This window comes from Allobosea sp. 10L422 (assembly GCF_056395345.1).
Window position 1 is genome coordinate 224,150 of the sequence record NZ_JBFTJI010000001.1, and the last position, 55,252, is coordinate 279,401.

The window sequence follows — 55,252 nt, forward strand, 5'->3', positions numbered from 1 at the left end:
CCTTCGAGCGGCTCTACCCGACCCAGACGGACTATGAGGAGACGGGCGCCCGAGTCGGCGAGCGTTTGGCCAGCGAACGCAGCTACACGGATGACCGTGTCATGCGCCGGCTCGACGGCGATCTGTTCTGGGTTCGGGTCAGCGGCTTCACCTACACTCCGGAACATGCGCACGCGCATACCCTCTGGGTCTTCTCGGAACTCGACCGCGCTCAGCCGTCAGGTCAATCGTTGAGGACGACCCTGACGCCCCGGGAGCGCGATATCGCCACCCTTCTGATCGATGGGAAGACCGGAAAAGAGGTAGCGAAGGCGCTGGAAATCAGTCCGCGCACGGTGGACATCTACCGAGCCCGCTTGCTCAGAAAATATAACGCCAAGAACACCCAGGCTCTCGTCGAATTACTTCTGCGCGGGTGAAAGAGGACACTAGCAGATCGGCTGCCGTGACGGCATAGCGTCCAAGCGCCCAGCGTCGTTGCCCTGCAGCATAGGCCTGCTATGGGTCGTGGCATGATCGCGCTCATCAGGTTCTTCCGCACGCGCCTGAGCCCGCCCTAGCGCCGGCTTCCCTCATCCGTCGCCGCTTGCACGCGGCCGTTCTTGATTGCCCGGAGGCTGCGACCGTCCGGAGCGGGAAGCTTTGTCATGACCATTTCTCATCTGCGGAGCGAATGGGCTCCGAACATCACGCGCGAGCTCCTTGCCGGCACCGTCGTCGCGCTTGCTCTGATCCCGGAAGCGATCGCCTTCTCGATCATCGCCGGCGTCGATCCGAAGGTCGGGCTCTACGCCTCTTTCTGCATCGCCGTCATCACCGCCATCGCCGGCGGGCGCCCGGCCATGATCTCGGCCGCGACCGGCGCGATGGCCCTGGTGATGACCACGCTGGTGAAGGAGCACGGCCTCAACTACTTGCTGGCGGCGACGCTGCTGACCGGTGTCTTCCAGATCATCGCCGGCAGCCTGAAGCTCGGCAACCTGATGCGCTTCGTCTCGCGTTCGGTCGTGACCGGTTTCGTCAACGCCCTCGCCATCCTGATCTTCCTGGCACAGATGCCCGAACTGCTCGGGCGCGGCCCCGTCGTCTATGCCATGACCGCCGCCGGCCTCGCGATCATCTACCTGCTGCCGCGCTTGACCCGAGCGGTGCCGTCGCCGCTGGTCACCATCGTGCTGATGACCGCGATATCGATGTATTTCGGGTTGGGCATCCGCACCGTCGGCGACATGGGCGCATTGCCCAGCGAATTGCCGTTCTTCGCACTGCCGCAGGTCCCACTCACCTTCGAGACGCTGAAGATCATCACGCCCTATGCGCTGACGCTCGCCATGGTCGGCCTGCTCGAAAGCCTGATGACGGCGGCGATCGTCGACGAGATGACCGACACGACCTCCGATAAGAACCGCGAATGCGCCGGCCAGGGCCTCGCCAACATCGTGGCCGGCTGCTTCGGCGGCATGGCCGGCTGCGCGATGATCGGGCAGTCGGTCATCAACGTCTCGTCGGGCGGCCGCGGGCGCCTCTCGACCTTCTGGGCCGGCGGCTTCCTGCTGTTCCTGATCGTCGTGCTCGGGCCCTATGTCGCGCAGATCCCGATGGCAGCACTCGTCGCGGTGATGATCATGGTCTCGATCAACACATTCCAGTGGCGCTCGCTGAAGACGCTGCTGATCCATCCGAAAAGCTCCAGCTTCGTCATGCTGGGCACGGTCGCGGTCGTCGTCGCCACGCATGATCTCGCCAAGGGCGTGCTCTTCGGCGTCGTGCTGAGCGGGCTGTTCTTCGCGCACAAGGTCACGCGCTTCTTCGCAGTGGCCTCGGAGCGCGCGGGTGAGAAGCGGATCTATCGCGTCAGCGGTCAGATCTTCTTCGCCACCGCCGAGGCCTTCCATGCCGCCTTCGACTTCCGCGAGGAGGAGGTCAGACACGTCGTCATCGACCTCGGCGCCGCGCATTTCTGGGACATCACGGCCATCAACGCGCTCGACCGCGTCGTGCTCAAGTTCCGGCACAACGATATCGCCGTCGAGGTCGTCGGCATGAACCAGGCGACAGCAACCATGGTCGAGCGCCTGGCGGTCCATGACAAGGGGGAAGGGCAGGTCGTGGCCGGCCATTAGCGGCGGCCTTACGGCTGGCACGAGATGCCGGCTCTTGAGGCTCCGATTCTAGCGGAGTTTGGCGATACCGATGCCGTCGCGTTTTGCGCGGTCCTTGATGGATTCCTCGCTACGAGTCATCGCTTTCGCAATCGCCTTCAAGGCCATGCCCTTTCCAGCCAGCAATTTCAGCTTCTGGAGCTCCTCGGAGGTCCAGGGTTGGCGGTGCCGTTCAAATCGCTCGGTCATAATCCGCTCCTGCGTTGCGCTCACATTTGAGGAGCCGACCTATAGCAACAATAGCGATGAAATTGACCGATATCTGCCGAGACCAACCACCAGGTCGCGCCAGCTGCGGACGTTGAGCATCTGCCAGAGAGCGGAGCTGACGTTTCGCGACGCTGGTCCGGCGCCATGTTGACCTAGCGAGCCGCCAAGCCGCACAGCCACACCGAATGCACGTCGTCGGCGTCGAGGACGCCAACGCGTCGCCGGCGACAGCGTCGATGGGAGCCCGGTTCGCCCCTTTGAGATGCTCGACGATCGGCGTGAATGCCCCCTCTGATCATTTGGCGACGCTCGGCATATGTGCCAGCCTCGTTCTGAATGAAGAGCCGGAAAAGCGCTCAGCTTGCGGCAGGTGCGAACAAATGACGGAAGCAAGGGCTTCCCGACTGACAGAGCGATCCGTCAACTGTCCAAGCTCTGACCGGCACGAGCATCGCCTGTTGCGCTGCCGATCGCTCCAGGACCGAACGTCATCTCTTCTGGTAAGGATGGAAAATGTAGTCCTTGGCCTTCACCTTCACATGACAAACGTGGCCGCAGTCTGAGGGGCTGGAATCGGCCGTGAAAGTGTCCGATGCGGCCTCGTAGTTGAACAAGGCGTACCCCCAGCCGCCGCTGTCCGGAAAGCGCTTGCTATCCTTCTCGATGACGAAAGCCTGAGAAAAGGTATCGGGCACATCGACGATGAACGGCGCCTCTGTGCTCCTCTTCGGCTTCCATTGGAGTTTCACGATCTTGGAGCCATCAGGGAACGGCTGTCCATTGCCTGGAATCCCTGCCTTGTAGGCGTCGATCATGATCGGGTTGGCGACGATGACCTTCAGCACCTCGTCGGTGCGAGCCGAGGAAACGACCGACCAATCCTCGTAACCCCTGAAGTCGGAGAAGGCGATTCCGCTCGGCGACTGCAACGAATACTTATCCTGTGCGGATAGGGCGACGCCTCCGAGAATGATCATCGCGGCCGAGCCCGCGGCAAGCGTCAGCTGACTCTGGAGCTTCATGATTGATCCTCCCTGATGTCGATGACCTGCGTGAGGATTTAGGGTGCGCGCGGCGGCCCTGCTTGTCGACAGAAGACGCGCGGCGGAGCAAGGAACAGTCTCCGCCGGCCTTGTTGTTCGGTCGCCTAGCCCGGCTCCTTCAGCAACTGGCTATCTGCCGGCATCTTGCGGAGCCGCTTGCCCGTGGCGGCAAATATAGCGTTGGCGATGGCGGGAACGATTGCGGACGTGCCATTTTCGCCGATGCCGCCCGGCAGTTCGGCGTTCTTGACGATATGGACTTCGACGACCGGCGCTTCGTTGATCCGCATGATCTGATAGGTGTCGAAGTTGGCTTGTTCGACGCGGCCCTGCTTCAGCGTGATTTCTCCGTAGAGCGCCGCCGTCGCGCCGAAAATCGCTCCGCCCTGGAGCTGTGCCTCGACCGTGTCCGGGTTGACGACGATTCCGCAGTCGATCGCGCAGACGACCCGGCGAACGCGCACAGCACCATCCGAAGCGACCTGAACCTCAGCTATGGTCGCCAGGTAGCTGCCGAAGGCGTGCTGCAACGCGATGCCTCGACCAGTGCGCTCGGGCAGGGCTTGGCCCCAGCCTGCCTTCTCCGCGGCTAGGTCAAGGACAGCCATTGCCCGCGGCGACTTGCCGAGGAGCGAGCGACGGAACGCGACTGCGTCCTGTTTGGCTGCCACGGCCATCTCGTCGACAAAGCTCTCGGTGACGAAGACATTGTGCGAAGGGCCGACGCTGCGCCAGAAGGCGGTTGGAATGCCCGGCGGTTCCCGCCGGACGAACTCGACATGGAAATTCGGCAGGTCGTAAGGCAGGTCGATTGCGGCCTCCGTCGAATCGGGATCGAGCCCGTTCTGGAAAGCCGGCGGCAGCCAGCGGGCGATGACGGAGGGGCCCGCGAACCGGTTGATCCAGGCGACCGGCCGACCTTTGTCATCAAGGCCAGCGGAAATCCTGTCGAGCCAGTACGGTCGATACATGTCGTGCTGGATGTCTTCCTCGCGCGTCCACACGACCTTGACCGGGCCGTTGACCTGTTTGGCGATCTCGACGGCGCGAACCGCTCCATCGGCCTCCAGCCGTCGTCCGAAGCCGCCGCCGATCAGGTGATTATGGACAATCACCCGATCCAAAGGCAGACCCGCAGCCTTCGCAGCCATCGCCTGAACCCGCGCCACTGCCTGGGTGCCGAGCCAGATCTCGCATGTATCCTTGCGCAGATAGACCGTGCAGTTCATCGGCTCCATCGTGGCGTGAGCCAGGAACGGAAGTTGATAGATCGCGTCGATCCTCGTGGCGGCCTGCGCCATGGCGCTATCGGCATCGCCGATGTTTTGCGCCACCGTGCCGGGGGCGCGGACCGCCTCTTCGAGGTCCTTCGCGATCGCTTCCGTGGTGAGCGACGCGTTCGGACCGTCGTCCCATTCGATCTTGAGGGCGGCCAAGCCCTTTTTCGCGGCGCCCATATGGTCTGCGACAACCGCCACCGCGTCGTCGAGCCGGACCATCTGACGGACGCCCTTGACGGCCTTGGCTGCGGTATCATCGACACGCTTCAGGCGACCTCCGAACACCGGCGATTGTGCGAGGGTCGCGAACTTGACCCCCGACGGGCGCGCATCGATGCCGTAGAGGGCCGTGCCATTGACCTTCGCCGGCGTATCAAGCCGATTGGCGCGCGAGCCGATCAGCTTGAACGCATCCGGTGATTTGAGAGCGACGCTGGTGGGAATTGGGAGTTTCGCGGCTTCCGCGGCCAATTCGCCGTATTTGAGGCGGCGCTGGCTGGGCTGATGGATCACTTCGCCATTCTCGGCTCGGCATGACGTCGCCTCGACGCCCCAACGCTTTGCCGCCGCTGCGACCAGCATCAGCCGGGCTGCGGCTCCCGCCTCGCGTAACGGCTTCCATGCACCTCGCACAGCGTTGGAATTACCAGTCGCCTGCACGCCGAGCAGAGGGTTGGCGTAGAGCTTTTCATTCGGGGGCGCGTGCTCGAGGCTGACGTCCTTGAGGCTCACCTCAAGTTCTTCGGCAATCAGCATCGGGATCGCGGTGTAGGTACCCTGGCCCATCTCGACATAGGGCATGGTCAGGACAACGCGCCCGTCATTGCCGATCCGCACGAAGGCGTTGGGTGTGAACGAAGCGGGGCCGGCGGCCTCGCTGCGGCCAGTTGGGAGGTTGAGACCCAAGATCAAGCCGCCTCCAACCGCGGCACTTGCCGCGAGGAAGCTTCGCCGCGACGGGGCGCGGTCACATGTGGTGGTTGGGTTGCGATCCCGGATCATCATCGCCTCCCTAGCCGCCAGTGCCGGCGGCGAGCTTGATCGCCTCGCGGATGCGCGGGTAAGTGCCGCAACGGCAGATATTGCCGCTCATGGCGTCATCGATGTCGGCATCGCTCGGGTGCGGGTTCTGCGTCAGCAACGCTGTGGCCGACATGATCTGTCCGGATTGGCAGTAGCCACATTGCACGACTTCTCGGTCGAGCCAGGCCTTCTGGATCTTCGCCCCGACCGGTGTCATGCCGATGGCCTCGATCGTCGTCACCTGCGACTGACCGATGCTGTCGATCGGGGTGATGCATGAGCGTGTGGCGACGCCGTCAATATGAACGGTGCAGGCGCCGCATAATGCGGCTCCGCAACCGAACTTCGTTCCAGTCATGCCGAGAACGTCCCGCAAGACCCATAGGAGCGGCGTGTCGTCATCAACATCGACGCGATGAGTCTTGCCGTTGATCTTGAGCGTGAAGGGCATGGACTTCTCCCTGTCAATCGGCTCGTCCTGGAACAGTGAACCGGAGAGCGCGCCGCATCAAACGCATTTGGCGGCTTCGACGGACGGCGTCCGCGAAGGCCTGTGGCGCCGCTTGAGGGAAGTTGTGACCGATACCGCCAGGGATGTCCCGATGCGAATACTTACCCGGGAACATCTAGGCGTAGGCGCAAAAATCCGGGTGGAGAGCGCCATTGAGCTCTCTTCTCAAGCTGCGAGCGCAAGGCGGCCCGCATCACAGCCGCCATCGTCGTGGCGAAGGACCTCTCGCCGCCGATCGCCGGCCCCGGCACGGCGAGCTTGCCGCTGGCCCGCTCCAGCTGCTTGAGATTGGCGGTCAGTCGCCCTGTCCATCGCGCGCCAGCATCTGGTGACTGCGGATACTTCTTGATATCGTCCCGATCGCGAGCGCGGTGCCGGACGGATTCAAGCGGCTGACCGCCGCAAGACCGCGTGGCCGGCGCAAACGGCCACTCTCCTCGGCTCTTCTCATCAAGAGTTGGCCGGCCGCCAGCTAGGTGGCCAAGCGACCGCTGCAATTTGGGTGGCTTTCGCAACTCCCAAGCTTGATGCCTTACTTAGGGTCCGTTACCGATGGATGTCTGAGAATCGTTGCAACGTGCTGCGGCGAAGTCATTTCTTTTTGCTTGCGATTTGCCGTCGACCTTTCGACGGACCCGAGCACATTCCGTTCGAGGCTGCCAGATGTTGGCCGCCACACCGGTAAGCACGGGGAACTGAGGATACGCCGATGCCTACGCCTGCGCTGCATTTTTGCCTGACTGGCAAGAGGAATGAAATTGTCGTTCGAACTTGGCCTGTGCGGGCCACGGCCCTTCTCTCAGGAGTCGCACTGCTAACCTTGGTCGCCGCCAGTCCAACTTTGGCAGGCGGCGGTGCTGGCGGCACAGGGGGGGCCGGAACAGGTGGCACTGGTGGCGTCAACAGTGCGATCGGAAACGGAACCGCGGGCAGTGGCAGCAATGTCGCGGGAACGGGCACAGTTAACGGCGGTGGCGGCGCCGGCGGTGGCGCAGGTATTACCGGTGGCGCTGGCGGTCGTGGTGCCGCAAGCGCGCTTGGCACTGGCGGTGTGGGAGGCGCAAGCCCCGGAGCAGACGGTACAAACGGCTCCAACGGCTCAACGCAGGGCGCAGGCGGCGGCGGTGGTGGTGCCCATGGAGCGGTCGGGGCGGCCCTTCCTGTCATTGATGCGAAGGGCGGCAACGGCGGAAACGGGGGAGCTTCGACCGGCGGCGGCGGAGGAGGCGGCGCCGGCGGTTACGGCGCGGTTGTTACCGGAGCTGGCGTAACTGGCACCTACAGCGTCAATATCACCGGCGGCAATGGCGGCGCCGGAGGCAACGGCGGTGGCGTGTCCCAGAAGGGTAGTGGAGGCAGCGGCGGAATCGGGCTGCTGTTCACCAGCGGTGTTGGTGATCTCACCTTCAACGGGGATGTCAAAGGCGGTAACGGCGGCGGCATGGGCAATGGACCCGGCGGCGCGGCGGGCGAGGGGGGAGCGGGCATCGCCCTGGGTACGGCGGGGGTCGTCACGATCAATGGATTGGTTGCCGGCGGAACCGGCGGCGGAGCCGGGACCGGAGCGGGCGGAGTTGCCGGGGCCGGCGGTGTCGGCATCACCGCGACCAGCGCGCAACTGGTCGTTTCGTCTTCCGGGTCTGTTGCTGGGGGAGTTGGTGGCGATGGGACCCAGGCGAATGCGATCACCTTTACCAGCGGCGCAAACAGCCTCGAACTCCACGGCGGAGCGACGATCGGTGGTGTTGTGCAGGGCGGTAGCGGCACCGACACGCTGATCCTTGGCGGCTCGACCAATGCGACATTCGACGCTTCCCAGATCGGGGGAAGTGGTCAGTTCCGAAGCTTTGAGGCCTTCTCTAAAGCCGGGACGAGCACCTGGACGTTGACGAATAGCACGACCGGCACGACGCCGTGGGTTGTGACTGGCGGCGCGCTCGCTATCAGCACCGACGGTGCGTTAGGCGCAGTGGCTGGCGGGCTGACGCTGTCGGGCGGGGCGCTGGCGACGACTGCCGATATTACAACGGCTCGTGGCATCACGCTGGGCGTGGGAGGGGGCACCTTCTCGCCAGATGCCGGTACAACACTCACCTTGAATGGAAACATTTCCGGCAGTGGCAGCCTCACCGCAAACGGGGCGGGAAAAGTCACGTTGACCGGGATGAATAGCTATACCGGCGCCACCACCATCACTCCCGGCACCACGCTCGCGCTGTCAGGACAAGGGCGCGTCAACGCCTCTAGCGGCGTCGAGGTGAACGGCACATTCGATGTTACCGCTGCGGCCTCCGCTCAGATAAAGGCGCTGACCGGCGCGGCGACGGGCACGGTGCAGCTTGGCGCGGCCGGGTTGATCGTGAACAACGCTTCCGGAACCTTCGCTGGCGCGCTGCACGGATCCGGCGGCCTGCAAATTACGGGCGGCACACAGGTTCTCTCTGGCGCCAGTGACTTCACGGGAGGGGCGGGCATCTCCGCCGGGGCAACACTGCGCATCGGCAATGGCGGCACCACGGGCTCGATTACCAGCGACGTCACCAACTATGGAACGCTCGTATTCGATCGCTCGAACGAGATGACTTACGCCGGAGTTGTGACGGGACCGAATACGGGAGCGATCTCGATTACCGGTGGCGGCAAGATCATCCTGACCGGCACGAGCAGTTCGCGGGCTCCCGTGACCATCGATGCAGGTAGCACGCTTCAGCTCGGAAGTGGCGGCACTTCTGGCTGGCTTGGCGGCACCGGAGCCTATGTCGGCTCGATCAACAATAATGGTTCGCTGGTCTACAATCGATCGAACAACGTCTCCTATGCCGGTGTCATTTCAGGAGGCGGCAGCGTCGAGCAGGCTGGGCCGGGCACGCTGACCTTGAGCGGAACGCATACCTATACGGGCGCGACGTCCATCACTGGCGGCACGCTCGTCGTTAACGGCTCAATCGCTTCCTCCTCGGGGCTTACGATTGGGGCGGCCGGGCGCTTGAGCGGCTCGGGCCAGGTTCCAGGCGTCGTCATCACCGGAACCCTCGCTCCGGGCAATTCACCGGGTACGATGACGGTCAACGGCAATCTGACCCTGACCGCCGGCTCGGTATACGAGGCCGAGATCCAGGGCGCGGTATCGGACCGCGTCAACGTCACTGGCACGGCGGCGCTTGCTGGCACGCTGAAGATCATTCCGCTCGGTGGCGCCTATTCCTTCAACAGCCCCTACACGCTGCTGTCGGCGGCAGCGGGACGCACCGGCACCTTCAGTCCCGTCAACACGACGGGAAGCTTCGGCGATGGCGTCACCACGACAGTGAACTACACCGCCACCGACGTCCAACTGACGCTCGCTCCGAAGCCGCTGGTGCCGATCGTCGAGAATCCGACGGCACCGGCGCCCACCTCGCCCCGTCTCGGCGTCGTCGCCCCGGCCAACGCCTTTGCGATCGCGTCGGTGATCGATTGGGCGGTTGCAGCCGGGGGCGACCCATCCTCGCTGTTCGGGATCTACAACCTGCCGGCGGCGGCGATCCCGGCCGCGGTCAACCAACTCTCTGGCGAAATCCACACCGCGGCGCCGGCGCTGGCAAACGGCGCGGCCGATCAGTTCCTGCGCGCCATGCTCGATCCGATGGCGGCGGGCAGGCTTGGTCTCGCTGCGCCCGGTCCAGGAGCGGCGGCCTTCTCGGGGCTGGTGCGTAAGGGTGCTGATGAGCCCGCGGCGCCGGCGAGGCTCGATGCACCGGTCTATTCGGTTTGGGGCTCGGCTTTCGGCTCATACGGTCGCACCGACGGGGATGCGGCGATTGGCTCGGCCCGACGCACGATCGACGACGCCCATATCGCGACCGGTATCGACGTTCGGCTGATGCCCGGCACTGTCGCCGGCCTTGCGATCGCCGGCGGCAAGGCCCGGGCTTCACTGCCCGGACTGGTCGGCAAGATCGACGCGGATGTCTTCCAGGCCGGCCTCTACGGCGTCACGCAACTCGGTCCGGTCAAGCTTGGTGCCGCAGCGAGCTATGCCCGGCTCGACAACGACGTCAGCCGCGGCATCCCGGCACTCGGTAGCAGCCTGTCGTCATCCTACGAGACCACAGCCTGGAGCGGACGCCTGCAGGCAAGCGTAGCGGCCTTCAGCTGGAGCGGGTTCAGCCTCTCGCCGCTCGCCGCCATCCAGGCCACGCAGGCGCGTAATCCGGCGGTATTGGAGGCAAACTGGAGCGGCGCCAGCGCCAGCGCCGGCGCACTCGCCATCGGCAAACGCAATGAGGTGACGTCGCGCAGCGAACTCGGCCTGCAGCTCGATGCGGACAGCGTCTTCGGCGGCATGCCGGTCACGGGATATGTTCGTGCTGCTTGGGCGCATTATCTCCAGCGCGATGCCGACCTGACTGCGGGCTTCGTGGGCCTCCCTGGCTTGGCGTTCGCCGCGACCGGAGCCAAAGTCGACCGCAACAGCGCGCTGGTCGCCGCCGGCATCAGCGCCAAACTCAGCGAGCGCGTCTCGCTTGGCCTCAACCTCGACGGCGAACTTGCCTCGAGCGGCAGCCGCCTCGGCGGATCGGCCCAGATCAGGGTCAGCTTCTGAGGCTCGTCGATGGTTTAGCCGGTCCAACCGGCTCAGCTCTCATCTGGCCCGGTCTCCGAAAGGGGGCCGGGCCATTTTGTGTTCATGCGCTGCGGCCCAGCAGTCCGCCCGTCACTCTTCCCCCAAACGGGTTCGTCAGCAATGGACCCATGCGATATTACGGCCGAAAACCGTTTTTTTTAAATTTGCCCTGATAGCCTGAGTTTACGCAGCGTTTCGATCGTGATCTATGTATTATTTGCGGTGTCCCTAGCCCTTTATGCTTGGCGAACCAGAGATCTGCTCCCCGGATTCATTGCAGCAGGATTGGTTTGGGCGCATCTGACCAGGAGGGAAGACCGAATTCTATGGCCGCGTCAGCTCCGGCTGGCCGGGCCATTTTCGTTGGCGCCAAGCGCCCTGAGCCAGGACAGCATCTGCAGTCCGATCGCGAGCGTGGCAACGGCCAGTGGCGCGTCACGATGCTGCCCGTTTCCGAGGCGACATCATCTTTGATCGAATTGGCAGCGAGGAGGGCGGTCTCACCACGCCCAAGGCCTGAGCGGAGCATCAGCAAGCGCTGCTTCGTTTCAGAGACGGAAAAAAAGGCCTGCCAAGACATCCTCGATCGCGTCTCAATCGGCGTCGGCGAGGAATCGGTCGAGGCAATCCGTTCCATGACGACGATGCGCAGCTTCGTACAGTCGGTCGATTGCTGACAAATGGGAGCTTCGCGTCGAACGGCGAGCGATCCCTTGAGGATATCAAGCCGAATCAACGCCCGGAATCTCGGGACGCTGGAGCGTCGCACACCGACGGCGCCTCTAAGGCTTGGTGGAATGATCGCCGATCTCAGGGTCGCAGCCGGCGTATCGGCAATCCCAATGCCTTCGCCATTGCTGCTGAGACTGTCAGGCCGATTGACCCCGGGATGCCACACGATCCAAACCGCATGTCTGTTCCATAATATGTCTTATGCGAATCACTCTTGCTGCCGGGGGCGATGCCCCCTGTCGTCGTCGCGTGCCGTGCCGGACGATCAAACGTCGTCCACGCCACAGAGCTCTGTCTGCCCGCGCGAGGCCTGTCGCCGACCTTCACTAGGACTTCGGGAGCGCGCGGGTTCTGGCTGTCGCGGAGAAGCGATGAGGACGTCCTCCGGGTAACCTCACAGAACCCGCAATGGCACGATACGGACCGGGATGACCCGTTTCGCGGCAGGCCGCGGCGACCAGCGCCGCCGCCCTCGGCAAGGCGATGTCACACGAGCGTGATGGCATCGTATCCCAGCGCGTTGTTGATGTCGTCGATCGACGTGAACGTGCCGCCACCCGAAACACCGTCGATCTGGATGGTGCCGAAGCCGAAATCCAACACGACGCTGGGGCCGGAATCGTCCACCGTCACCTCGACAGTCGTCGGATCGGCAACATCGACCTCGATGACGTCCTCGTCCCCCGCATTGAGGTCGGTGACTTCGTCATCGCCAAACGGAGTGTCGGCACCGTCACCGAAATGGAAGGTGTCGGTGCCTGCGCCGCCCGTCAGCAGATCATCGCCAGCGTCGCCGTATAGGTTATCGGCGCCGTTTCCGCCGTCGAGCTCGTCGTTACCCTCGCCGCCATGGAGCTCGTCGCTGCCGGCGTCACCCTTGATCTCGTCGTCTCCGGCGTCGCCCCAGAGGGTGTCGTTTCCGGCCCCGCCAGTCAGGGCGTCGTTGCCGTCACCGCCGTGGCCCGTGTCGTTGCCGTCCCCGCCACTCAGCTCATCGTCGCCGGCGTCGCCATTCAGCGTATCCGCATCCGCTCCGCCGCTCAGCGTATCATCGCCGTCGCCGCCATTGAGCGTATCCAGACCGGCTCCGCCCTCCAGTGTGTCGTCGCCATCGCCACCGCCCATGGTGTCGTCGCCGTCACCGCCATCCATGACGTCGTCGCCGGCGTTGCCCTCCATGATATCGTTGCCGGCATCGCCGCTCATCGTATCGTTGCCGGCATTGCCGTTCATGGTGTCGTTGCCGTCGCCGCCGTTCAGCGTATCGTTCCCGATACCGCCGTTCATGACGTCGTCACCGGCATCGCCGTTCAAGGTGTCGTTGCCGGCGCCGCCGTCCATCGTGTCGACCCCGGCCCCGCCGTTCAGCGTATCGGCACCTGCGGCCCCGTTGAGGATATCGTCGCCATCGCCGCCATCGACGGTATCGTTGCCGGCGCCGCCATTGAGGGTATCGTTCCCGGCATCCCCGGACAGGGTATCGTCCCCGGCGTTGCCGTTGATGACGTCGTCGCCATCGCCGCCGCCGATCGTGTCGTTTCCGGCATCGCCGGACAGGGTGTCGTTGCCGTCACCGCCGAGAATATTGTCGGCGCCGGCGCCGCCGCTGACGGTATCGTCCCCGGCATCGCCGGCCAGGATGTCGTTGCCGGCATTGCCGTTGACGACGTCGTCACCGTCCCCACCGCTGATCGTGTCGTTGCCGGCATCGCCATCGAGCGTATCGGTGCCGACGCCGCCGAGAATATCGTCGTCGCCAGCTCCACCGCTGACGAAATCGTTGCCGCCGTCCGCGTCGATCGAGTCATTGCCGGCGAAGCCGTGGATAATGTCGTCACCGCTCGTATCCGGAGGGGGGATGATGTCGTCGCCGGGTGTACCATTGATAATCGCCATGGCAGTTCTCCCTGCTGCAGAGCCCCTCGCATAGGCACGCGCCCGCCCATGCGCGGTCTTGCGCAGGGTATCGATCGTCGCGGATCGAGAAATTTCGTCGCGGATCGAGAAATTTGCGAAGGTGGCGAAAGCTAGGAAGATGCAGGGGGCCGGCGCAATCCCCATTTGGAGACAAAAGCCGTCGAGGCCGACGCTATTTCAGGCTCACTTCCCAAGTCGAACTGGCTTAATCTATAGGAATTCGAGCGCTCAACGCTGCTATTTACGCTGCAATCAATGCAAATATTCGCCGAATGGATTCCGCCCAGCTATCGAGGCAAGCGCACCGACGCCGCCGGTAAGTCCGGCATTCCCGGATCGCTGACACTTGCAGGTGGTCATCGCCTCAAACCGTTTCTGTCACCAAATGGGGATTATGCCGGAGGATAAGCTTCCCTAGCGTCGCCTCTCCGCTTTCGGGCCGCCCTTCCATGGCTGCAAAGCGGCACCGGCCAAGTCCGGTGGTTGCGCAAATCCACGAAGGGGCGTGCTGGATCAAGGGAGGCGAGATCATGGCTGCGGTGGCGTGGGCGCTAGAGAATTTCCCGATAGCAACATGGCTGGGCAATAGGGGCTCCCCTCCCCGGATCGGAATTTCGCAGCTTCGGATGCGTCCGCCAAACGGCGCGATCTGAAGCCAGCCTCCCGTCACGCTCCAATGCGCCGGAGCATGAGCTCGTCCCATCGGCTTTTCGGGTCGGCTTCATCCTCCCGCAACATCGCGCAAGCGCTTCTTTCAGTCCGAGGACACATGTCCGACGCGTCTGCAAGCCGCAGGAACCCTGGGTTCCGCACCAGGGTCACCGCCGACGCCGCCCTATTGAGGGGCAGCAGGCTTCTCATGGCGATCCCGGGATGGCGGGCGTTGCTCTGGGTCGTCGTCTTCAGCGTCGCGATCAATCTGCTCCTGCTGATCCTGCCCTTCTATTCGATCCAGGTCTTCGACCGGGTGATCACGAGCGGCAATATCGACACGCTCGTCGGGCTGACTGGTCTCGCCGTGGTGGCGCTCGGCTTCAGCGCCTGCTTCGACATCCTGCGCAATCGCCTGCTCGGTCGCTTCGCCGTCAGCTTCGAGCGATTGCTCGCGCCGCTCGTGCTCAAGGCGGCGATCACGGACTCGACGAAGCGGAACGAGGCCGGCACTCACGACATGGTCAGGGTGCGCGAACTCCGGAACATCCTGTCGAGCGGGACCGCCTCGACCTTGATCGACGCGCCTTTCCTGCCGGCCTTCGTTGTCGTGCTTTACCTGATCCACCCGTGGTACGGCACGATTGCGTTGATGGGCTCCCTGCTCCTGCTCCTGCTGGCGTTCGTGAGCGGGCGCGTGGCGCGTGCCGAGCTGGCGGAGGCGTCCGGGACGGCCCTGCGCGCGCAACGCGCCCTGGACGGCATCGTCGGCCATGCCAGCCTCGTCCGGGCGATGGGGTGGACGCATGGAGCGATCCGCGAATTCCTCCGGCTCAACGACGCGGCGCTGGCGCCCGTGGTCAAGGCGAATGAGCGGGTGGCCCTGATCGCCTCGCTCGCGCGCGCGGTCCGGATCATGCTCCAGGTCGCGGCGATCGGGACCGGCGCCTGGCTGGTGCTGCAGAACGAAGTGCTCAGCGGCAGCATGATGGCCAGCTCGATCCTCATCAGCCGCACGTTGGCGCCGATGGAGCAACTCGTCGCCGGGTTGCGCACGCTGACCTCGGCGCGCGATGCCTGGGTTCACGTGCGCGGCGCCGTCGCCTCCGCCCTGATCTGCCAGGGCCGGACGCTCCTCCCGCCTCCCCTCGGCGCGCTCGACATCAGCGCCGTCGCGTTTCGCAATCCGAATGCGAGGCGGTCGGCCCTGGCGGGCATCAGCTTCCGTTGTCCACCGGCCAGCGTCATCGTCGTCATCGGCCCGACAGGTGCGGGCAAATCGACATTGCTGCGAATGATCGCGGCGCTCGAAAAGCCGACGACGGGCACGATTCGGCTGGACGGCGCCTCGCTGGAGCACTGGGACCCGGATCAACTCGGGCGCTATGTCGGCTACCTGCCCCAGGATGTCGAATTATTGGGTGGCACCGTCGCCGAGGCGATCGCCGGCTTCGATGAAACGGCGACCGATGCCGACGTGATCGGGGCCGCCAGGCAAGCCAACGCGCATCAGATGATCCTGGCGCTACCGAACGGCTACGAGACCGATATCGGCCGGGATGGCAGCAAGCTCTCCGGCGGGCAGCGCCAGCGCATCGGGCTCGCCCGCGCGCTCTTCGGCAAGCGCAGGCTGATCCTGCTCGATGAGCCCAACTCCAATCTCGACCCGGAGGGCGAGGAGGCGCTGTGCGCAGCGATCCGGGAGGCGAAGGCGCGGGGAACCACGCTGGTCATCGTCACGCATCGCCCGCGCCTCTTCACTGTGGCGGACCTCATTCTCTTCCTGCGGGACGGCGTCCAGGTGGCGTTTGGTCCTCCCTGCGAAGTGCTCCCGCAGACCATGGCAGGCGCGACGCCGATGCGTCATTCACGCCCTGCCCCGAATGAGAAGGCCAGGTCCGACATCATCGACAGGAGGCGCTGATGCCTGCCGTCGCCACCCCCTCCCCGTCGCGCGGGCTCAGCGTCGTGCAGGATGGCCGGCCCGCCGGACTCATCCGGGCCGTCGGCCCCGACCTGGCCCAGCTAGCGGATCTTCCACGGTCGGAGACCACCTCCCTCGTGCGCTGGGGGGCCGTGCTCCTGATCCTTCTCTTCGGCATCTTCGGCACCTGGGCTGCAGCCGTGCCGCTCGCGAGCGCGGTCATCGCACCTGGCGTGGTAAAGGTGTTGTCGCAGCACCGCGCGGTGCAGCATCTCGAAGGCGGGATCGTCAAAGCCATTCTCGTCCGCGAAGGCGAGCAGGCCGAACGCGGCCAGCTCCTCGCTCGGCTCGACACGACGCAGATCGAGGCCAATATCGGGGTTCTCGAAACCAAGCTCTTCGCCGATCTTGCGATGGAGGCGCGTCTTGAGGCGGAACAGGCAGGCGCAGCCGAGGTTTCGTTCCCCGACGAACTGCAAACCAATACGACGAACAGGGAGGCGCGGTCGGCAATGGCGACGCAGCTTTCCGAATTCGCGGCAAGGGCCACCTCGCTCCAAGGGGAGCGCAAGCTCATCGATCAGCAGATATTGCAGCTGGAGGAAGCAATCCGAGGGCTTCAGAGCGGCTCGGGCGGCCTGGTGCGGCAGCTCTCCTACCTCCAGGAGGAAATCAAGGATACAGACTTTCTGCTGGCTAAGGGACTGGCCCGGCGGCCGAAGGTTCTTGCGCTCAAACGAGCCGAAGCCGATGTCGAAGCCCAGATTGCGACAAATGCATCGTCGGTAGCCCAATCGAGAGGCAAGATCGCCGAGCTGGAGGACAGGCGTCGACAAACCGTCTACGCTTGGCTCGAGGACATCGCCAAGCAGAGCCACGCCGCGCGCGAACGGATCGCCGATGCGCGGCACCGCATAGCGGCGGCACGCGACACGCTGGTTCGGAGCGAGATCCGCGCACCGGAAGCAGGTCTCGTCGTCGGCCTCAACACGCGGAGCCTGAACGCGGTCCTCAATCCGCGTGAAACCCTGCTCGACATCGTTCCGATGCAGGATCGTTTGATCGTCGAGGGCGAGGTAAAGCCGAGCGATCGCAACGAGGTAAGGGTCGGGCAGCCCGCGCGCGTGCGGGTTCTCGCGCTCAACTCGAGACGCACGCCCCTGTTCGCCGGGGCCGTCACGATGGTCACGGCCGATGCGCTCATCGACCCGAGATCAGGCAGGTCGTTCTACAAGGCCGAGGTTGACCTCCAGCAAGCGCCGGAGCTCACTCCTTATTTCGCCTCGCTTCAGCCGGGCATGCCCGTCGAGATCTTCATTGAGACCGGGCGCAGGACTTTCGCGGAATACCTGCTGCAGCCGTTGATGCTACGCGTGCAGCGCGCCTTCAAGGAGAGTTGAACAACACGGCGGGGGATCAATGCGACGGAGGAGGCCTCGATGTTGCGGGACGATTCCATCATGCCGACGCCCCCTGGCAGAGCCGCGACGCTTCTCGCCCTGGAAGCTTTCGGACGGGCGATGCTCGGGTTGCTCGAATGCAAGCGATGCTTTGTCCTGACACTGGCCCCGCCGAACGGCTTTGCGGCAGCCGCCGTTCGTGTCGGCTTTGACAGTGACGTGCAGCCCTCGGCGGATGCGATCACGCATCTGGTGCATCGGCCGGACTGGCAGAGCGCCGGGCTGTTCGCGGTCGAAGCGACCGATACGCTCATAGCGGAATTGCTCGGGCGGGAGGCGGGCGAGGCCGGATACGCGCTTGCAGGGCGCCTGCCTGCGAGCGACGGAAATGATCTGGTTTTCCTGGCAGGCTGGCGGCCGCATTCCCTCTCGGCCGCGGAGATGGTCTGCATCTCGCGCGCCGCGAGCGTGATCTGGGCGACGACCCAGGGCTTCACGCAACGTCGACACGAAAACCTGAGTCTGGACACCATGCTGCAGGAGCTGGCCTTTCCGGCCTTCGCCGTCGACCAGCAGCTACGCCTCCTCGAAACCAACGATGCCGGCCGGCAGATGCTTCAGGCGAAGAACCCGGTTCGCCTCGACCATGGCGCCCTCGCCGGCCCCAACTCTCTCGTCAACAACCTCCTGCGCCACGCGCTGCGCGACACGATGGCATCCCGCTCAGGCCGAGGCTGGACGAACACGATCATTCCCCTGTCGACAGACCATCGCGCCTTTGCCTTCGCATGGATCGGCGCGGCGCCGACCGAGCGGCACATGGACCGGCTGCTCGTCGTCATCCCGCAGATCGATCCGGCAGCGGGGGCCAAGCGGATTGCGACGGCCTTCGGCCTGCCCTGGGCCGAGGAAAGAATCGTGATGCGCATCCTGGGCGGGGAGCCGCCATGGAAGATCGGCCAGACGCTCGATCTCACGGAAGCGACAGTCAGGACCTATATCAAACGCATCATGCTCAAGCTCGGCATCAATCGGCAGATCGAGTTTTTCCTGCTCTATATTTTGACGTTGTCACCCTTCGTCGAGGGATGTCGCGATCAGCTCTTTCCCGAAGAGATACATCCTCCCAATTCATGCAGCGGGCCGCCCCTGTTTCGGCATGAGGAGGCTTGATGTGACGGGCGGCGGCCATCGTTTTCGCATGGCCGCGGCCGTCGCCGTTCTCGTTGTCCCGGCGGCCGTTGCCGGGGAGGCGCCGATCTTCGCCCTGCCGGTCGCCTGCGAGCTCGGCCGCAACTGCTTCATCCAAAACTATGTCGACGCCGACCCCACATCCTCGGCCCGGGATTTTCAATGCGGCACCCTCTCCTATGACGGCCATAACGGGACCGATTTCCGGCTGCCGACCATGGCTGCCCAGCGCGCCGGGGTCGATGTCCTGGCTGCCGCCGCCGGCCGCGTCGTCCGGCGACGCGACGGCATGGCCGATGTGTCCGTTCGCGACAGCGGAGCGGCGGCCGTGAAGGGCTCCGAATGCGGCAACGCGGTCGTGATCGAGCATTCGGCCGGCTGGCAGACCCAATACTGCCACATGGCTCGCGGCAGCCTGCGCGTCGAGGTCGGCGACCGGGTCGAAGCGCGTCAGGCGATCGGGCAGATCGGTCTGTCCGGCCTGACCGAATATCCGCATCTTCATTTCATCGTCCGCTATCGCGGCGAGATCGCTGACCCCTTCGCCTACGAGGCGCCGCCTCATTCATGTGGCGGCGGTCGCATGCTTTGGGAGCCCGCATCGGCGTCCCTGCTCGCCTACAGGCCGCGATGGGTCTTGAATGCAGGCTTTGCTGCCGCCTCGGTGACGATGGCGACGCTGGAGGCTGGCGACGCCGAACCGCCCCCGGGCATCGAAGCCCCCGCGCTCGTCGCCTATGTCCGCGGCATCGGCCTCAAGATCGGCGACGTGCAATCGATCGTCGTGAGCAATCCGTCCGGCCAGGTGATCGCCAGGCATGAAGCCTCGCCGCTCGAGCGAAATCAGGCGCAGACGCTGGTCTTCACGGGGCTGCGGAAACCACCGGCCGGGTGGGCAAGCGGCACCTATCGCGCGCGATACACGGTGCTCAACGACAAGAACGAGGTTCTCGAACGAAGCTTCGATATCGAGCTTCAACAGAGCCGGCCGCACCCCTAAGCCGAGCCTGGTCCCCAGGCTTTCGGATTTGCCGCGTCCCTCCACGATGGTTTCAGCCGGCGCCGCGGCGCCGATAGGCGAAATAGCGCTCCTCGGGTATCTCGGCCGGAAGCGGCACGGCCTCGAAGGCGGGATCGTCGAGCGGCCAGCCGCTGACGATCAGCCCGTCGGGCTGCACCAATGCCGCCACTTGTCCTGGCAGCCATGCGAAGGCCACCCGGTCGCGCATGGGCACGCCCGTCGTGACATCGACATGGATCAAAATCGCCGCGGCGCCATGCCGGGCGGCGAAGGCCGGCAATGTCTGCTCCATCTCCCCGATGATGAGGAGGTGCTGCGGGGGCATCGATCGGGGATTCGGGCTGGGCGAGCGCTCGAAGACATGGATGTCGCGGCCGGGCAATCTCGCGCGCAAATGGTCGTATGTCCGGCCATTGCCGAGGCCGAGCTCAAGGATCAGGCCGTCCTTGCCCGCGGCGAAATCGGCTGCCCAGTTCAGCACGCTGCGCTGGGCCTTCAGACGGCGGATGAAACTGTCGAGCCGGCTCATGATCTTCGCCTGCCAATCTCTGCTCGATGCCGCAAGTCGAGATTGCGGAACCGGTACGCATCTCGGCCACGCGCTTGCCAAACGGATTGTCCCGATGGCCTAATCCGCAAGACGGTCCGCATTGTCGGACACGCAGCGAAGGCCGGCAAGAGCCTCGCCCTGGGAGAGAGCCGATGATCACGAAGCGATCCTTCATCGCGGCGACCGCCGCCGCATCCGTACTGGCCTTGCATGCTCCGGCGTGGGCGGAGGCCTGGCCTGCGCGGCCGATCACCTTCATCGTGCCCTTCCCTGCCGGCGGCGGAACGGACGCGTTTGCGCGGCCGCTCGCCGCGCAGCTCGATCAGCAACTGGGCCAGCGCATCATCATCGAAAACCGCGGCGGCGCCGGCGGGACAGTCGGGGCCTCCGCGGCGTCGAAGGCAAAGCGGGACGGGTATACCTTCTTCGTCGGGGCCGCCCACCACGCCATCGCGCCCGCGCTATATCCAAAGCTCGACTACAGCATCGAGACCGATTTCATCCCGATCGCCGTCGTTGCCCAGCCGCCGCAGGTCATCGTCGTCCATCCCGGCAAGGTCCAGGCGAAGACCGTGGCCGAGCTGGTCGATTTCGCCAAGAAGAACCCGGAAAAGCTCAACTATGCCTCGGCCGGAAACGGCACGACGCACCATCTCGCCGGCGAACTGTTCCAGCTCTCGACAGGCACAAAGCTGACCCATGTGCCCTATCGCGGCGCCGGCCCAGCTTTGCAGGATACCGTCGCCGGGCAGGTCGATATCCTATTCGACGGGCTCGGTTCCTCGGCAGCCCAGATCCAGAGCGGCGCCTTGCGGGCCCTGGCCGTTGCCGCGCCGACGCGCTCGGAGGCTGTGCCCGATGTTCCGACGGCCAAGGAGGCGGGCCTCGACGGCTACGAGGTCTCGACCTGGTATGCGCTCTGGGCTCCCAAGGGAACGCCGCCCGAGATCGTCGCGCGAATGCGGACGGAGGTCGAGAAAGCGCTGAAGTCCCCGGCCATCGATGCGGCCTGGAAGAAGAACGGCTCCCCGATCCCGAGCCTGAGCGGCGACGCCTTCGGGCGCTTCGTTACGGCGGAGGTCGAGCGCTGGGGCAAGGTCGTCAAGGACGCTCAGGTCAAGCTTGAGTGAGGCGGCTTCAGTGAAGCCTGAAGTTCAGGACGCGCTGTCGGCATCGCCATCGATGACGCTGCGGGCCGTCGCGTAGCCGAAGCCGAGCCGCGCCAGGGCGGCGAGATCCTTCTGACGGCAGGCGGCCCGCTCGTCCGGCCTGCGCCAGGGGCCAAGCCGGCGGCGCTTCGCGGCAATGCGGGCGGCGGCGATCTCGTCGTCGGCATGGGTGTTCGCGAATTCGCCCGCAAGATCGCGCGCTATCCCCTTGGCGGCCAGCTTGACCATAACGCTGCGGCTAGACTGCCCCTTGCGCCTCAGCGTCGCCGCCCGCGCCTCGGCGAAGCGGCGATCGTCGATCAATCCGCTGGACAGGCAGCGGGCGATCACATCGTCCAGTGCGACGGCGTGATGCGCGGGATCGTCGCCGTGATGCCGACAGCTCACGGCGATCTTGCGCGCCAGCACGCGGCGCAGTTGAGCGGCTGGGGCAGAGTAGCGCTCAAGATAGTGCATCGCCGCACGCTGGAGATAGTCGGCGGTGATGCGCCGCGGGGCGCGGGCAGGGCGAGCCCCCTGCCCCGGCTGGCGTTCGCTGTCGGACATGCTAGTCGGCCGCAGGCTTCGATCGGCCGGCCTTGACGCCGGAGCGGCGATCCTTCGAGGCGAGCCGGCGCTCCTTCGACGCCTTGGTCGGCTTCGTCGCGCGTCGAACGGTCGGGCGGACGGCGGCGGCGCGGACCATCTCCAGCAGCCGCTCGACGGCCTCTTCGCGATTGCGCTTCTGGCTGCGATGCGTCTGGGCGACGATGACGATGACGCCATCCTGAGTCAGCTTGCTGCCGGCGAGCTTCATCAGGCGGATGGCGACCTCGTTCGGCAGCGACGGCGAACGGCGCACGTCGAAGCGGATCTGCACGGCGCTCGAGACCTTGTTGACGTGCTGGCCGCCGGGACCCGAGGCGCGCACGAAGCTCTCCTCGATCTCGCTCTCGTCGATGGCGATGGACGGGGTGACTTGAATCATGGGAGGAAGCTAGATCACGTCGCATTCGGATTGAAACATCCGAATGCGAAAAACGTGATCGATTCTGAAAGTTTAGAGCATTGCTTCAGCGAAAAACCGGTTCCCACTTTTTCGCGCAGCAATGCTTGACCGCAGATCATGGGGACAGGCAGCGTTGAAGCCCTCTCGCGACATCGAACGGCTGATCGAGATCATGGCGGCGCTGCGTGCGCCCGGAACCGGATGTCCCTGGGATCTGGAGCAGGATTTCGCGTCGATCGCTCCCTACACCGTCGAAGAGGCCTATGAGGTTGCCGATGCGATCGCGCGCGGCGACAAGCTCGACCTGAAGGACGAGCTGGGCGACCTCCTGTTGCAGGTGGTTTTTCATGCCCGTATGGCCGAGGAGGAAGGGTCCTTCGCCTTCCCGGATGTGGTGGAAGCGATCACCAGCAAGCTGATCCGCCGGCATCCGCATGTTTTCGGCGACGCGCGGGATCTCTCGCCGGCCGAAGTGAAAGTGCTGTGGCACCGGATCAAGGCCGAGGAGAAGGCGGCCAAGGCCGCGGCGCACGAAGCAGCTGGCCTGCCGCCGCTGCAGGAGGACAGGAGCGTCCTCGCCGGCGTGCCGCACAACCTGCCCGCCCTCACCCGCGCCTGGAAGCTGCAGGCCCGAGCCTCGACCGTCGGCTTCGACTGGAACAACGCCCGGCTCGTGCTCGACAAGATCCGCGAGGAGACTGAAGAGATCGACGAGGCGCTCGCTGGCGGCGACAAGGCCGCCATCCAGGAGGAGATCGGCGATCTGCTCTTCGTGATCGCCAATCTCGCCCGCCATGTCGATGCCGATCCGGAGGCCTGCCTCAACGCCGCGAATGCGAAATTCGAGCGACGCTTCAAGGGTATCGAGACAAAACTTGAAGCGGAGGGCCGAACCGCAAAGGAGGCGAGCCTCGACGAGATGGAAGCGCTCTGGCAGGCGGTGAAGAAGGCCGAGAAGGCGATCTGATCACGATAGTCGCCGCCAGGAGCAGACGAGCTCCGGGGCCGGATCACGCGGGCTTTCGTAGGGGTGCAGCTAACCCCGGCCGGAGCGAAGCACCGAGCCGGTATCCATGGCTGAACCGTGCTCGGAAACGTTCTAGCATAGATTCCGGGTCAAGCCCGGGATGACCGCGGCTCCGTGACCAACCAGCAGAATTCGATCATATCCGACCAATAAACGGCACCTGACGTCGCCGGCCGTCACCCCTGTCGTTCAGCCTGCGGGAATCGGGCCGTGAAGGACCCTTCCCGCTCCGGCGGCAGGCGAACGACGAGCTTGAGCCGGCCGTCCTCGGCGTCCGCGCGCTCCAGGATTTCGCCGTTGGCGTGGAGCCAGGCCAGCGACTTGCCATCGCCGGGCGCGAGTTCGAGCGCGTAGACTGGGCGGCTCAAGGCGATCCGGGTCTCGATGGCGCGGGTCAGGCGATCGATGCCCTCGCCGGTCAGCGCCGAGACGAGAACCGGCCGCGTTTCGGCGGGACGCAGCGACGCGACGCCGAGCTGGCGTTCGCGCTCGGCCGCATCGAGCAGATCCGCCTTGTTCCAGACTTCGACGACGCGCTGGCCATCATCCGGGTTGATGCCGAGATCGCGCAGGATCGCCTGGACATCCGCGGCCTGCGCCTGCGTGTCCTCATGCGAGACGTCGCGGACATGCAGCAGGACATCGGCCTCGATCGCATCCTCCAGCGTGGCACGGAACGCGGCAATGAGCTGCGTCGGCAGGTCGGAGATGAAGCCGACTGTGTCGGAGAGCATGATCCGGGCGCCATGCGGCAGCTTGATCGCCCGGGCGGTCGGATCGAGCGTAGCGAAGAGCATGTCCTGCGCCAGCACCTCAGCCGAAGTCAGCCGGTTGAACAGCGTGGACTTGCCGGCGTTGGTGTAACCAACCAGCGCAACGATCGGATAAGGCACGCGTTTCCGGCTCGCGCGGTGCAAAGAACGGGTTCGCTTCACGCTCTCCAGATCGCGCTCGATCTTGGTCATGCGCTCCTGGATGATGCGCCGGTCGGCCTCGATCTGCGTCTCGCCGGGGCCGCCGAGGAAGCCGAAGCCGCCGCGCTGACGTTCGAGGTGGGTCCAGGACCGCACCAGCCGGCTCTTCTGGTAGTTGAGATGCGCAAGCTCGACCTGGAGCGCGCCCTCTTTGGTGCGCGCCCGCCGGCCGAAGATCTCGAGGATCAGGCCCGTGCGATCGATGACCTTGCAGCCGAAGGCCTTTTCGAGGTTGCGTTGCTGAACCGGCGACAGCGCGCAGTCCATCACGACGAGGCCGATTTCCTCGATCTTGATGCGCTCCGCCAGCTCCTCGACCTTGCCTTTGCCGAGATAGGTCGCGGGCCGCAATGCGGTCAGCAGCACCTGTACCGGCTCGACGACGGTCAGGTCGATCGCAGCCGCGAGGCCGACGGCCTCGTCCAGCCGCGCCGCGAAGGAACGCTGGTTGGCGTCGACGGAAACGCCGCGCTTCTGCAGATAGGGTCCCACGACGAAGGCGCGCGTATTCGCCGCGATGTCGCGTTCGATCTCGTCGAGCGGCTTCGCGCCTGTGACCCGCGTGGCCGCCCGATGCTTGTCGTCCTTGTGGCTTGTCGCCAACTCAGTTCTTGTCCGTTTCCTCGGGCTCGAACAGCTGCACCGGGTGGCCGGGCATGATGGTCGAGATCGCATGCTTGTAGACGAGCTGCGAATGGCCGTCGCGGCGCAGCAGCACGCAGAAATTGTCGAACCAGGTGACGACGCCCTGCAGCTTCACGCCGTTGACAAGGAAAATCGTCAGCGGAATCTTCTGCTTGCGAACGTGATTGAGGAAAGTGTCCTGGAGGTTCTGAGCCCGCTCTGCGGCCATGGGTAGTCCCTGTTGTTGGGATCGGCGATCGGTTTACGCCCGCGATCCAGTTCGTTCCGTTCGGGTCGGCGGCGCATTCCGCCAGCCTCGGAACACCGACGCTCCATTAGATCGTCGAGTTCGTCTTCAACGCAAGTGCAGCAATGCCGCGTTTTTTCGCAGGTGCATCTGCGTGGCGTGCAGATGCACCCTACGAAAGGCTAGCCGACACCGAGCGACTTGAGCTTCCGGTGCAGGGCGGAGCGCTCCATGCCGATGAATTCGGCGGTACGCGAGATGTTGCCCGAGAAGCGCGCTATTTGTGCGATCAGATACTCGCGTTCGAAGATCTCGCGCGCATCGCGCAGCGCCAGGCTCATCAGCCGCTCGCCGCCCGAGCCCGATGGCGTTGTCGGCACCATCGCGCCGACCTCGGCCGGCAGCATCTCGATCGTGACCTCCGCGGTCGGATCGCCCTTGGTCAGGATCATCAGCCGCTCGACATTGTTGCGCAGCTCGCGGACGTTGCCCGGCCACTCATGCGATTGCAGAACGGCCATCGCATCGGAGCCGATCCGCCGCTTGGGCAGACCGCTCGCCACCGAGATCTGGTCCATGAAGAACTCGATCAGCTCCGGCACGTCCTCGCGCCGTTCGGAGAGCGCGGGCACGCGGATCGGCACGACGCTGAGGCGGTGATAGAGGTCCTCGCGGAAATGCCCCTCGGCGATCAGTTGCGCGAGATCGCGGCTCGAGGAGGAGATGATGCGGACGTCGACATGGACCCGCGTCGCGCCGCCGACGCGCTGGAAGTTCTGGTCGACCAGCACGCGCAGGATGCGGTTCTGCGTCTCGCGCGGCATGTCGCCGATCTCGTCGATATAGAGCGAGCCGCCATGCGCCTCCTCAAGCGCGCCGACGCGACGCGAGCGCCCGTCCCCGCCCTCGACGCCGAAGAGCTCCTCTTCCATCGTCTCGGGCGTGATCGTCGCCGCATTGATGACGACGAAGGGGCTGTGCGAGCGGGTGGATGCCTCGTGCAGCGTCCGGGCGGCGAGCTCCTTGCCGCAGCCCGGCTCGCCCGTGATCAGGACGCGCGCATTGGTCGGCGCGACCCGCTCGATCGTTTGGCGGAGCTGGTTGACGACGGTCGTGCGGCCGACGATGCGGTTGGCCTGGACCGAACGGGTCTTGAGCTCCCGCACCTCGCGGCGCAGCCGCGACGCTTCCAGCGCACGCTCGGCGACGAGGACGAGCCTGTCCGCCTTGAACGGCTTCTCGATGAAGTCGTAGGCACCGCTCTTGATCGCGGACACCGCCGTCTCGATGTTGCCGTGGCCGGAGATCATCACCACGGCGAGATCCGGGTGACTCTCCTTGATCAGCTCGAGGACCTGCAGGCCGTCGAGGCGGCTGCCCTGCAGCCAGATGTCGAGGAAGACGAGGTTCGGCCGCCGCGCCGCGATCGCGGCCAGCGCCTCGTCGGCGGAGCCCGCCTTGCGGGTCCGGTAGCCTTCGTCCTCGAGAAGGCCGGCGACCAGATCGCGGATATCGACTTCGTCGTCCACCACCAGGATGTCAGCGCTCATCAACCTATCCCATTCTGCGAATCGTGAGTGACCGGGCCGGAACCCGGCCGGGCGGCATCATCGCCGCCATTGGCCTCGGAAGGGCCGGTTTCAGGGAACCAGAGGCGGATGCGGGCGCCTCTGGCACCGCTGGAGGCGTCCGGGCGGTCGAGCAGCTCGATGCCGCCGCCATGGTCCTCCAGGATCTTGCCGACGATGGCGAGGCCGAGACCGGTGCCCCCTTCGCGCGTCGTCATATAGGGCTCCAGCAGCTTTTGGCGCTGGTCGGCCGGCAGCCCCTTGCCGTTGTCGATGATCTCGATGACGACGCGCCCGTCGTCGCGCCGCTCCAGGCGGACGTCGATGCGACCCTGGCCGCGCTCGTCGGCCGGAACCGCCTCGACCGCTTCCGTCGCGTTCTTGATGACATTGGTCAGAGCCTGGGAAATCAGGCGGCGGTCGAAGCGGGCAAAGACGGCTTCCGCCGGCAGGCTTTCCTCGATCGTCGTCTCCGGGTTGCCGACCCGCCAGAGGAAGACAGTCTGACGAACCGTTTCGACGATATCCTCGCGCGCCAGCGACGGCTTCGGCATGCGAGCGAAGGAGGAGAACTCGTCGACCATGCGCCGGATATCCTCGACCTGCCGCACGATCGTGTCGGTGCATTGGTCGAAGACATCCTTGCCTTCGATGATGACGCGGCCGAAACGGCGCTTGATCCGCTCGGCCGAAAGCTGGATCGGCGTCAGCGGATTCTTGATCTCGTGAGCGATGCGCCGGGCGACATCGGCCCAGGCGGCGGTGCGCTGGGCGGAGACGAGATCGGTGATGTCGTCCAGCGTCACCACGAGACCGGCGCTGAGCCCCTCCCCTTCGCGCACGGCGCGAATATTGACCATGCGGTCCTGCCCGGCGCGCGTCAGCGTCGCCTGCCCCGAGATCTGCCGCTGCCGGCCCTGCAGCGCATCGGCGACCAGGCCCGCGACCTCGGGGGCGATCTCGGCGATCGGCCTGCCCAGCAGGCGGCCGCCAGTACCCAGAAGCGCCTCGGCCGAGCGATTGATCGTCGTGATGTGGCCATCGCCATCGAGGCTCAATACGCCGGACGAGACGCCCGAGAGCACGGTCTCTGTGAAGCGCCGTCGCCTGTCGATGACCTCGCTCGCCGTTACCAGGCTGTCGCGCTGGCGGCGCAGCTCCGCCGTCATCTTGTTGAAGGTCTCTCCGAGATGGGCCAGGTCGCCTTCCGATCTTCGGATCGGCACCTGGACGTAGAAATTGCCGCTGGAGACCTGATCCGTCGCATGAATCATCCGCCTGATCGGAGCGACCAGGCCGTTGGCGAAGCTGAGGCCAAGCCAGATCGCCGAGAGCAGCAGGATCAGCGCGATCAGACCGTACATCGAAGCGAAGGCGACCTGGACCCCTTTACGGCGGGCATCGATCGACAGGTATTCGACAGCCGCGCCACGCGCGACCGCCGGGAACTCGACCGCCAGCGGGTCGACCTCGCGCGCGATGTGCAGGAAGCTGTTGCCGTAGGCGGGCAGTTTCACCACCGCCCCGAAGACCCGGCCTGTGCGCGGGATGACGCAGATCGGCTCCGGTGCCGACTGAGCGTCGTCGAAAGCGGCCTGATCCGGCTTGGGAGCGTCCTTCAACACGTCGATATTGGCGCGCACCAGAACCTTGTCCGGCGGTTGCATGATCGCGGCGACGGGGACGCCGAGCGCTGTCGCGCGCGAGGTCAGGAAGTTCTCGAACCATTTGCGGTCGGCGTCATAGGCGGGTTTGGCGCGCGTGAGATCGTCGGCGAGCACACGGATTTCGCGGCCCAGCGAGCGGCATTGGCTCGCCGCATAAGCATCCGCCACCTCGACCGATTTGAAGATCGCATCCCGCATCCGGTCCGAGAACCAGGGCTCCAGGCCCCGCTCGATGGTGACGGTTGCGATCACCGCGACGAGAACGGCCGGCAGCGCTGCCACGATGCTGAAAAGGCCGACGATCCGCACATGCAGCCCGGCCGCTGCAGCTCCCGCCTTGCGGGCGCGGATCAGCACGGCCGCCTCGATGGCGACGACGACGAGCAGAGCCAGAATCAGCAGCGCATTGAGAACGAAGACGCCAATCACGACCTCATGCACCGGGGCGATCGGCGTCGCGCCCGACAGGACGAGGAAGGTGAGCAGCGCCGAAACCAGCGCCAGGAAGACGATGATCCCACCGATCCAGCCGGAAACGCGGCGGGATTTCTCCTCGCCGCGCGGCATCATTCTGGCTTCAGTTGCGGAAGCGGACACGTGTTCTGACAACTCCGATGCGGCACCGCCGAAGCATGGCGCCGCCTAACGGCGCCACTGATGCGCCGCCGCAACGGTGTTGTCAAAATATGACATAGACAAGGCGAGCTCGCGCGCCCTCAACGCGGCGAGCGGACAACCTGCATGTCGAGCTCGCGGATCTTCTTGCGCAGCGTGTTGCGATTGAGGCCGAGCAACTCGGCGGCACGGATCTGGTTGCCGCGCGTGGCCGCCAGCGCGGCAGCTATCAGCGGCGGCTCGATCTCGCGCAGAATGCGGTGATAGAGGCCCGGCGGGGGAATGTTGTCGCCGAAACCACCAAAATACTGGCTGAGATGGCGCTCGACCGAGCCGGACAGCGTCTCGGCGCGTTCCGGGGCAGCCGAGCTGCCGGAATAGCCCGGCCCCGCCGCAGCAGGCTGCAATTCGGCCTCGATGATCGGGGCGGTGATCGTCTCCTGTGGATAAAGCGCCGCCAGCCTGCGCACCAGATTCTCGAGCTCGCGGACATTGCCGGGCCACCGGTAGCGACGCATCACGTCCATCGCTTCCGAATCGACCTGCTTGCGCGGCAACCCCTCCTTCTCGACCAGCGAGAAGAAGTGGCGCACGAGATCGGGGATGTCCTCGACGCGCTCGCGCAGGGGCGGCAGCCGGATCGGCACGACGTTCAGCCGGAAGAACAGGTCCTCGCGGAAGAGGCCCTGCGCGATCGAGATCCGCAGATCCTTGTTGGTCGCGGCGATGATCCGGACATTGGTCTTGATCGGGGTGCGCCCGCCGACGGTCGTATATTCGCCCTGCTGGAGGACGCGCAGGAGGCGGGTCTGTGCCTCCATCGGCATGTCGCCGATCTCGTCGAGGAAGAGCGTGCCGCCTTCCGCCTGCTCGAAACGGCCGGAGGAGCGGGTCAGGGCTCCGGTGAAGGCGCCCTTCTCATGGCCGAACAATTCGGATTCGATCAGATCCTTCGGGATCGCCGCCATGTTGATGGCGACGAAGGGGCCGTTCTTGCGCTTGCCGTAGTCGTGCAGGGCGCGCGCCACGAGCTCCTTGCCGGTGCCCGACTCGCCGTTGATCATCACGGTCAGGTCGATCGGCATCAGGCGGGCCAGCGCGCGATAGACGTCCTGCATCGCGGGAGAGCGGCCGATGAGCGGGATGTCCTCCGGCTCGGCGGCGTGGCTGCGTGCGGCCTCGCCACGGGGGCGCGACATGGCGCGGCCGACGATGGCGACGAGCTCCTTCAGGTCGAAGGGCTTGGGCAGATATTCGTAGGCACCGCGCTCGGACGCCTTGATCGCCGTCATGAAGGTGTTCTGCGCGCTCATCACGATGATCGGCAGCTCGGGCCGCACGCGCTTGATGCGCGGCAGCAGGTCGAAGGCATTCCCATCCGGCATCACGACATCGGTGATGATCAGGTCGCCGAGGCCCTGGGCGGCCCAGGTCCACAACGTCGCGGCCTGGCCGGTGGTACGGACTTCGTAACCGGCCCGGGCGAGCGCCTGATTGAGGACGGTGCGGATCGCGGCGTCGTCGTCGGCAACGAGGATATGACCGGTCGGCATGTGTTCGCTTAGGCCTTGCGTTGACTGCCCTGACCAAGCTGGTGCAGCGGCAGAAGGATCCTGAATTGCGTGCGGCGGGGAACGGACTCGCATTCGACGATTCCGCCGTGATCGCCGATCACCTTGGCGACAAGTGCAAGTCCAAGGCCACTTCCCTGCGCCTTGGTGGTGACGAAGGGATCGAACAGGTGCTGGATGAGGTCATGCGGCACGCCCGGGCCATTGTCGCGGATGACGATTTCGAGCGGCAGCGCGATCCGCTCGGACGACCCGGGAACCTGCATGCGGATGCCCGGGCGATAGGCCGTCGTCAGCGTGACCTCGCCGTCTATCGCATGTTCGCCAATGGCTTCGGCAGCGTTCTTGACCAGATTCAGCAGGACCTGGACGAGCTGGTCGCGATTGCCCGCGACGGGCGGCAGGGAGGGATCGTAGACTTCGGAGAAGCGGATGTGGCGGGCGAAGCCCGACTGCGCCAGCCGTTTCACATGGTCCAGCACGTCATGGACATTGACGGCGTCGCGCTCGCTCGGCCGTTCGTCACCGAACAGCTCGACGCGCTCGACCAGCTTCACGATCCGGTCCGTCTCGTCGCAGATGAGCTGGGTCAGCATGCGATCCGCGTCCGAGATCGAACCTTCCAGCAATTGCGCCGCCCCGCGGATGCCGGAGAGCGGGTTCTTGATCTCATGGGCGAGCATGGCACCGAGTGCGGTGATCGACCGAGCTGCCCCTCGATGCGTCAGTTGCCTGTCCATTTTTTCAGCAATTGTCCGTTCCTGCAGCATCAGGACGACCGCATCGCCCTGGCTGGGCAAGGGAGAGGCAAAAACATCGACGGTGCGATCACTGCCGAGGCGCGGCGAGCCGAAGTCGAGGCGGTATTCGCTGACGCTCGCGCCGCGGCGCTGCACCTCCTCGATCAGCCCCAGGACCGGGGAGCCGAAGGCGACGAGATCGTCGATGCGCTGGCGCTTGAGCATGGAGGCGCTCGACTGGAAGAAATCTTCCGCCGCCGTATTCGCGTAGATGACCACATGCCCTTCGCCGATGACCAGGACAGGCATCGGCAGGACGTTCAGCGTCTGTATTTCGATAGCGTCGAGCAGATAGGTACGCTCGCTCGCGAGCCCCTTGTCGGCAAATAGCGCCGTCATCGGCCCTTCCTTTCCGTCTCAGGCCGCTTCGCGGCTTCGTTCGGTCGAAAACAGCCCCGCAAGCGCCGTCAGCACCTGGCGAGGCTCTTCCGACGTGAGCAGTGTCCGACGCAGTTCGGGATCCGGCTCGCAGCCCTCCGCCACAGCCTCGTCGGCATAGGCGGCGAGGTGCTTGCGGGCGTGGCGCACGCCATGGGCTGCTCCCATCAAGGCCAGCAGGCCTTCGTAATGCTCCCGCGCGACGCCGAGCTTTTCGGCCAGCGTCAAGGGCGCCAGCTTGCGACCGTCGAGCGCGGCCCCGATCTCGCCGACCAGCCAGGGCCGCCCGAGAGCCGCCCGTCCAATCATGACGAAGTCGGCTCCCGACTCGGCGAGACAGGCTTCGGCATCGGCGACATCGTGAATGTCGCCGTTCGCCACCAGCGGAAAATCTCCGGCCGCCCGCACCGCGGCGATGGCGCGCCAGTCTGCCTTGCCCTTGTAGAATTGCTGGCGCGTCCGGCCATGCACGGTGATCATCCGCGCTCCTGCGGCGACAGCGCGGCGCGCGAGCTCCGGCGCATTGCGGGAGGCGTCGTCCCAGCCCAGCCGCATCTTGACCGTCACCGGCACGGTGGTGGCGGCGACCGCCGCCTCGACCAGTGCCACGGCGTGATCGAGATCGCGCATCAGCGCGGAGCCGGCCCAGCCGCCGGTCACTTTCTTCGCGGGGCAGCCCATATTGATGTCGACGATGGCTGCGCCATTGGCCTCGGCCAGCCGCGCGGCCTCGCCCATCCAATAAGGATCGCAGCCGGCGAGTTGGACGACATGGGGAGAGACGCCCTCGCCTTCCGCGCGGATGCGCGCTTCCTCGCTGCCGCGGACAAATTCGTCCGAGGCCACCATTTCCGAAACGACGATCCCGGCATGGCGCCGCGCCGCGAGCCGGCGCATGACGATATCGGTCACGCCGGACATCGGTGCAAGAAAGGCCCGGGTTTCGATGGATATTCCTGCGATGTTCAAACGGCCCAGCCTGCTTTTAAGGCAACTCTCGATATGCATATTTATTGGACAATGCTGCGGGAGCGCAAGAGCTTAGAGGTTGATGCTGCATTGCAACAGAGTCACCCCCTGCCCAGCGCTGCCGGAATTGGCTATGGCTGCCGCATGAACAGCCATTCCGCGGACCCCCTGTCGTCTTCTGACCATGCCGATACCGGCGCTCCGGTGGCGGCGCTGCTCGTCGCTGCCGGACGTGGCTTGCGCGCGGGCGCAGGCGAGCCGAAGCAGTACCGGCTGGTCGATGGTGTGCCGGTCCTCGCCCGCGCGCTCGCGCCCTTCCTGGCGGAGCCCGCCATCGGCCGTGTGGTGGTCGTGATCGGCGGGGACGATGAGGCCCGCTACGCCAATGCCGTCGCCGGGATTGACGACGACCGCCTCGCGGCTCCGACGCCGGGCGGCGCGACCCGGCAGGATTCGGTGCGACGCGGATTGCTCGCGCTTGCACGCGAGGGTTTCGACGGTATCGTTTTGGTCCATGACGCCGCCCGCCCCTTCGTCTCGCAGGCGCTGATCGGCGCGGCTATCGGCGCGCTCGGCGACGGCGGATTGGCCGCGATCCCCGCCCTGCCGGTCACGGACACGGTCAAGCGCATCGATGCCGCCGGCCATGTCGCGGAGACTCCGCCGCGCGACCAGCTCGTCACCGTCCAGACCCCGCAGGCTTTCCGCTTCAAACCGCTCCTGGCGGCGCATGAAGCTGCGGCAGCGGTGGCGCTGCACGGCTTCACTGACGATGCGGCCTTGATGGAATGGGCCGGCCACCCCGTCGCGACCTTCAAGGGCGAGATTGCCAACATCAAACTGACCCGTGCCGAGGATTTCCGCCGCATGGATGCACGCGCCGGGCAGACGCTCGTGACGCGAGTCGGCACCGGCTATGACGTCCACGCCTTCGGTCCGGGCGATCATGTCTGGCTCGGCGGCGTCAGGATCGCGCATGAACGCGGCGTCGTAGCCCATTCGGATGGCGACGTGGCGCTCCATGCCCTGACGGATGCCCTGCTCGGTGCGCTGGCCGATGGCGATATCGGCACGCATTTTCCGCCGAGCGACCCGCAATGGCGCGGTGCGGCTTCGGCGCAGTTCCTGGCTTTCGCTGCCGAGCGCGTTCGCGCCCGCGGCGGGCGCATCGACCATCTCGATCTGACGATCGTTTGCGAGGCGCCGAAGGTCGGGCCGCATCGCGAGGCCATCCGCGCCGCGATCGCAGCGGCCGCTGGCATTCCCGTCGAGAAGGTCGCGATCAAGGCGACGACCTCCGAGCGCATGGGCTTCACGGGTCGGCGCGAGGGGCTCGTCGCGCTGGGAACGGCGACGATCCGGTTGCCCGAAGCGGAGTAGCGCGATGTTCGATGCCGAAGTCACGACACTGTCCGAGACCGTTTTGGCCCTGTGCCGCGAGGCCGGTCTCAAGGTCGCCACGGTCGAATCCTGCACGGGCGGCCTTGTCGCGGGAGCGCTCACGGCGATTGCCGGCTCCTCCGACGTCGTGAACGGCGGTCTGGTGACTTATTCGAACGCAGCCAAGACAGCGCTTGCCGATGTGGCGACCGAACTGCTCGCGGCCCATGGCGCGGTCAGCGAGCAGGTCGCCTGCGCCATGGCCAAAGGCGGGCGCGCCAGGCTGTCGGCGGATCTGGCTGTGGCGATCACCGGCGTCGCAGGTCCCGGCGGAGGAACCGAGCGAAAGCCGGTCGGCCTTGTACATTTTGCCTGCGCGACGGCCACCGGAACCGTTCACCGCGAAATGCGCTTCGGAAACCTGTCGCGCGACGAGATCCGGCGGCTATCCGTGGTCGTCGCGCTCGAACTGCTGCGGGACGCTGCGCGCTGAGCTGCCTCAGCGGGACAGGCGGCGCCAGATCGCCGGGAGGCATCAATCGCTGGCCGAGCGTCAGCCGCGCGTCGCGATCAATTGCCTGTCACAGCCTTTGACGCGGCTCCGCCATAGACCACATCGGCCCGGCGCGCGAAGGCCTCCGAGAATTTGTGGAAGGCCTTGTCGAACATCGCGCCCATCAGCAGGCCGAGCATGCGGCTGGCGAACTCATAGGTGATGAAGAAGCCGATTTCGCAGCCCGTATCGAGCGGCTTGAAGCTCCAGCGGTTCTCCAGATGGCGAAACGGACCGTCGACATATTCGACGAGGATCTTGAGGTTGGCAGGATCGAGCGTGACGCGGCTGGTGAAGGTCTCGTGGATCGCCTTGTAGCCCACCGTCATGTCGGCCAGAAGCACCTCGCCGCCGCCCTCCCGCGGCGTGCGTCGGCGCACCGTCAGCCCCTCGCAGAGCGGCAGGAACCGCGGATATTTCTCGATATCCGCAACGAGTGCGAACATCTGCTCGGGTGAGTGCTTCACCCGGCGGGTGCTGTTGAACATCGGCATGGGTGGGAGCCGCTACTGGCCCTGCCGCGCCGCCCGGTTCGCACGCAGCCGCGCGAAATCCTCGCCGGCATGGTGCGAGGAACGGGTCAGCGGCGTCGAGGACACCATCAGGAAGCCCTTGGCATAGGCGATGGTCTCGAAGCTCTTGAACTCGTCGGGGGTGACGAAGCGGATCACGGCGTGGTGCTTGCGCGACGGCGCGAGGTACTGGCCGATGGTCATGAAGTCGACATCGGCGGACCGCAGGTCGTCCATCAGTTGGAGAACCTCGTTCCGCTCCTCGCCGAGGCCGACCATGATGCCGGATTTGGTGAAGATCGAGGGGTCGAGCTCCTTCACGCGCTGCAGCAACCGCAGCGAATGGAAGTAGCGCGCGCCGGGGCGCACCTTGAGATATCTGCCCGGGACCGTCTCGAGATTGTGGTTGAAGACATCGGGCCTGGCCGCGACCACCACCTCAAGCGCGCCCGGCTTGCGCAGGAAATCGGGCGTCAGGATCTCGATCGTGGTGCCGGGCGACGCCTTGCGGATCGCGCGGATGACGTTGGCGAAGTGCTCGGCGCCGCCATCCTTGAGATCGTCGCGATCGACCGAGGTGATGACAACATGCTCGAGGCCGAGCTTGGCGACGGCATCGGCCACCTTGCGCGGCTCCTCCAGATCGAGCGGCTGCGGCACGCCGGTCTTGACGTTGCAGAAGGCACAGGCGCGCGTGCAGGTGTCGCCCATGATCATGAAGGTGGCGTGCTTCTTCTCCCAGCACTCGCCGATATTGGGGCAGCCGGCCTCCTCGCAGACCGTGACCAGCTTCTCGGCCTTAACGATCGCCTTGGTCTCGGCCCATTTGGGCGAGCCCGGCGCCTTGACGCGGATCCAGTCCGGCTTGCGCAGGACCGGGTTTTCCGGACGCTTCTGCTTCTCGGGATGGCGCACCTCGCCCGCGGGCTGGGCCGGCTGCGCCTTCGGATTGCCGGCATTGGGCCGCGGATCGCGGTTCAGCAGGTCGAGAACAAGCGCCATATCGAGGTCCGGGCTTCAAAAGCGGGAGCCGGCACTGCCGGCTCCCTCCTAGCTAATCCCCAAAGCGCGCTCCCGCAACTGCCGGGCCGCGCGCGGGGGGCGTCAGTTGCGGCTGCGCGCCGCATTCCAGATCGCGATGATGATGACGGCGCCGGCGATAGCCGCGGTCAGCGTGCGCCAGAAGCCGAAGACCGGGATCGCGAGCAGCTCCGCCACTCGCGTGCCAACGAAGGACCCGGCGACGCCGACGAGCATGTTGGTGAAAAGGCCGTGATCGGACGAGGTCAGGCGCTCGGCGATCCAGCCGGCGAGCACGCCGATCAGCAGCGTCATGAAAAAACCGTAGCCCGGCTGGGCCATGGTGGCGGCAAAGCTTTCCATCGAAGAAGTCCCCCTAGCCATGCGCAAATGCGCGTCCAGACAACAATGACGGCCCGCGGTTCCTGTCAGGCGATGAAGCGCGCCAGCAGGATGACGAGGATCGCGCCCAGCACCGCCATTCCGGCATCGTCGAGAAAGCCATAGCCGGTATTCAGCCGCCACCCGGTCAACCGCACGATGCCCTGCCCGACCAGCATGCCGAGCACGCCGACCACGGAGTGACGGATCAACCCGCCACCACCAACCACGAGGCTGGCGACGAAGCCCGTGACGGTCCCGAACGCCACGGTCGGCAACACGACGCTCCAGTCGAGCGGCAGCGTCCGGCGCGGCGGCAGAACCTCGACCTCCTCGTCGCGAACGACGCGGTCGGGTTTGGGCGGTTTGCGGGTGCGTGGCGGCATGGCACCAATATGGAGCGCAGGCAGGCCGCCGCCAAGTCGAAGCGTCATTCTCGGGCGGCGCGAAGCGGCGACCCGAGAAACGCTTGCAGGATGAGGCTCCCGGGCCATCCCGAGATGCTCGGGTCGAGCCCGAGCATGACGAGATCCCGGCTCAGGCGTTCAGCACCTTGCCGTAGGCGTCGAGCACGCTTTCCTTCATCACCTCCGACAGGGTCGGATGCGGGAAGATGGTGTGCATCAGCTCTTCCTCGGTCGTCTCGAGGTTCATCGCGACGACGAAGCCCTGGATCAGCTCGGTGACCTCGGGACCGACCAAATGGGCGCCGAGCAGCTTGCCGGTCTTGGCGTCGAAGATCGTCTTGGCAAGGCCGCTGTCCTCGCCGAGCGCCACGGCCTTGCCGTTGGCGACGAAGTTGAAGCGGCCGACCTTGATCTCGTAGCCGGCGTCCTTGGCCTTGGCCTCGGTCAGGCCGACGCTGGCGATCTGCGGATGGCAATAGGTGCAGCCCGGGATCATCAGCTTGTCCATCGGATGCGGATGCAGGCCCTTGATCGCCTCGACGCAGATCACCGCCTCGTGCTCGGCCTTATGGGCCAGCATCGGCGGGCCGGCGACGTCGCCGATGGCGTAGATGCCCTTGACGTTGGTGCGGCAGAAATCGTCGATGACGATGCAGCCGCGATCGGTCTTCACACCCAGCGCTTCCAGCCCGATATTCTCGATATTGCCGACGACGCCGACGGCCGAGATCATGCGATCGGCCGTGATGGTCTGCTTGCCGCCCTTCTCGTCCTCGATATGGGCGGTGACGGAGTCCGCTGATTTCTCGACCTTCTTGACCTTGGCGCTGGTGATGATCTTCATGCCCTGCTTCTCGAAGGCCTTGCGGGCGAAGGCGCCGATCTCGGCATCCTCGACCGGGACCACCTGCGGCAGCACCTCGACCACGGTCACCTCGACGCCCATCGTCCGGTAGAAGGAGGCGAATTCGATGCCGATGGCGCCGGAGCCCATGACGAGCAGCGATTTCGGCATCTTCGCCGGCACCATCGACTCGAAATAGGTCCAGATCAGCTTGCCGTCCGGCTCGAGCCCGGGCAGCGCGCGCGGCCGGGCGCCGGTCGCGACGATGATGTGGTCGGCGGTATAGGTGCCCTCGCCCTTGGCGTTCTTCGGCACCGGCCCTTGCGGTTGCATCGCCGGCTTCTTGGTCGGCGCGACGGTGATCGTGCCAGGCTTGGTCAGCTTGGCCTCGCCCCAGATGACGTCGACCTTGTTCTTCTTCATCAGGAACTGGACGCCGTTGTTCATCCTGACGGCGATGCCGCGCGAGCGCTTCACCACGGCGTCGAGATCGGCCTTGAACGAGCCTTCCAGGACGAGCCCGTAATCCTTGGCGTGCTCGCCATAGTGCAGGATCTCGGCCGAGCGCAGCAGCGCCTTGGTCGGGATGCAGCCCCAGTTCGAGCAGATCCCTGCGAGATGCTCGCGCTCGACGATCGCGGTCCTGAAGCCGAGCTGGGCGGCCCGGATGGCGGCGATATAGCCGCCGGGACCCGAACCGATGACGATGATGTCGTAGTCAGCCATGGGCGTTTTCCTTGCGTCTCCGACGACGATGATCGGTTCTAACGGAGTTGCGCCTGCAGCGCGGCGATCGTGGTGCGCGACGCCGGCAGAATGAACGGCACTGCCGTGCGTTGGGCCAGCTTGAAGACGTCGCCTGCAGCTTGATCCTGCGTCATCCGCATCCCCACAGTCGCGGGGATGCATTGCTTACCTCCGCGCTGACGGCTCCAGGCGTTGACTGTGTCGGCCCCGTATTCAAAGCAGATTCTGGTATCTTCGACCGGCCGCCCGAGGACAGGCACGTAGCGACCTGCGGCCTCCAGAGACCAGCGCCCGCGCAGCACTTCGCGGTTGCCGGGGAACCAAAGATAAATCGAGCCGTCAGGCGCCATATAGGAGACTTGGGAGCCCAGATTGTTGGCCGTCACCACTCGCGTGGTTCCGGCAAAGAACGCACGCGCCTGAGACAGGGACATGCCGTCCAGCCGCCGTTCGCGCACTCCGGATTCTGTACGCGCCGCGGCGACATTCGCCTGCTGCTCGGCGCTGACACACCCGGCTATCCCGAGCGTCAGCAGCAGGGCAACAGCACGCCCAAGCCCAACGGTTCTCGTCATGCGACCCGCCTGCCGGAGCTTCACACCAGCATCGCCATGGGCTTCTCGATATAGCCCTTGAACGCCTGCAGCAGCTCGGCGCCGAGTGCGCCATCGACGGCGCGGTGGTCGGTCGAGAGCGTCACCGACATCACCGTGGCGACAGCCGGCTGGCCGCCCTTGACGATGACGCGCTGCTCGCCGGCGCCGACCGCCAGGATCGTCGCATGCGGCGGGTTGACGATCGCCGCGAAGTCCTTGACGCCGAACATGCCGAGATTGGAGACCGCCGTCGTGCCGCCCTGATACTCCTCGGGCTTGAGCTTGCGGGCCTTGGCGCGCGCGGCCATGTCCTTCATCTCGTTGGAGATCTGCGACAGCGTCTTGTGGCAAGCATCGCGGATGATCGGCGTGATCAGGCCGCCCGGGATCGAGACCGCGACGCCCACATCGGCGTGCTTGTGCTTGAGCATGGTGTTGTCGGTCCAGGACACGTTCGCGTCCGGAACGGCCTTGAGCGCCAACGCCAGCGCCTTGATCACCATGTCGTTGACCGAGAGCTTGTAGGCCGGCTTGCCGTCCTTCTCGGGCGCGGCGGCGTTCAGCTCCGCGCGCAGCTTCAGCAGCGCGTCGAGTTCGCAATCGACCGTGACGTAGAAATGCGGGACAGTCTGCTTGGCCTCTGTCAGGCGGCGCGCGATGGTCTTGCGCATGCCGTCATGCGGGATCTCCTCATAGGAGCCCGGCGCGAACAGCTTCTTGACCGCCTCGTCGGAGGGGCCGGCCGCGAGCGGCGCGGCGGCAGGCTTGGCAGCCGGAGCACCGGCGGGAGCCGCAGCGGGAGCGGCCTTGGCGCCGCCGCCCTTCTTGGCAGCCTCGACGTCCTTCTCGACGATGCGGCCATGCGGGCCGGAGCCGGCGATGGCGGCAAGATCCAGCCCGGCATCCTTGGCGATGCGCCGCGCCAAGGGCGAGGCGAAGGGCCGGCTGCCATTAAGCTTGGCCGGGGCTGTGACGGGAGCGGAAGCAGCCGGGGCGGCCGGAGCTGCCGCGGGAGCCGGAGCCTCTGCCTTTGGCGCTTCAGCCTTCGGAGCCTCGGCCTTGGCAGGCGCAGCGCCGCCGGCCGCGGGGGCGGAGATGCTCTTGGCATCCTCGCCTTCGCCTGCGATCACGCCGATCACTTCGTTGACGGCGACATCGGCCGTGCCTTCCGGCACCACGATCTTGGCGAGGATACCCTCATCGACCGCCTCGACTTCCATGGTCGCCTTGTCGGTCTCGATCTCGGCGATGATATCGCCGGACTTGATGGTATCGCCTTCCTTCTTCAGCCACTTGGCGAGATTGCCCTTCTCCATCGTCGGAGAGAGGGCGGGCATCAGGATGTTTGTCGGCATCGGTCAGCCCCCTCTCAGCGATAGCAGACGGCCTTGGCCGCCGCGATGACGTCGCCGACATTCGGCAAGGCGAGCTTCTCGAGATTCGCCGCGTAAGGCATCGGCACGTCCTTGCCGGTGACGCGGGCCACGGGGGCGTCGAGATAGTCGAACGCCGCCTCCATGATCTTCATGCCGATCTCGGCGGTGACGCCGGACTGCGGGAAGCCCTCCTCCACCGCGACGCAGCGATTGGTCTTCTGCACGGAGGCGACGACGGTCTCGATGTCCATCGGGCGGATGGTCCTGAGGTCGATGACCTCGGCCTCGATGCCTTCCTTCGCCAGCGCCTCGGCCGCGCCGAGCGCATAGGTCATGCCGATGCCGAAGGAGACGATGGTCACGTCCGTGCCGGGGCGGACGACCTTGGCCTTGCCGATTGGGATCAGGAAGTCGTCGCCCTTCGGCACATCGAAGGACTTGCCGTACATGATCTCGTTTTCGAGGAAGATCACCGGGTTCGGATCGCGGATCGCGCTCTTCAGCAGGCCCTTCGCGTCGGAGGCGCTGTAGGGCACGACAACCTTGAGGCCGGGCACGTTCGAATACCAGGCGGCGTAGTCATGGCTGTGCTGGGCGCCGACGCGGGCGGCCGCGCCGTTCGGCCCGCGGAAGACGATCGGGCAGCCCATCTGGCCGCCGGACATGTAGAGCGTCTTGGCAGCGGAATTGATGATGTGGTCGATCGCCTGCATGGCGAAGTTGAAGGTCATGAACTCGACGATCGGCCTGAGGCCGGAGAGCGCCGCGCCGACGCCGATGCCGGCAAAGCCGTGCTCGGTGATCGGGGTGTCGATGACGCGCTTGGCGCCGAACTCCTGCAGCAGGCCCTGCGTGACCTTGTAGGCGCCCTGGTATTCCGCGACCTCTTCGCCCATGACGAAGACATCGCCGTCGCGGCGCATCTCCTCGGCCATGGCGTCGCGCAGCGCTTCGCGGACCGTCTGGCTGACGATCTCTGCGCCCGCCGGGAATTCGGAAGAGGCGTCGTAAGCCTTGGCCTGGGCCGGCACGCTCTGCGGCGCGCTGGCGGCAGGCGCCTCCTCGGCCTTCGCCGCGACAGGCGCTGCCTCGGCCTTGGGCTGGGGCGTGGCCGTCGTGGCACTGCCGCTCGCTGCGGCGCTGACGTCCTCGCCGTCAGCCGCGATCACGCCGATCCGCGTGTTGACCGCGACATTCTCGGTGCCGTCGCCGACGAGGATCTTGGCGAGAATGCCCTCGTCGACCGCCTCGACCTCCATGGTCGCCTTGTCGGTCTCGATCTCGGCGATGATGTCGCCGGCCTTGACCTGATCGCCCTCTTTTTTCAGCCACTTGGCCAGTTTTCCTTCCTCCATGGTGGGAGAAAGGGCAGGCATGAGAATGTCGATCGGCATGAACGCACCCGGAATCTAAGACGCGGGGAAAGACGGTGAGCGAGCCAGAGGCGCCGGGCGTCAGCCCTGCGCCGGCTCCAGCAGGATGTCGGTGTAGAGCTCGGACGGATCGGGCTCGGGGTCATGCGTGGCGAACTCGGCCGCGTCGTTGACGACCTCGCGCACCTTGGCGTCGATCGCCTTGAGCTCGTCCTCGCCGATCTTGAAGTCGCGGATCAGGCGGGCACGCACCTGCTCGATCGGATCGTGCTCCTCGCGCATGCGCTGAACTTCGTCCTTGGAACGGTACTTCGCCGGGTCCGACATCGAGTGTCCGCGATAGCGGTAGGTCTGCATCTCCAGGATGTAGGGCCCCTTGCCGGAGCGGGCATGCTCGACCGCACGCAGGCCGGCGTCGCGGACGGCGCGGACATCCATGCCGTCGACCTGTTCACCGGGGATGTTGAACGAAACACCGCGGCGGGAGAAGTCGGTCTGCGCTGAGGCGCGGCTGACCGCGGTGCCCATGGCGTAGCGGTTGTTCTCGATGACGAACACGACCGGCAGCTTCCAGAGCTCGGCCATGTTGAAGCTCTCGTAGACCTGGCCCTGATTGGCGGCGCCGTCGCCGAAATAGGTCATCGAGACCGTGTTGTCGCCGCGATACCAGTCGGCGAAGGCCAGGCCCGTGCCGAGCGATACCTGCGCGCCGACGATGCCGTGGCCGCCATAGAAGTTCTTCTCGCGGCTGAACATGTGCATCGAGCCGCCCTTGCCGCGCGAATAGCCGCCGCGCCGGCCGGTCAGCTCAGCCATCACGCCGCGCGATTCCATGCCGCAGGCCAGCATGTGGCCGTGGTCGCGATAGCCGGTGATGACCTGATCGCCATCCTTGGAGGCCATCTGCATGCCGATGACCACGGCTTCCTGGCCGATATAGAGGTGGCAGAAGCCGCCGATCAGGCCCATGCCGTACATCTGGCCGGCTTTCTCCTCGAAGCGCCGGATCAGCAGCATCTCATGATAGGCGTGGAGATCTTCTTCCTTGGTGAAGCTCGGCGTGTTGCTGAGCGCGGCGGAGGTCTTACCAGCCCCCTCCTTGGCGCCCCGCGCCTTCGCGGCGGCTTTCGGTTGAGCGGGAGCTTTCGACTTACGCGCAGCAACAGCCATCAGGCGGTCCTCCAAGGTCTTTCGACTTTTGTTTTAGAGGATCGCAAAAATCTTGGCGAGCACGCTATCTCGCAATGCAGCATTAGCTAAGCTGTTGAAAAATCGAGATAGACTTCCCGTAACCTGATTTCAGTTAATCGATACGTCCGGGACTAAATGCCGTACCGTCAGAGCCCTCAGCGGCCCATGATGACAACGTCATTCTTATGCGTACGACCGAGAATGGCGCGCGCGTTCTCTTCCAGCAGATCGCGATCGACAGCTTCGTCGCGCACCAGCGAGAGACGATGTTCCCAGGATTTGCGCTCGGCGACAAGCCCGGCGAGTTCCGCTTCCATATCGCGCAGCGATTCACGGACGGCGCCGCGCGCCTCGAGGCCGCGCGCGCCATGCTGCGCATGGAACATGAAATAGGCCACGGCTGCTCCCGAGACGAGATAGAGCGCCAATGTCACGAAGATCGAGCGGAGGCCGCGGCGGATAACCATGGCGCCACGCTAGGAAAACTTGGTTTCCGGCGAGTTAACGGAAGGCGCGGCTTGGGATTTTTGCTGTTGTGGTGAGCGGGGTGGGGATCGAACCCACGACCACATGATTAAAAGTTTTGATACAGTCAATTTATAGCCGTTCACAGTGTTGCACTAACTCCGAAAAATTGCGTATTTGCAACGATATGTAACCCGTGTCCGCTTGATTTTCTAGAGCGATCATCCATATTTCTGGCTACAATGTGGCTATAAGGATGGGCTGTGGCTACAATTCGGATCACTGCAGAGAGTGTGTCGGAGGTCATGAAGTCGGCCCGTCCGAATAAGACAACCTTCTATTTCGACGACGATCTGGCTGGCTTCGGCTTCTACCGAACGCCAGGTGACACCGGTACGTTCTTCGCCGAATTCCGTCCTGTAGCGGGTGGAACGAAGAAGCGCATCAAGCTTGGCCGGGTGGGCATCCTGAAGGCAAATGAGGCCCGCGAGGCCGCGCGCAAAGCGATTGCGAATGCTGCCCTAGGTAAGGACTTGGCTCAAAGTCGCGCGGACGAGCGAGCCAGCGTGACGGTCAAGCGGCTGCTTGAACTCTATATCGAGCGCACCCGCGACAAGAAAAAGGCGTCTACCGCGGACGGCTATGAACTGATTGCCAACGTCAACATAGTCCCGCACCTCGGCGCGATTAAAGCATCGTCGCTCACGCGCCGAGAGGTGCAGGCGATGCACACTAAGGTCGGCGCGACACGAGGCAAGTATGCAGCCAACCGTGCTGTCGCTGTCCTAAAAGCTGCGTATTCGTGGGGCAGCAAGCAGGAGCATGTCCCGACTGGCTTCAACCCTGCGTCCGGCGTTGACCGCTACGAGGAGCAAGCCCGCGAGCGGTTCCTTACACCAGCTGAAATGCAGCGTCTCGGCGAAGCGATGATTGAGGCCGAGACCGTCGGGTTTCCTGTCAATGCCGGTGATGCGAAGCACTCTCCCAAGGGGCAGCGTGTTGCTTTCCATCCGCACGTCACTGCGGCAATCAGGCTACTGATGCTAACGGGTTGCCGCTTACGCGAGATTTTGCGCCTGCGATGGAGCGAGGTCGACTTCGAACGCGGCGTGCTGCGGCTCCCCGATTCGAAGACCGGCCGGAAGGTTGTGTTTCTGCCGCAGGCTGCAATCGACATCCTGAACGCGATGACGAGAGTCGGATCATTTGTGATCGCCAGCGATAGCGCGGGTACGGATGATGAGAAGCCAAGGGCCGATCTAAAGCGGCCATGGGCCGCTGTTACGAAGCGCGCCGGGTTGGAGGATGTCCGCCTGCACGATCTCCGTCATTCGTTCGCATCGATTGGCGCAGGCTCGGGCCTGGGGCTGCCAGTCATCGGCGCGCTGTTGGGACATAGCAGCGCACAAACCACAAAGCGCTACGCCCACGCTGCGGATGACGCTTCTCGCAGGGCTGTTGGCGCTATCGGGGACCAGATCGCCGCAGTGATTGGAGGCACAAAATGAGCGACGACCAGAACGATCCACTGGCGCGCCCTCCCCTTCGCGTTGATGACGAAACGTCGGTGGCGGACCTTGTGCCGGAACTGCAGGATCGCCTGGGCGCTCTCCTCGAATTGCACGGATGCGATGCCGCCGCCGAGGGGTGGCAGAAGCTCGCGCTCGCCTTAGCGATACAGCACGAGCCAGCCTTTATGATTGAGACACCCGCCGACCGAACTGGACGCAGCGGCGCCGGCGGGCGCCCCGTTGGCATGCAGACCTGGCGGCTTCGGCACGAATGGTTGAAGGAAATGAAGGGCGGCGGCTCTGAGCGCGCGATAGCGTCACGCTTGGAAAAACGTCTCGGCATCAAAGCGGAGACGATTCGCAGCGCGGTTCGCCGCGATGCCAAATCCGACAAGATGCGTCGCGCGGATTATGTCGTGATAGCGCAAGCCGCGCTCAGAGCCGCCGCCGAAGCGCTGGTTGAAGAATGACCGGCTATTAACCAACCAAAAACCTACCCTTTATTGCGCCATGCAATCGCACGCCACGGAGGGCACGCATGGCGAATCTCAGGGTAAGGAAGGCTGCCGAATACGTCGGCCTATCAAAGAGTCTATTGGACAAACTCCGCTGCTACGGCGGAGGGCCGGTCTACGCAAAGTTGGGCACGGCGGTCATCTACAACACTGACGACCTTGATGCGTGGGTGGCTGAGCGGCGCCTTGTCGGCGCCAATGATAACAGCGTCGCCGCCCGCGCCGTGAGGGCCGCGTGATGGCCATCAATCGCAGCGCTCACATGTTCGCCTGGCGGTTTGCTACCATCGAGACTCGCGCCGAATGGGCGCGTCGCAACATCCTGAGATACATATCCGAGCATCGCGCCAGGATGCGGGAGCTAACCGGGGCGGACTGCTACGACGAGATGCCGGACTATATCACTGAAGCGATCGATACGTTTATTGATCTGGCGATCATGCAGGAGCGCGACGACGAGGAGGCGGATAAGGCTGCCATGCATCTCGTCTTCGCAATGGACGGGTTCGCGCGCGGCGCAGTGCCCGACATGTTTCTCTACCATGGCGCGCTCGGCCCGCGGGCTCGGGCTCGGCTCCTGAAGGAGGGATGGACGGACGGGAAGTCCGGATCGGTGCTCGGGCTATGGCGGCCCGGGCGGGACGTCCTGTGCGAGTACTTCTGGGAGACGGACCAGCGACTCCTGATGGACGACGAAGAGCACGCCGAGCTTGGGCGACTTCGCGGTAGAGGGAAGCCGATCACGATCTACCGCGGCGCTTGCATGAAGGCCGCCGGGGTTCGGGCAACGGGATATGCGATGTCATGGACCCGCGACCCTGCCACCGCTCGCCGGTTCGCCACGGGTAGCGCCTACGGAACCGGAGAGCCAGTTGTTCTGCAGGCTCAATACGACCCTGCGCACATCCTGGCGCTGTGGGAGACCTCGGGGCGCGAGCCGGAGGTTGTGGTGAACCCGCGTCGACTTCGGTCGATGTCTATACTCGAGCAGCCCGAACCTATGCGGCTTGCCGCCTAGCCCTCTTCCGGCGTGGCCGCCTCATCCTCGCAACCCGGGCTCCTCGCGCCTCGCCGGACAGACACCGCAGACCCCGCCGCTTCGGCGGCAATTTCCAAGCAACGGCGCCCCCCGCCATTGCACCTTCCCCTGCCCGTGATGGGCATCAAGCGTCGCGATGCGACCCGGAGATACAATGCACATTCCAGAACTCTGGCCAGTCGCCTGGCCGGGCTCGAACACGGTTGCGCGATTCAACGTCAACGTCTCGGACGACATCAAGCTCTGCGGCATGATCCTGCGAAAGCGTCAGGACGGCAGCCTTCGCGCCGCTTGCCCGCGGCAGGGCGACAATCAGTCATTCCACCTGGCTCCTCATCTGATGGAGCAGATCACGGTCGCCGCGCGTGCCGCCTTTGCGGAGCGTACCCGTGACGCAGCCTGACGGCCTTCTTCCGCAACACAACCTACTCGGCGCGGTGATCGATACCGACTGGGCGACGCGGCTGGACATGAAGATCGCTCGCCATATCATTTCCCGGTACTACTCGCGGTTCGGCAATGCCCGTGCGAGCCTGCGCTTTCTCGAGCAGGCGACAGGGTCTCAGCGCCCGAATGTCATCGCCTCGATTCGCAGGCTGGTAGATCGACAGGTATTCAGCGTCATCCGCCCCGGCGAGGGCACGCGCCCGACCGAGTACGGCTTGAACTTCGCCTTTCCGGCTAGCGGTACTGCTGACAATACCGCTCAAATGAGCCTAGCGGTATTGCGGACGATACCTCATGCGGTATTGCGGGCGATACCTCTAGGGCCGCTAGCGGTATCGCTGACGATACCGATTCCTATTTACTGAAACCGGCTTACAAGCCGGGTTTACAAGTAAATAGTTCCTCCGCCCGCCTGCGTGCGTCCGCCGCTGAAGCGGCGCCCGCGTCGGCGGAGGTTGGATTCGAGGACTTCTTCAAAGCGTATCCGCGGAGGCATCAAAAGCCCAAGGCCCGAGCCGCATGGGCGAGGCTCAACCCCAGCCCAGAATTAGCTGCCAAGATCGTAGCAGCGGCCCGTCGGTGGTCGGAGCATTACGAAGCCAACCCCGTCGACCCGAAGTGGATTCCCGAGCCCGCGAACTGGCTTGCCGGGGAACGATACGACGAGGACTTGCCGGCCGTGTTCGAAGGCAAGCCGCCCCATGCCGAGCGCCGGCCCAAAGCAGCCAAACCCAAGCCCGCGAATGACAACCGGCCCGCGAGCATCATAGGCGGCGTCACCAACATGCCGATGGGCAATCACCTGGTTGAGATCATCGAGTACGTCGACTGCGATCCATGGGCAACGCAGACCGCGGTGAAACTAACGCTTCGTCCGGCCACCGGCGAAGAGCCGTTCGTGCATGAGGCGTACTTCAGCCACCCGATCGACGAGGAATGGGAGGCCGGGCGGAAATCCAGTCGCTCACTTCTCTACGCGATCGGCGGTGACCCAGACGCCGGCATCTACCCCGATCCTGTCGGGACGCACGTTTGGGCCAACGTTGGAAAAACCGTCGAGTACCGGGCCGCGATGGCCCCAACAAAGAGCGCCCAAAGCGCCGCCCCAAATCGGAGCGGCGCATGATGTTGGACTTACCAGCGCGGACCATAACCGTATGGCGGCGGCGGCCGGCGATAGGCTGGGCGCGGGCCGTACCCGTACCCCGGGCGGCCATACCCTGGCCTTGGGCCGTAACCTGGCCGCGGACCATAACCGGGGCGACCGTAACGCTGCTGGCGCATGGTTTCACGCATGATCATGTGGCGGCGCTCAGCGGCTGCTGACCACGTGAACTCGGCGGGCGCCTTGTCGAGATGCTGGGCAACCGCAGGCGGCAACGCTTCGGATGCCTGGGCGGGCGCAGTGACCGCTGCCCCGATGGCGAAGGCCGCGACGATTAGGCATTTACGCATTTGGGTCTCCTTACGAGGAGGCATCCAACCCCGAGGAGGCTCAACAGGAGGTGAACGACGTTGTTGGCTGGTGTTCAGATGAGGTCCAGCCAGCCGCGCTGGTAGCCCCAGAGGGGGCGGGTCAAACTCTCCGATCGCCCATCCACACACCGGTCGGCTCATCGACCACTAACCCAAACACAGGAAAAGCTATGAGAACTCATGCGCGCACGCGCGCGAGCGCTACCGCAAAAACACCAGTGGACGCCAACACCCAGCACCGCCACGATCACGCCCCTAAGCAGGACGCCAATTATGCGGTCGTTTCGGATAATTTAACCCCGGCCGGTGACGCGCAAGATCGGCTTCAAATCGTCAAATAAGCGTTCGGAGTGGAGGCGTCGCAGGCGCATTATCGTTCTCTGCGGCAAGAGCGATCTTCGCATTTTGAAGCACAAGATCCCGAGCGTCTCTCCTTGCTCGTTTCCGCCTCTCCTGCGCACGCGTCTTTATCCTGAGATATCGGAGCCTAGCCACATGCTTGAACATCAGACCCTCATTGCCAATACTGGCTCTTGGAGAATGCAGACACAGTCAGACTAAGCCGCCAGAGCTTCCTCTGCAGGTATCACGCGTCCCGCGACGGCCAGATGCCGGTCACTTCGGCTGACCACCACAACGAGGACGGCGCTGCCGTCATCGCAGTCCAGTCTCATTCGATGGCCAAACAGGCCGTCGTCAAACTCTTCCGTCTCAAAGAACAAGTAACCGCCTCGTTGATCGTCGTATTCGCTGGAGAACTGATAAGACACATCGGCGCCGCGCCCATCAGGCAGGTTTAAGTAGCCATTTCCGATGATCATTAAGTGTCTCCGCTTGGCAGCATCAATTGTGCCGCACTCGGTCATATCCATAAGCAAGGAGACAACTGCTTCTGTAGGAGGCGCTCTTTCACGGCGAATAGCAAGAACATTCGTAGGCCGCGCAGGGGGCACCGAACTCGCGGTTGCTGACATCAGGACCGCGGACCTGCCTGGGAGCCACGCGCAACTTTTTTCCACCCGTATGAAAATCAATCAAAGGAACAGAGATGCCTAGAGGAGGCTACCGGCCGGGAGCCGGCAGGAAGAAGGGAAGCTTGGGCGCCGCTGGCAGGGCCAGGCAAATGGTTTCAACCCGGCCCGTTGGCGCCACTCCGCTCGAATTCATGCTCGCGGTCATGCGCGATGAGGCGCAGCCGAAAGAGATCCGCGACCAGATGGCAATTGCCGCGGCGCCATACTGTCATCCGAAGGCCCGGGGCGGGAGTGTCGCCGTAGATGGCCAAGGCAAACGCACACCGGCCCGGTAGCAAAAAACGTTCATCCGCAAAATTCGAAATAGCGAATTCCTTGACGATTTCGCTCCGCCAGCACTAGATTCTCTTATGCACCCCCTTTGCGGCGCCGCGAAGCCCTAGATTACCATAGCAGGGCCGCACGCGGCCTCTCTGCCCTTCAGGCTACCTGACTACCTTTTACTTCAAACAAGCCGCACACGGCCCGCGCAGGGCCGGGAAACCGCATTCAGTAATGCCTCGGGAGGGCAACAGTGAACACACCTTCGAACGATAACAGCACGCCGAACCGTATTCGCAACGCATTTCGAGACGACGCCATTAAGGCCGCGAGGGCTTATTCAGCTCTGCCTGAAGATCAGCAGACGCCGAGTGCTTACCGCGAAGCACAGGCGGCCGCGCAGCCATATATCAACTTCTTGGCGGTCGCCGAGTTGCTGCGGCCTGGTGAGGCATTCGCCAATGATGAGGCGATCACGACGCCTGGAAGCGGCTACGGGCTCGACTATCGACATGACGTGCGCCCTAGCATTGACGAAACGCTATCTGCATACAGCGACGGGCTGAGGCCATTCGTGCGCCTTTCACCGCTCGGCGAAATCGAGCGGTTTGCGGGCGGAATTCATTATCACCGCACTGACAATTCCCAGACTATCGGCGGATACTCATCCACCGGCCGGTTTTACGGACTGCATTTCTACAAAGGGAAACTAGAATATTTCGGGCAAAACGGACGCCGCAAGTCGGCGAAAGAAGAACGGGGCGACCCACGCGGGCCGGATGCCGATAACGACAACTTCAACACAACGCGGCGCGAGACTACCGCAGCACCAGGCGCATCCGTGGCGCTGGCCGAATTCAAACGCGACCAGAAACGTGCGGACCTTCTGAAGGAACTAGGCCACAAACGTGCAACATTCCTGCGTACCGTTATGAACGCCGATAGCTTCTCTGAAATAGCAGAGGCAGCCGGAACCGCGATAAACAGTCATAGTGGACGCCGACACGCGGTAAAAAGTCTAGCCGAGGCGGCCAATTTGATCGCTGCGTAAATATTTTTTGAGTGAGCGTCCGTTTCGGGCGTTCCCGCGCGGGATATAGTAGGAGGGCAGCAATGCCCTCTCGGTGACCCCTTCACCAATACCGACTAGCGCCCTGGCTTCGGCCGGGGCGTTTTCCTTTCGTCCATTCAATGCGGCGTGCCGCACCCCTCATCATGACGGAGCGTCCTGCCGCATGGCCGCCTGGCGTTTGAGCATCAGCTCCGCCGGGCACCTTATCTATGGAGCCCTCATGGAGCGCGTTTACAGCCAGCGCCTTGCTGATATCACCGGCCGCAGCTTCTCGTCATCGCGGCAACTGCTTCGCACCCTTCGCGAAGCCGGCCTAGTCCCCGGTCATGGTGACGCGCCGACCGCCACCAATGTCGTCAACGCCATCCTGGCGCTTGCTGCGGACACAATCGGCACGGCTCCGGAGCGCGTCCGAGCCCTGTCCGCCCTGCCGCAGACATCGACCACGGGTCTGCCGCCTACGGCAGGAGCAATGCTGGCGTCGCTACTAATCGCCCGCAAAGAAGGACCGGTGTTCGGTGACTACGACGCCGAGGACGGATGGCTACACCTCGGCGCGTCGAGCGTAGTTCTCGAGTGTTTGACCCTGACCGGCAAGCGCGCATGCGTTCGATATGGCGAAGGTACGCCAGGCATTTCCAAAACAACGACGATCCCACTGCCGATCGTCGCCAAATTCTCTCATTTGTTCTGAGGCTTTATGAAACCAATCGATATTCCAAATATTCGCGATTGCTCGGACGTTCTGGCCGGACTCGAAGCGCGGCATGCCGAAATTGGCAAGCTGATCGAGCGTAAATTCGCTGAACAGCTAGCCATCGGCGCCGAGCCCGATGACGCGCCGCCGGTGGATCCAGCGGAAGCGCGCGTAGCGGCCCTTCTGGGCAAGCCGCCCGCACCCGTAACCGGCTCGAAGCGCGAACGCCTCGGGAAGCTAACGCTCGAGCTGTCCGACCTTCGGCGCGCCGGCGAGCGGATTTCCCAAGAAATCTACGTTGCCCGCTCTCAGGCGACCCGCCAAGAGTCGAACGGCGATATCAGCGTGCTGATCAGCGCCATTGAGGCTCACATGGCCGACAATATGCTTCGGGGCCGCGGCCCGATGGCGGCGGCGACATCCGCGATCAACAGCAATAGGCGTTTCAGGGGATAGAATTGTCAGTAGTCAATATTATCCATGACGATTCCGCCATCCACATGTTCACAGACGCGGGAGTATGGGGCAATGATTGCAAAATTCGAGAGTTTAGACATAAGGGCTATATCTTACCCCACCTCCACTCGGTGATATCATCCCGAGGCGACGGGCGTCTCTTCGAATATATATCCCAACGAATTAGCACAACATGCGGTTCTTTCGACGAATTTATTTTGCTATTGAGTGCTATATGCAGAGATGAGTACTTTAGATATTGCGAATATGGAATTGACCTTGAGCTTTGGGTTTGCGGGTACTCTTCACGTATGCGAGAAGTTCAGGCTTATGGCCTGTGCAACGAAGGGCTAACCATCGATGACCATGGATTTGTCGCCAAGCCGTGGGAGTTAGCTCGGGTCAAAGACAATCTGTATCTGCCGTACTACGGATCGGCGGAAAACAGGCCATCGTTCAAAACCGGCCCGATTGTTGAAAACGCAATTGCGCTCGCGGAGCGACAACGCCGGATACCAGTCAAAGGCCCTGGCGGTCGCGACGTTTACTCAGTTGGCGGCTTCATTCAGCAAACAACTGTCACGGATCTTGGCGTATTCTCGCGCGTAATCCACCGATGGCCGGATAAAGTGGGGCAGGAAATTCTGCCCTTCAGCAGTAATTAATCTTAGATTAGGACCGAAATTGCTTAGAATAACAGATATAACCAATCCGCTCTCCACCATTGGACATACAATCAAAGGCCGCATCTCCGCAGGCACTGGCGACCCGGAAGACCTGACACCTGCCAATGTCCGCAGCATCATTGGCCAGAAGTGGGTGTCAGTCTTCGACACGACGCTGGCCTCTGCTGTCACGTCGATTGACGTTGACCTTCTTGGGTTGTCAGAATTCAGAATTGTCCTTTCGGTTACTCCAAATCCTGCAGTCGCGAATTTCATTTGCGGGTGGCGCTCAAGCACCAATGGCGGGGTTTCCTATGACTCCGGGGCGAGCGACTATCACTATGAACTTCTAACGCAGACCGGCACAACAGTCGCTGGAGCGAACGGGAATGGCTCCATTGCTTTCCTTCATCTCGCGGCGATAGACACGGCAAGCGCCGTTTTTGACGCGAAATCTATCATGCAGTTCAGCCGGGGTACGGCAAGTAGGTGGCCTCGGATGGATAGTAAAATCTCGTTATTTGACGGCACCAGCTCTTATCAATCGCTCACAACGACCTATCGAACAGCGGTCGGCCCGGTCACGCATCTGCGGCTTCTGGCCGGCTCTGCGAATGGTCTAGGCATCGGGACGCGCCTTATTGTGGAGGGCTGCTGACATGCACAACGTCCTGATCGGTGGGATCATCATCGATGAGCTGCCGGTGTTGGACTGGCCGCAGTGAGAAACGGCCGACTGCGGATGCGCGGTCGGGCCGGTTGATTCCACAGCCTCCCTTGACTCCACGGCGGCCTTTGTTCCTATTTTGTTCTAATAGTAGGATTGGAGGCCGCCATGGTGCGCAGGTCAGTTCGCTCATTGCATCCCCACACAGCCGCGGAGATGCGCCAGGAAACGCTCGCCTTCCAAAACAAGGTTCGCAGCTGGTGCTCGTCTATCCCCCTCGACACGCCCTCCATGGTCGCCATGGAGGCGCTCAACGACGTCGCCGGCCTAACCGCGCGATGCCTGCAGACCGTCATCGACGGCAAGAGGCAGAGCACGGGCCGCGCAGGGATTGATGATTTCGAGTGAGCCAGAAAAATCGATGGAACCTGCGAGAGCGACGCGCGTTAGCGCCTCCAAAAATGGAGGCGGAAATGTGGCGCGTTTCGTTTCTAGCGGCGTTGTTTTCGGTGGCGGGGATCACTTCGGTCGTGGCTTCTCCGTCGATTCCGACCACATGGTTTGGCGACGCAATCTGGCTCGTCATCGCAGGGTCGTCCGCTCTTGCCGTAATGGCGTTTGAGGGCGAAAACGGGTGACCATCCATGACCCCGCAAGATTTAATTGCGGTCACGACCAAAGTGGGACCGGAAGGGCATTTTCGCGTCGATATTCCGTTGGATCCCGCCACATTGAACGAGCAGCTATTCGAAGTCGGCACCTGGCTAGTCGAATGGAAAATCCCGCACCAAGCGCGGATCACGATGGACCCGCCGTCTCGCCGCGTGCGGATCAGCTTTCGCGACGAAGGCCACGCCCGGGCCTTTCAAGCCCAGTTTGGCGGCGAGCGGCATGATTGGTAGCGAGGCGCGGGGGCGGTAAGCGCGGATGTACCGCGACCGGGCTGGTCTATTTTGGCTTGAGGCCCTTCCGGATTTCCTCAATAGCCCACGCCTTCACCTGCTTTTTGGTTCCGGTGACCTTCTTGCCGTCATCCGTGTTCTCGACCGTCACCATCTTGGCTAGCGCCTTCCGCGTAGGCGAGGTCTTCCTCTTGATTATGAGCTTTGCCATTTGCCGCCTCCCATTTTCCGCAGCGTCACCCGCCGGGTTGGGCGCGGTCAAGGGGTGGTGCGCTCCTTCCGGCGGCGCTCGTCATAAGCCTCAAGCGCGGACTGGCCCTTCTTGCGCCTCACCCTCACGTACGGGCCTTCTGGCATGATTCGACGCACCGGCTCGTCCGGCAGTTTGGTGTCCGCAGTCCCCGCTAATTTCGCCTCGAGCGAAGGCCAGTGCCATCGATAGATTTGACCGTGCTCGATATGAGCGCGCGACACGAAGCCTTGCCGGACCCACAAGTCGAACGTCTCCACACTGATCATGAGTTTGGCCGCCGCCGTTTTGCGGTCGACGAAGACGGGCTCGACTGGGGCGGCGGTCATGGCGTGTCGTCTTCGTCCCACTTGTCGGCCGGGCGCTTGCTTGGTTTGAACTTTCGAACACCTGGAGTCGGTTCGCCCTCTAGCTGATGAGTTCGGGCCATTATCTCATTGATTGGCTTCTTCTCGTCGTGCGCCTTCCCAAGGTCGGTCATCAGCATAGCGTGACGGCACAGCGCGTCCATCTGGGGCGATGGATCCGCGTCGCGAACAACGATCAACCAGTACGGCCCGTGGCCCTTCCATTCGTTGAAAAAGTAGCGGCGCTGCA

General features: G+C 64.3%; 55 protein-coding genes (2 of these 55 cut by a window edge). 26 read left to right on the top strand and 29 right to left on the bottom strand.

The window, feature by feature from the left end:
• Positions 1–419: the 3' portion of a helix-turn-helix transcriptional regulator gene (locus AC1DEZ_RS01060; protein ID WP_476778277.1), read on the top strand. Its footprint begins 136 nt before the window's first position; 419 of the gene's 555 nt are visible here — the last part of the coding sequence; its start codon lies beyond the left edge, outside the window; it ends in the stop codon at positions 417–419.
• A gap of 228 nt (positions 420–647) precedes the next feature.
• Positions 648–2,123 carry a SulP family inorganic anion transporter gene (locus AC1DEZ_RS01065; RefSeq protein WP_476778278.1) on the top strand — a complete coding sequence of 492 codons (1,476 nt, stop codon included), beginning with the start codon at positions 648–650 and terminating at the stop codon, positions 2,121–2,123.
• Positions 2,124–2,171: 48 nt separating this feature from the next.
• Here AC1DEZ_RS01065 and AC1DEZ_RS01070 read toward each other — a convergent pair whose 3' ends face one another.
• The 4 genes from AC1DEZ_RS01070 to AC1DEZ_RS01085 form a co-directional block, all read right to left on the bottom strand.
• The gene (locus tag AC1DEZ_RS01070) at positions 2,172–2,351 is read right to left on the bottom strand and encodes a hypothetical protein (RefSeq protein ID WP_441513350.1); all 180 of its coding nucleotides are present in this window, start codon (positions 2,349–2,351) and stop codon (positions 2,172–2,174) included.
• Positions 2,352–2,860: 509 nt separating this feature from the next.
• On the bottom strand, positions 2,861–3,349 hold the full coding sequence (locus AC1DEZ_RS01075; RefSeq protein WP_476778279.1) for a cytochrome P460 family protein: 489 nt from the start codon (positions 3,347–3,349) through the stop codon (positions 2,861–2,863).
• Between the two features lie 170 nt (positions 3,350–3,519).
• Complete coding sequence (locus AC1DEZ_RS01080; protein ID WP_476778280.1) at positions 3,520–5,697, bottom strand: xanthine dehydrogenase family protein molybdopterin-binding subunit; 2,178 nt, start codon at positions 5,695–5,697, stop codon at positions 3,520–3,522.
• A 10-nt stretch (positions 5,698–5,707) separates the two neighbouring features.
• Positions 5,708–6,169: a (2Fe-2S)-binding protein gene (locus tag AC1DEZ_RS01085; protein WP_476778281.1), complete on the bottom strand. Its 462-nt coding sequence runs from the start codon at positions 6,167–6,169 to the stop codon at positions 5,708–5,710.
• A gap of 880 nt (positions 6,170–7,049) precedes the next feature.
• Here AC1DEZ_RS01085 and AC1DEZ_RS01090 point away from each other — a divergent pair.
• Together AC1DEZ_RS01090 and AC1DEZ_RS01095 are read left to right on the top strand one after the other, a co-directional pair.
• A complete protein-coding gene (locus tag AC1DEZ_RS01090; protein ID WP_476778282.1) occupies positions 7,050–10,814 on the top strand; it encodes an autotransporter domain-containing protein in 3,765 nt (1,254 codons plus the stop codon).
• 347 nt (positions 10,815–11,161) lie between these two features.
• Positions 11,162–11,512, top strand: coding sequence for a hypothetical protein (locus tag AC1DEZ_RS01095; RefSeq protein ID WP_476778283.1), 351 nt, complete (start codon positions 11,162–11,164; stop codon positions 11,510–11,512).
• 541 nt (positions 11,513–12,053) lie between these two features.
• Here the strand turns inward: AC1DEZ_RS01095 and AC1DEZ_RS01100 are convergent.
• Complete coding sequence (locus AC1DEZ_RS01100; protein WP_476778284.1) at positions 12,054–13,463, bottom strand: calcium-binding protein; 1,410 nt, start codon at positions 13,461–13,463, stop codon at positions 12,054–12,056.
• A gap of 880 nt (positions 13,464–14,343) precedes the next feature.
• Here AC1DEZ_RS01100 and AC1DEZ_RS01105 point away from each other — a divergent pair.
• Genes AC1DEZ_RS01105 through AC1DEZ_RS01120 form a run of 4 tightly spaced genes read left to right on the top strand, consistent with a single transcriptional unit; the run spans position 14,344 to position 19,650 of the window.
• Complete coding sequence (locus AC1DEZ_RS01105) at positions 14,344–16,059, top strand: type I secretion system permease/ATPase (protein WP_476778285.1); 1,716 nt, start codon at positions 14,344–14,346, stop codon at positions 16,057–16,059.
• Positions 16,059–17,459 carry an HlyD family type I secretion periplasmic adaptor subunit gene (locus tag AC1DEZ_RS01110; protein ID WP_476778286.1) on the top strand — a complete coding sequence of 467 codons (1,401 nt, stop codon included), beginning with the start codon at positions 16,059–16,061 and terminating at the stop codon, positions 17,457–17,459. Before AC1DEZ_RS01105 ends, AC1DEZ_RS01110 begins: the two co-directional genes overlap by 1 nt.
• Positions 17,460–17,519: 60 nt before the next feature.
• Positions 17,520–18,632 carry a helix-turn-helix transcriptional regulator gene (locus tag AC1DEZ_RS01115; protein ID WP_476778287.1) on the top strand — a complete coding sequence of 371 codons (1,113 nt, stop codon included), beginning with the start codon at positions 17,520–17,522 and terminating at the stop codon, positions 18,630–18,632.
• A 1-nt stretch (position 18,633) separates the two neighbouring features.
• On the top strand, positions 18,634–19,650 hold the full coding sequence (locus AC1DEZ_RS01120; protein WP_476778288.1) for a M23 family metallopeptidase: 1,017 nt from the start codon (positions 18,634–18,636) through the stop codon (positions 19,648–19,650).
• Between the two features lie 52 nt (positions 19,651–19,702).
• Here AC1DEZ_RS01120 and AC1DEZ_RS01125 read toward each other — a convergent pair whose 3' ends face one another.
• Positions 19,703–20,200 (bottom strand): class I SAM-dependent methyltransferase, encoded by a 498-nt coding sequence (locus tag AC1DEZ_RS01125; RefSeq protein ID WP_476778289.1) that lies wholly within the window; start codon positions 20,198–20,200, stop codon positions 19,703–19,705.
• A 173-nt stretch (positions 20,201–20,373) separates the two neighbouring features.
• On the opposite strand from AC1DEZ_RS01125, the gene AC1DEZ_RS01130 reads away from it, so the two are divergent.
• Positions 20,374–21,351, top strand: a complete 978-nt coding sequence (locus AC1DEZ_RS01130) for a Bug family tripartite tricarboxylate transporter substrate binding protein (RefSeq protein ID WP_476778290.1) — start codon at positions 20,374–20,376, stop codon at positions 21,349–21,351.
• Between the two features lie 24 nt (positions 21,352–21,375).
• Here the strand turns inward: AC1DEZ_RS01130 and AC1DEZ_RS01135 are convergent, their stop codons facing one another.
• Both AC1DEZ_RS01135 and arfB read right to left on the bottom strand, forming a co-directional pair.
• On the bottom strand, positions 21,376–21,936 hold the full coding sequence (locus AC1DEZ_RS01135) for a regulatory protein RecX (RefSeq protein WP_476778291.1): 561 nt from the start codon (positions 21,934–21,936) through the stop codon (positions 21,376–21,378).
• Position 21,937: 1 nt separating this feature from the next.
• Positions 21,938–22,357 (bottom strand): alternative ribosome rescue aminoacyl-tRNA hydrolase ArfB, encoded by a 420-nt coding sequence (arfB, locus tag AC1DEZ_RS01140; RefSeq protein ID WP_476778292.1) that lies wholly within the window; start codon positions 22,355–22,357, stop codon positions 21,938–21,940.
• A 154-nt stretch (positions 22,358–22,511) separates the two neighbouring features.
• Here arfB and mazG point away from each other — a divergent pair, with 154 nt between their 5' ends.
• A complete protein-coding gene (mazG, locus tag AC1DEZ_RS01145; protein WP_476778293.1) occupies positions 22,512–23,345 on the top strand; it encodes a nucleoside triphosphate pyrophosphohydrolase in 834 nt (277 codons plus the stop codon).
• A 236-nt stretch (positions 23,346–23,581) separates the two neighbouring features.
• On the opposite strand, the gene hflX is transcribed toward mazG, so the two are convergent.
• The 7 genes from hflX to dusB all read right to left on the bottom strand — a co-directional run bounded on the left by hflX (position 23,582) and on the right by dusB (position 32,857).
• A complete protein-coding gene (gene hflX, locus AC1DEZ_RS01150; protein ID WP_476778294.1) occupies positions 23,582–24,982 on the bottom strand; it encodes a GTPase HflX in 1,401 nt (466 codons plus the stop codon).
• Between the two features lies 1 nt (position 24,983).
• Positions 24,984–25,232 carry an RNA chaperone Hfq gene (gene hfq, locus AC1DEZ_RS01155; RefSeq protein ID WP_038365847.1) on the bottom strand — a complete coding sequence of 83 codons (249 nt, stop codon included), beginning with the start codon at positions 25,230–25,232 and terminating at the stop codon, positions 24,984–24,986.
• A gap of 200 nt (positions 25,233–25,432) precedes the next feature.
• A complete protein-coding gene (ntrX, locus tag AC1DEZ_RS01160; RefSeq protein ID WP_441513334.1) occupies positions 25,433–26,800 on the bottom strand; it encodes a nitrogen assimilation response regulator NtrX in 1,368 nt (455 codons plus the stop codon).
• Entirely contained in the window at positions 26,800–29,082 is a 2,283-nt protein-coding gene (locus AC1DEZ_RS01165; RefSeq protein WP_441513333.1) for a sensor histidine kinase NtrY-like, read from the bottom strand. The genes ntrX and AC1DEZ_RS01165 overlap by 1 nt, the downstream gene beginning before the upstream one ends.
• Positions 29,083–29,201: 119 nt before the next feature.
• Entirely contained in the window at positions 29,202–30,653 is a 1,452-nt protein-coding gene (gene ntrC / locus AC1DEZ_RS01170) for a nitrogen regulation protein NR(I) (RefSeq protein ID WP_441513332.1), read from the bottom strand.
• 8 nt (positions 30,654–30,661) lie between these two features.
• Positions 30,662–31,720: a two-component system sensor histidine kinase NtrB gene (locus tag AC1DEZ_RS01175; RefSeq protein ID WP_476778763.1), complete on the bottom strand. Its 1,059-nt coding sequence runs from the start codon at positions 31,718–31,720 to the stop codon at positions 30,662–30,664.
• Positions 31,721–31,828: 108 nt separating this feature from the next.
• On the bottom strand, positions 31,829–32,857 hold the full coding sequence (dusB, locus tag AC1DEZ_RS01180) for a tRNA dihydrouridine synthase DusB (RefSeq protein ID WP_476778295.1): 1,029 nt from the start codon (positions 32,855–32,857) through the stop codon (positions 31,829–31,831).
• 105 nt (positions 32,858–32,962) lie between these two features.
• On the opposite strand from dusB, the gene AC1DEZ_RS01185 reads away from it, so the two are divergent.
• Together AC1DEZ_RS01185 and AC1DEZ_RS01190 are read left to right on the top strand one after the other, a co-directional pair.
• Positions 32,963–34,198, top strand: coding sequence for a bifunctional 2-C-methyl-D-erythritol 4-phosphate cytidylyltransferase/2-C-methyl-D-erythritol 2,4-cyclodiphosphate synthase (locus tag AC1DEZ_RS01185; RefSeq protein WP_476778296.1), 1,236 nt, complete (start codon positions 32,963–32,965; stop codon positions 34,196–34,198).
• 4 nt (positions 34,199–34,202) lie between these two features.
• On the top strand, positions 34,203–34,691 hold the full coding sequence (locus AC1DEZ_RS01190) for a CinA family protein (RefSeq protein WP_476778297.1): 489 nt from the start codon (positions 34,203–34,205) through the stop codon (positions 34,689–34,691).
• A 77-nt stretch (positions 34,692–34,768) separates the two neighbouring features.
• Here AC1DEZ_RS01190 and AC1DEZ_RS01195 read toward each other — a convergent pair whose 3' ends face one another.
• The 10 genes from AC1DEZ_RS01195 to AC1DEZ_RS01240 form a co-directional block, all read right to left on the bottom strand.
• Positions 34,769–35,245: a type II toxin-antitoxin system RatA family toxin gene (locus AC1DEZ_RS01195; RefSeq protein ID WP_476778298.1), complete on the bottom strand. Its 477-nt coding sequence runs from the start codon at positions 35,243–35,245 to the stop codon at positions 34,769–34,771.
• A 12-nt stretch (positions 35,246–35,257) separates the two neighbouring features.
• Positions 35,258–36,265 carry a lipoyl synthase gene (lipA, locus tag AC1DEZ_RS01200; protein WP_441513327.1) on the bottom strand — a complete coding sequence of 336 codons (1,008 nt, stop codon included), beginning with the start codon at positions 36,263–36,265 and terminating at the stop codon, positions 35,258–35,260.
• A 102-nt stretch (positions 36,266–36,367) separates the two neighbouring features.
• Positions 36,368–36,646, bottom strand: coding sequence for a GlsB/YeaQ/YmgE family stress response membrane protein (locus tag AC1DEZ_RS01205; RefSeq protein WP_441513326.1), 279 nt, complete (start codon positions 36,644–36,646; stop codon positions 36,368–36,370).
• A gap of 65 nt (positions 36,647–36,711) precedes the next feature.
• Complete coding sequence (locus AC1DEZ_RS01210; protein WP_441513325.1) at positions 36,712–37,098, bottom strand: GlsB/YeaQ/YmgE family stress response membrane protein; 387 nt, start codon at positions 37,096–37,098, stop codon at positions 36,712–36,714.
• Positions 37,099–37,201: 103 nt separating this feature from the next.
• Positions 37,202–38,641, bottom strand: a complete 1,440-nt coding sequence (gene lpdA, locus AC1DEZ_RS01215) for a dihydrolipoyl dehydrogenase (RefSeq protein ID WP_476778299.1) — start codon at positions 38,639–38,641, stop codon at positions 37,202–37,204.
• A 38-nt stretch (positions 38,642–38,679) separates the two neighbouring features.
• On the bottom strand, positions 38,680–39,237 hold the full coding sequence (locus tag AC1DEZ_RS01220) for a hypothetical protein (RefSeq protein ID WP_476778300.1): 558 nt from the start codon (positions 39,235–39,237) through the stop codon (positions 38,680–38,682).
• Between the two features lie 20 nt (positions 39,238–39,257).
• Positions 39,258–40,613 (bottom strand): pyruvate dehydrogenase complex dihydrolipoamide acetyltransferase, encoded by a 1,356-nt coding sequence (locus AC1DEZ_RS01225; protein WP_476778301.1) that lies wholly within the window; start codon positions 40,611–40,613, stop codon positions 39,258–39,260.
• A 14-nt stretch (positions 40,614–40,627) separates the two neighbouring features.
• Complete coding sequence (locus AC1DEZ_RS01230; protein WP_476778302.1) at positions 40,628–42,028, bottom strand: pyruvate dehydrogenase complex E1 component subunit beta; 1,401 nt, start codon at positions 42,026–42,028, stop codon at positions 40,628–40,630.
• A 60-nt stretch (positions 42,029–42,088) separates the two neighbouring features.
• Positions 42,089–43,177, bottom strand: a complete 1,089-nt coding sequence (gene pdhA, locus AC1DEZ_RS01235; protein ID WP_441513321.1) for a pyruvate dehydrogenase (acetyl-transferring) E1 component subunit alpha — start codon at positions 43,175–43,177, stop codon at positions 42,089–42,091.
• 176 nt (positions 43,178–43,353) lie between these two features.
• Complete coding sequence (locus AC1DEZ_RS01240; RefSeq protein ID WP_441471074.1) at positions 43,354–43,665, bottom strand: FtsB family cell division protein; 312 nt, start codon at positions 43,663–43,665, stop codon at positions 43,354–43,356.
• 303 nt (positions 43,666–43,968) lie between these two features.
• Between AC1DEZ_RS01240 and AC1DEZ_RS01245 the strand changes: the two genes are divergently transcribed.
• From AC1DEZ_RS01245 to AC1DEZ_RS01275, 7 genes are all read left to right on the top strand, one after another.
• A complete protein-coding gene (locus tag AC1DEZ_RS01245; RefSeq protein WP_476778303.1) occupies positions 43,969–45,171 on the top strand; it encodes a tyrosine-type recombinase/integrase in 1,203 nt (400 codons plus the stop codon).
• Positions 45,168–45,644, top strand: a complete 477-nt coding sequence (locus AC1DEZ_RS01250; protein WP_476778304.1) for a hypothetical protein — start codon at positions 45,168–45,170, stop codon at positions 45,642–45,644. The genes AC1DEZ_RS01245 and AC1DEZ_RS01250 overlap by 4 nt, the downstream gene beginning before the upstream one ends.
• Before the next feature lie 68 nt (positions 45,645–45,712).
• A complete protein-coding gene (locus AC1DEZ_RS01255) occupies positions 45,713–45,928 on the top strand; it encodes a helix-turn-helix transcriptional regulator (protein ID WP_476778305.1) in 216 nt (71 codons plus the stop codon).
• A complete protein-coding gene (locus tag AC1DEZ_RS01260; protein WP_476778306.1) occupies positions 45,928–46,707 on the top strand; it encodes a hypothetical protein in 780 nt (259 codons plus the stop codon). Before AC1DEZ_RS01255 ends, AC1DEZ_RS01260 begins: the two co-directional genes overlap by 1 nt.
• A 175-nt stretch (positions 46,708–46,882) precedes the next feature.
• A complete protein-coding gene (locus AC1DEZ_RS01265; protein WP_476778307.1) occupies positions 46,883–47,131 on the top strand; it encodes a hypothetical protein in 249 nt (82 codons plus the stop codon).
• Positions 47,118–47,540 carry a hypothetical protein gene (locus AC1DEZ_RS01270; protein WP_476778308.1) on the top strand — a complete coding sequence of 141 codons (423 nt, stop codon included), beginning with the start codon at positions 47,118–47,120 and terminating at the stop codon, positions 47,538–47,540. Before AC1DEZ_RS01265 ends, AC1DEZ_RS01270 begins: the two co-directional genes overlap by 14 nt.
• A 314-nt stretch (positions 47,541–47,854) precedes the next feature.
• A complete protein-coding gene (locus AC1DEZ_RS01275; protein WP_476778309.1) occupies positions 47,855–48,301 on the top strand; it encodes a hypothetical protein in 447 nt (148 codons plus the stop codon).
• 907 nt (positions 48,302–49,208) lie between these two features.
• Here the strand turns inward: AC1DEZ_RS01275 and AC1DEZ_RS01280 are convergent.
• Entirely contained in the window at positions 49,209–49,472 is a 264-nt protein-coding gene (locus AC1DEZ_RS01280) for a B-box zinc finger protein (RefSeq protein ID WP_476778310.1), read from the bottom strand.
• A 727-nt stretch (positions 49,473–50,199) separates the two neighbouring features.
• On the opposite strand from AC1DEZ_RS01280, the gene AC1DEZ_RS01285 reads away from it, so the two are divergent.
• From AC1DEZ_RS01285 to AC1DEZ_RS01315, 7 genes are all read left to right on the top strand, one after another.
• Positions 50,200–50,997: a hypothetical protein gene (locus AC1DEZ_RS01285; RefSeq protein WP_476778311.1), complete on the top strand. Its 798-nt coding sequence runs from the start codon at positions 50,200–50,202 to the stop codon at positions 50,995–50,997.
• A 184-nt stretch (positions 50,998–51,181) separates the two neighbouring features.
• Positions 51,182–51,712 carry a hypothetical protein gene (locus AC1DEZ_RS01290; protein WP_476778312.1) on the top strand — a complete coding sequence of 177 codons (531 nt, stop codon included), beginning with the start codon at positions 51,182–51,184 and terminating at the stop codon, positions 51,710–51,712.
• A 6-nt stretch (positions 51,713–51,718) separates the two neighbouring features.
• Positions 51,719–52,171 carry a hypothetical protein gene (locus AC1DEZ_RS01295; RefSeq protein WP_476778313.1) on the top strand — a complete coding sequence of 151 codons (453 nt, stop codon included), beginning with the start codon at positions 51,719–51,721 and terminating at the stop codon, positions 52,169–52,171.
• Between the two features lie 311 nt (positions 52,172–52,482).
• Positions 52,483–52,836, top strand: coding sequence for a hypothetical protein (locus AC1DEZ_RS01300; protein WP_476778314.1), 354 nt, complete (start codon positions 52,483–52,485; stop codon positions 52,834–52,836).
• A gap of 19 nt (positions 52,837–52,855) precedes the next feature.
• A complete protein-coding gene (locus AC1DEZ_RS01305; protein WP_476778315.1) occupies positions 52,856–53,494 on the top strand; it encodes a hypothetical protein in 639 nt (212 codons plus the stop codon).
• A gap of 225 nt (positions 53,495–53,719) precedes the next feature.
• Positions 53,720–53,911: a hypothetical protein gene (locus tag AC1DEZ_RS01310; protein WP_476778316.1), complete on the top strand. Its 192-nt coding sequence runs from the start codon at positions 53,720–53,722 to the stop codon at positions 53,909–53,911.
• A 236-nt stretch (positions 53,912–54,147) separates the two neighbouring features.
• On the top strand, positions 54,148–54,405 hold the full coding sequence (locus tag AC1DEZ_RS01315; RefSeq protein WP_476778317.1) for a hypothetical protein: 258 nt from the start codon (positions 54,148–54,150) through the stop codon (positions 54,403–54,405).
• A 46-nt stretch (positions 54,406–54,451) separates the two neighbouring features.
• On the opposite strand, the gene AC1DEZ_RS01320 is transcribed toward AC1DEZ_RS01315, so the two are convergent.
• The 3 genes in view from AC1DEZ_RS01320 to AC1DEZ_RS01330 are tightly spaced (at most 47 nt apart) and all read right to left on the bottom strand, a layout consistent with a single transcriptional unit that may run on beyond the window.
• The gene (locus AC1DEZ_RS01320; protein WP_476778318.1) at positions 54,452–54,616 is read right to left on the bottom strand and encodes a hypothetical protein; all 165 of its coding nucleotides are present in this window, start codon (positions 54,614–54,616) and stop codon (positions 54,452–54,454) included.
• Between the two features lie 47 nt (positions 54,617–54,663).
• Positions 54,664–54,984, bottom strand: a complete 321-nt coding sequence (locus AC1DEZ_RS01325) for a hypothetical protein (protein ID WP_476778319.1) — start codon at positions 54,982–54,984, stop codon at positions 54,664–54,666.
• Positions 54,981–55,252: the 3' portion of a hypothetical protein gene (locus tag AC1DEZ_RS01330; protein ID WP_476778320.1), read on the bottom strand. It continues 37 nt past the right edge of the window; only the last 272 of its 309 coding nucleotides appear in the window; its start codon lies off the right edge, out of view; its stop codon occupies positions 54,981–54,983. Before AC1DEZ_RS01330 ends, AC1DEZ_RS01325 begins: the two co-directional genes overlap by 4 nt.

Excerpts from the sequence above, each read along its gene's own strand:
- AC1DEZ_RS01095 (WP_476778283.1), top strand. The coding sequence starts at position 11,162 with ATGGCCGCGTCAGCTCCGGCTGGCCGGGCCATTTTCGTTGGCGCCAAG.
- AC1DEZ_RS01265 (WP_476778307.1), top strand. The coding sequence starts at position 46,883 with ATGCACATTCCAGAACTCTGGCCAGTCGCCTGGCCGGGCTCGAACACG.
- AC1DEZ_RS01240 (WP_441471074.1), bottom strand. The coding sequence starts at position 43,665 with ATGGTTATCCGCCGCGGCCTCCGCTCGATCTTCGTGACATTGGCGCTC.
- AC1DEZ_RS01295 (WP_476778313.1), top strand. The coding sequence starts at position 51,719 with ATGAAACCAATCGATATTCCAAATATTCGCGATTGCTCGGACGTTCTG.
- AC1DEZ_RS01080 (WP_476778280.1), bottom strand. The coding sequence starts at position 5,697 with ATGATCCGGGATCGCAACCCAACCACCACATGTGACCGCGCCCCGTCG.
- AC1DEZ_RS01255 (WP_476778305.1), top strand. The coding sequence starts at position 45,713 with ATGGCGAATCTCAGGGTAAGGAAGGCTGCCGAATACGTCGGCCTATCA.
- AC1DEZ_RS01245 (WP_476778303.1), top strand. The coding sequence starts at position 43,969 with ATGAAGTCGGCCCGTCCGAATAAGACAACCTTCTATTTCGACGACGAT.
- AC1DEZ_RS01185 (WP_476778296.1), top strand. The coding sequence starts at position 32,963 with ATGAACAGCCATTCCGCGGACCCCCTGTCGTCTTCTGACCATGCCGAT.
- AC1DEZ_RS01315 (WP_476778317.1), top strand. The coding sequence starts at position 54,148 with ATGACCCCGCAAGATTTAATTGCGGTCACGACCAAAGTGGGACCGGAA.
- AC1DEZ_RS01070 (WP_441513350.1), bottom strand. The coding sequence starts at position 2,351 with ATGACCGAGCGATTTGAACGGCACCGCCAACCCTGGACCTCCGAGGAG.
- lpdA (WP_476778299.1), bottom strand. The coding sequence starts at position 38,641 with ATGGCTGACTACGACATCATCGTCATCGGTTCGGGTCCCGGCGGCTAT.
- AC1DEZ_RS01290 (WP_476778312.1), top strand. The coding sequence starts at position 51,182 with ATGGCCGCCTGGCGTTTGAGCATCAGCTCCGCCGGGCACCTTATCTAT.
- hfq (WP_038365847.1), bottom strand. The coding sequence starts at position 25,232 with ATGGCCGCAGAGCGGGCTCAGAACCTCCAGGACACTTTCCTCAATCAC.
- lipA (WP_441513327.1), bottom strand. The coding sequence starts at position 36,265 with ATGGCGCTTGTTCTCGACCTGCTGAACCGCGATCCGCGGCCCAATGCC.
- AC1DEZ_RS01320 (WP_476778318.1), bottom strand. The coding sequence starts at position 54,616 with ATGGCAAAGCTCATAATCAAGAGGAAGACCTCGCCTACGCGGAAGGCG.
- AC1DEZ_RS01300 (WP_476778314.1), top strand. The coding sequence starts at position 52,483 with ATGCGAGAAGTTCAGGCTTATGGCCTGTGCAACGAAGGGCTAACCATC.
- arfB (WP_476778292.1), bottom strand. The coding sequence starts at position 22,357 with ATGATTCAAGTCACCCCGTCCATCGCCATCGACGAGAGCGAGATCGAG.
- AC1DEZ_RS01205 (WP_441513326.1), bottom strand. The coding sequence starts at position 36,646 with ATGGAAAGCTTTGCCGCCACCATGGCCCAGCCGGGCTACGGTTTTTTC.
- AC1DEZ_RS01310 (WP_476778316.1), top strand. The coding sequence starts at position 53,720 with ATGCGCCAGGAAACGCTCGCCTTCCAAAACAAGGTTCGCAGCTGGTGC.
- AC1DEZ_RS01280 (WP_476778310.1), bottom strand. The coding sequence starts at position 49,472 with ATGATCATCGGAAATGGCTACTTAAACCTGCCTGATGGGCGCGGCGCC.
- pdhA (WP_441513321.1), bottom strand. The coding sequence starts at position 43,177 with ATGGCTGTTGCTGCGCGTAAGTCGAAAGCTCCCGCTCAACCGAAAGCC.
- AC1DEZ_RS01225 (WP_476778301.1), bottom strand. The coding sequence starts at position 40,613 with ATGCCGACAAACATCCTGATGCCCGCCCTCTCTCCGACGATGGAGAAG.
- AC1DEZ_RS01260 (WP_476778306.1), top strand. The coding sequence starts at position 45,928 with ATGGCCATCAATCGCAGCGCTCACATGTTCGCCTGGCGGTTTGCTACC.
- AC1DEZ_RS01195 (WP_476778298.1), bottom strand. The coding sequence starts at position 35,245 with ATGCCGATGTTCAACAGCACCCGCCGGGTGAAGCACTCACCCGAGCAG.
- AC1DEZ_RS01175 (WP_476778763.1), bottom strand. The coding sequence starts at position 31,720 with ATGCCTGTCCTGGTCATCGGCGAAGGGCATGTGGTCATCTACGCGAAT.
- AC1DEZ_RS01105 (WP_476778285.1), top strand. The coding sequence starts at position 14,344 with ATGGCGATCCCGGGATGGCGGGCGTTGCTCTGGGTCGTCGTCTTCAGC.
- AC1DEZ_RS01210 (WP_441513325.1), bottom strand. The coding sequence starts at position 37,098 with ATGACGCTTCGACTTGGCGGCGGCCTGCCTGCGCTCCATATTGGTGCC.
- AC1DEZ_RS01325 (WP_476778319.1), bottom strand. The coding sequence starts at position 54,984 with ATGACCGCCGCCCCAGTCGAGCCCGTCTTCGTCGACCGCAAAACGGCG.
- AC1DEZ_RS01230 (WP_476778302.1), bottom strand. The coding sequence starts at position 42,028 with ATGCCGATCGACATTCTCATGCCTGCCCTTTCTCCCACCATGGAGGAA.
- AC1DEZ_RS01250 (WP_476778304.1), top strand. The coding sequence starts at position 45,168 with ATGAGCGACGACCAGAACGATCCACTGGCGCGCCCTCCCCTTCGCGTT.
- AC1DEZ_RS01115 (WP_476778287.1), top strand. The coding sequence starts at position 17,520 with ATGCCGACGCCCCCTGGCAGAGCCGCGACGCTTCTCGCCCTGGAAGCT.
- AC1DEZ_RS01065 (WP_476778278.1), top strand. The coding sequence starts at position 648 with ATGACCATTTCTCATCTGCGGAGCGAATGGGCTCCGAACATCACGCGC.
- AC1DEZ_RS01085 (WP_476778281.1), bottom strand. The coding sequence starts at position 6,169 with ATGCCCTTCACGCTCAAGATCAACGGCAAGACTCATCGCGTCGATGTT.
- ntrC (WP_441513332.1), bottom strand. The coding sequence starts at position 30,653 with ATGCCGACCGGTCATATCCTCGTTGCCGACGACGACGCCGCGATCCGC.
- AC1DEZ_RS01100 (WP_476778284.1), bottom strand. The coding sequence starts at position 13,463 with ATGGCGATTATCAATGGTACACCCGGCGACGACATCATCCCCCCTCCG.
- AC1DEZ_RS01125 (WP_476778289.1), bottom strand. The coding sequence starts at position 20,200 with ATGAGCCGGCTCGACAGTTTCATCCGCCGTCTGAAGGCCCAGCGCAGC.
- AC1DEZ_RS01190 (WP_476778297.1), top strand. The coding sequence starts at position 34,203 with ATGTTCGATGCCGAAGTCACGACACTGTCCGAGACCGTTTTGGCCCTG.
- AC1DEZ_RS01075 (WP_476778279.1), bottom strand. The coding sequence starts at position 3,349 with ATGATCATTCTCGGAGGCGTCGCCCTATCCGCACAGGATAAGTATTCG.
- AC1DEZ_RS01220 (WP_476778300.1), bottom strand. The coding sequence starts at position 39,237 with ATGACGAGAACCGTTGGGCTTGGGCGTGCTGTTGCCCTGCTGCTGACG.
- AC1DEZ_RS01130 (WP_476778290.1), top strand. The coding sequence starts at position 20,374 with ATGATCACGAAGCGATCCTTCATCGCGGCGACCGCCGCCGCATCCGTA.
- AC1DEZ_RS01110 (WP_476778286.1), top strand. The coding sequence starts at position 16,059 with ATGCCTGCCGTCGCCACCCCCTCCCCGTCGCGCGGGCTCAGCGTCGTG.
- AC1DEZ_RS01135 (WP_476778291.1), bottom strand. The coding sequence starts at position 21,936 with ATGTCCGACAGCGAACGCCAGCCGGGGCAGGGGGCTCGCCCTGCCCGC.
- ntrX (WP_441513334.1), bottom strand. The coding sequence starts at position 26,800 with ATGAGCGCTGACATCCTGGTGGTGGACGACGAAGTCGATATCCGCGAT.
- dusB (WP_476778295.1), bottom strand. The coding sequence starts at position 32,857 with ATGCATATCGAGAGTTGCCTTAAAAGCAGGCTGGGCCGTTTGAACATC.